Source organism: Pseudomonas sp. E45-MNA-CIBAN-0222 (assembly GCF_040310405.1).
Taxonomy (GTDB): Bacteria; Pseudomonadota; Gammaproteobacteria; order Pseudomonadales; family Pseudomonadaceae; genus Stutzerimonas; species Stutzerimonas stutzeri_AC.
The window spans coordinates 114,031-171,701 of sequence record NZ_JBEOPU010000004.1 but is presented as its reverse complement, the minus strand read 5'-3'; the positions used below and the strand labels follow the sequence as shown (position 1 = coordinate 171,701).

44 protein-coding genes, 1 tRNA gene and 1 pseudogene (2 of these 46 only partly in view) are annotated in these 57,671 nt (G+C 63.0%); 28 read left to right on the top strand and 18 right to left on the bottom strand.

Annotated elements, in window-relative coordinates:
- The 6 genes from AAEZ08_RS07940 to polA form a co-directional block, all read right to left on the bottom strand.
- Positions 1–841 carry the 5' portion of a hypothetical protein gene (locus AAEZ08_RS07940; RefSeq protein WP_500124028.1) on the bottom strand. Its footprint begins 98 nt before the window's first position, so 841 of the gene's 939 nt are visible here — the first part of the coding sequence; the start codon lies at positions 839–841; its stop codon lies beyond the left edge, outside the window.
- Positions 838–4,116, bottom strand: a complete 3,279-nt coding sequence (locus tag AAEZ08_RS07935) for a toxin VasX (RefSeq protein WP_500124027.1) — start codon at positions 4,114–4,116, stop codon at positions 838–840. The genes AAEZ08_RS07940 and AAEZ08_RS07935 overlap by 4 nt, the downstream gene beginning before the upstream one ends.
- Positions 4,113–4,982 (bottom strand): DUF4123 domain-containing protein, encoded by an 870-nt coding sequence (locus tag AAEZ08_RS07930; protein ID WP_500124026.1) that lies wholly within the window; start codon positions 4,980–4,982, stop codon positions 4,113–4,115. Before AAEZ08_RS07930 ends, AAEZ08_RS07935 begins: the two co-directional genes overlap by 4 nt.
- Positions 4,979–7,084, bottom strand: a complete 2,106-nt coding sequence (locus tag AAEZ08_RS07925; RefSeq protein WP_500124025.1) for a type VI secretion system Vgr family protein — start codon at positions 7,082–7,084, stop codon at positions 4,979–4,981. The genes AAEZ08_RS07930 and AAEZ08_RS07925 overlap by 4 nt, the downstream gene beginning before the upstream one ends.
- Positions 7,085–7,268: 184 nt before the next feature.
- Positions 7,269–7,787 carry an Hcp family type VI secretion system effector gene (locus tag AAEZ08_RS07920; RefSeq protein ID WP_003284174.1) on the bottom strand — a complete coding sequence of 173 codons (519 nt, stop codon included), beginning with the start codon at positions 7,785–7,787 and terminating at the stop codon, positions 7,269–7,271.
- 527 nt (positions 7,788–8,314) lie between these two features.
- On the bottom strand, positions 8,315–11,059 hold the full coding sequence (polA, locus tag AAEZ08_RS07915; protein WP_500124024.1) for a DNA polymerase I: 2,745 nt from the start codon (positions 11,057–11,059) through the stop codon (positions 8,315–8,317).
- A gap of 76 nt (positions 11,060–11,135) precedes the next feature.
- On the opposite strand from polA, the gene AAEZ08_RS07910 reads away from it, so the two are divergent.
- From AAEZ08_RS07910 to ppnN, 6 genes are all read left to right on the top strand, one after another.
- A complete protein-coding gene (locus AAEZ08_RS07910) occupies positions 11,136–11,420 on the top strand; it encodes a DUF2782 domain-containing protein (RefSeq protein WP_003284176.1) in 285 nt (94 codons plus the stop codon).
- Between the two features lie 24 nt (positions 11,421–11,444).
- Complete coding sequence (locus AAEZ08_RS07905) at positions 11,445–12,398, top strand: homoserine kinase (RefSeq protein ID WP_058063340.1); 954 nt, start codon at positions 11,445–11,447, stop codon at positions 12,396–12,398.
- 165 nt (positions 12,399–12,563) lie between these two features.
- Positions 12,564–13,184, top strand: coding sequence for a CDP-alcohol phosphatidyltransferase family protein (locus AAEZ08_RS07900; RefSeq protein ID WP_058063339.1), 621 nt, complete (start codon positions 12,564–12,566; stop codon positions 13,182–13,184).
- A 69-nt stretch (positions 13,185–13,253) separates the two neighbouring features.
- Complete coding sequence (locus AAEZ08_RS07895; protein ID WP_003284180.1) at positions 13,254–13,874, top strand: lysophospholipid acyltransferase family protein; 621 nt, start codon at positions 13,254–13,256, stop codon at positions 13,872–13,874.
- A gap of 1 nt (position 13,875) precedes the next feature.
- Positions 13,876–14,805, top strand: coding sequence for a phosphatidate cytidylyltransferase (locus AAEZ08_RS07890; protein ID WP_003284181.1), 930 nt, complete (start codon positions 13,876–13,878; stop codon positions 14,803–14,805).
- Positions 14,806–15,006: 201 nt separating this feature from the next.
- Positions 15,007–16,380, top strand: coding sequence for a nucleotide 5'-monophosphate nucleosidase PpnN (ppnN, locus tag AAEZ08_RS07885; protein ID WP_181067009.1), 1,374 nt, complete (start codon positions 15,007–15,009; stop codon positions 16,378–16,380).
- 77 nt (positions 16,381–16,457) lie between these two features.
- Here ppnN and AAEZ08_RS07880 read toward each other — a convergent pair whose 3' ends face one another.
- From AAEZ08_RS07880 to AAEZ08_RS07860, 5 genes and pseudogenes are all read right to left on the bottom strand, one after another.
- Entirely contained in the window at positions 16,458–17,165 is a 708-nt protein-coding gene (locus tag AAEZ08_RS07880) for a TSCPD domain-containing protein (protein ID WP_102820380.1), read from the bottom strand.
- Positions 17,166–17,226: 61 nt separating this feature from the next.
- Positions 17,227–19,377 (bottom strand): adenosylcobalamin-dependent ribonucleoside-diphosphate reductase, encoded by a 2,151-nt coding sequence (locus tag AAEZ08_RS07875; protein ID WP_500124023.1) that lies wholly within the window; start codon positions 19,375–19,377, stop codon positions 17,227–17,229.
- A 193-nt stretch (positions 19,378–19,570) separates the two neighbouring features.
- Positions 19,571–19,726 (bottom strand): 50S ribosomal protein L33, encoded by a 156-nt coding sequence (gene rpmG, locus AAEZ08_RS07870; RefSeq protein ID WP_003284185.1) that lies wholly within the window; start codon positions 19,724–19,726, stop codon positions 19,571–19,573.
- Between the two features lie 11 nt (positions 19,727–19,737).
- Positions 19,738–19,974, bottom strand: a complete 237-nt coding sequence (gene rpmB / locus AAEZ08_RS07865; RefSeq protein WP_003284186.1) for a 50S ribosomal protein L28 — start codon at positions 19,972–19,974, stop codon at positions 19,738–19,740.
- 294 nt (positions 19,975–20,268) lie between these two features.
- Positions 20,269–21,895: pseudogene (locus AAEZ08_RS07860) on the bottom strand (AMP-binding protein).
- A gap of 170 nt (positions 21,896–22,065) precedes the next feature.
- Here AAEZ08_RS07860 and AAEZ08_RS07855 point away from each other — a divergent pair.
- Positions 22,066–22,851 (top strand): IclR family transcriptional regulator, encoded by a 786-nt coding sequence (locus AAEZ08_RS07855; protein ID WP_015278854.1) that lies wholly within the window; start codon positions 22,066–22,068, stop codon positions 22,849–22,851.
- 3 nt (positions 22,852–22,854) lie between these two features.
- On the opposite strand, the gene AAEZ08_RS07850 is transcribed toward AAEZ08_RS07855, so the two are convergent.
- On the bottom strand, positions 22,855–23,433 hold the full coding sequence (locus tag AAEZ08_RS07850; protein ID WP_003284191.1) for a TetR/AcrR family transcriptional regulator: 579 nt from the start codon (positions 23,431–23,433) through the stop codon (positions 22,855–22,857).
- A 100-nt stretch (positions 23,434–23,533) separates the two neighbouring features.
- On the opposite strand from AAEZ08_RS07850, the gene AAEZ08_RS07845 reads away from it, so the two are divergent.
- From AAEZ08_RS07845 to AAEZ08_RS07825, 5 genes are all read left to right on the top strand, one after another.
- Positions 23,534–24,418, top strand: a complete 885-nt coding sequence (locus AAEZ08_RS07845) for an alpha/beta hydrolase family protein (protein WP_500124022.1) — start codon at positions 23,534–23,536, stop codon at positions 24,416–24,418.
- A 147-nt stretch (positions 24,419–24,565) separates the two neighbouring features.
- A complete protein-coding gene (locus AAEZ08_RS07840) occupies positions 24,566–25,912 on the top strand; it encodes a spinster family MFS transporter (RefSeq protein ID WP_058063331.1) in 1,347 nt (448 codons plus the stop codon).
- A gap of 341 nt (positions 25,913–26,253) precedes the next feature.
- Positions 26,254–27,138 (top strand): SH3 domain-containing protein, encoded by an 885-nt coding sequence (locus AAEZ08_RS07835; protein ID WP_427703054.1) that lies wholly within the window; start codon positions 26,254–26,256, stop codon positions 27,136–27,138.
- Positions 27,138–29,039 carry a hypothetical protein gene (locus AAEZ08_RS07830; RefSeq protein ID WP_500124021.1) on the top strand — a complete coding sequence of 634 codons (1,902 nt, stop codon included), beginning with the start codon at positions 27,138–27,140 and terminating at the stop codon, positions 29,037–29,039. The genes AAEZ08_RS07835 and AAEZ08_RS07830 overlap by 1 nt, the downstream gene beginning before the upstream one ends.
- Positions 29,036–30,079 carry a hypothetical protein gene (locus AAEZ08_RS07825; protein WP_102820389.1) on the top strand — a complete coding sequence of 348 codons (1,044 nt, stop codon included), beginning with the start codon at positions 29,036–29,038 and terminating at the stop codon, positions 30,077–30,079. The genes AAEZ08_RS07830 and AAEZ08_RS07825 overlap by 4 nt, the downstream gene beginning before the upstream one ends.
- A 364-nt stretch (positions 30,080–30,443) precedes the next feature.
- Here the strand turns inward: AAEZ08_RS07825 and AAEZ08_RS07820 are convergent, their stop codons facing one another.
- The 5 genes from AAEZ08_RS07820 to gabD form a co-directional block, all read right to left on the bottom strand.
- Positions 30,444–31,586, bottom strand: a complete 1,143-nt coding sequence (locus tag AAEZ08_RS07820) for an acyl-CoA dehydrogenase family protein (protein ID WP_500124020.1) — start codon at positions 31,584–31,586, stop codon at positions 30,444–30,446.
- Between the two features lie 12 nt (positions 31,587–31,598).
- Complete coding sequence (locus AAEZ08_RS07815; protein WP_102820391.1) at positions 31,599–32,795, bottom strand: acyl-CoA dehydrogenase family protein; 1,197 nt, start codon at positions 32,793–32,795, stop codon at positions 31,599–31,601.
- A 43-nt stretch (positions 32,796–32,838) separates the two neighbouring features.
- On the bottom strand, positions 32,839–34,944 hold the full coding sequence (locus AAEZ08_RS07810; RefSeq protein ID WP_500124019.1) for a 3-hydroxyacyl-CoA dehydrogenase NAD-binding domain-containing protein: 2,106 nt from the start codon (positions 34,942–34,944) through the stop codon (positions 32,839–32,841).
- Positions 34,945–35,179: 235 nt separating this feature from the next.
- Positions 35,180–35,371 (bottom strand): hypothetical protein, encoded by a 192-nt coding sequence (locus AAEZ08_RS07805; RefSeq protein WP_427703049.1) that lies wholly within the window; start codon positions 35,369–35,371, stop codon positions 35,180–35,182.
- Between the two features lie 58 nt (positions 35,372–35,429).
- On the bottom strand, positions 35,430–36,878 hold the full coding sequence (gene gabD / locus AAEZ08_RS07800) for an NADP-dependent succinate-semialdehyde dehydrogenase (protein WP_179485242.1): 1,449 nt from the start codon (positions 36,876–36,878) through the stop codon (positions 35,430–35,432).
- Between the two features lie 313 nt (positions 36,879–37,191).
- On the opposite strand from gabD, the gene AAEZ08_RS07795 reads away from it, so the two are divergent.
- Positions 37,192–37,644, top strand: coding sequence for a c-type cytochrome (locus AAEZ08_RS07795; RefSeq protein WP_427703125.1), 453 nt, complete (start codon positions 37,192–37,194; stop codon positions 37,642–37,644).
- A gap of 110 nt (positions 37,645–37,754) precedes the next feature.
- On the opposite strand, the gene AAEZ08_RS07790 is transcribed toward AAEZ08_RS07795, so the two are convergent.
- Entirely contained in the window at positions 37,755–38,450 is a 696-nt protein-coding gene (locus AAEZ08_RS07790; protein ID WP_500124018.1) for a cytochrome b/b6 domain-containing protein, read from the bottom strand.
- A gap of 177 nt (positions 38,451–38,627) precedes the next feature.
- Here AAEZ08_RS07790 and AAEZ08_RS07785 point away from each other — a divergent pair.
- The 15 genes from AAEZ08_RS07785 to AAEZ08_RS07715 all read left to right on the top strand — a co-directional run.
- Positions 38,628–38,704: transfer RNA gene (locus AAEZ08_RS07785), tRNA-Arg, on the top strand.
- A 383-nt stretch (positions 38,705–39,087) separates the two neighbouring features.
- Positions 39,088–39,222 (top strand): type VI secretion protein, encoded by a 135-nt coding sequence (locus AAEZ08_RS07780; RefSeq protein WP_482694929.1) that lies wholly within the window; start codon positions 39,088–39,090, stop codon positions 39,220–39,222.
- Between the two features lie 20 nt (positions 39,223–39,242).
- Positions 39,243–40,439, top strand: coding sequence for a type VI secretion system-associated FHA domain protein TagH (tagH, locus tag AAEZ08_RS07775; protein ID WP_500124017.1), 1,197 nt, complete (start codon positions 39,243–39,245; stop codon positions 40,437–40,439).
- Positions 40,440–40,443: 4 nt separating this feature from the next.
- Positions 40,444–40,926 carry a type VI secretion system lipoprotein TssJ gene (gene tssJ / locus AAEZ08_RS07770; RefSeq protein WP_102820430.1) on the top strand — a complete coding sequence of 161 codons (483 nt, stop codon included), beginning with the start codon at positions 40,444–40,446 and terminating at the stop codon, positions 40,924–40,926.
- A 2-nt stretch (positions 40,927–40,928) separates the two neighbouring features.
- A complete protein-coding gene (tssK, locus tag AAEZ08_RS07765) occupies positions 40,929–42,260 on the top strand; it encodes a type VI secretion system baseplate subunit TssK (RefSeq protein ID WP_427703045.1) in 1,332 nt (443 codons plus the stop codon).
- 5 nt (positions 42,261–42,265) lie between these two features.
- A complete protein-coding gene (gene icmH, locus AAEZ08_RS07760) occupies positions 42,266–43,147 on the top strand; it encodes a type IVB secretion system protein IcmH/DotU (RefSeq protein WP_482694922.1) in 882 nt (293 codons plus the stop codon).
- Between the two features lies 1 nt (position 43,148).
- Entirely contained in the window at positions 43,149–46,688 is a 3,540-nt protein-coding gene (gene tssM, locus AAEZ08_RS07755; protein WP_500124016.1) for a type VI secretion system membrane subunit TssM, read from the top strand.
- Entirely contained in the window at positions 46,688–47,419 is a 732-nt protein-coding gene (locus tag AAEZ08_RS07750; protein ID WP_500124015.1) for a PP2C family protein-serine/threonine phosphatase, read from the top strand. The genes tssM and AAEZ08_RS07750 overlap by 1 nt, the downstream gene beginning before the upstream one ends.
- Entirely contained in the window at positions 47,416–48,393 is a 978-nt protein-coding gene (locus AAEZ08_RS07745) for a serine/threonine-protein kinase (RefSeq protein ID WP_500124014.1), read from the top strand. The genes AAEZ08_RS07750 and AAEZ08_RS07745 overlap by 4 nt, the downstream gene beginning before the upstream one ends.
- A gap of 21 nt (positions 48,394–48,414) precedes the next feature.
- Positions 48,415–50,499, top strand: coding sequence for a type VI secretion system Vgr family protein (locus tag AAEZ08_RS07740; protein WP_500124013.1), 2,085 nt, complete (start codon positions 48,415–48,417; stop codon positions 50,497–50,499).
- 53 nt (positions 50,500–50,552) lie between these two features.
- The gene (locus AAEZ08_RS07735; protein WP_500124012.1) at positions 50,553–53,174 is read left to right on the top strand and encodes an SH3 domain-containing protein; all 2,622 of its coding nucleotides are present in this window, start codon (positions 50,553–50,555) and stop codon (positions 53,172–53,174) included.
- An 11-nt stretch (positions 53,175–53,185) separates the two neighbouring features.
- Positions 53,186–53,707, top strand: coding sequence for a hypothetical protein (locus AAEZ08_RS07730; RefSeq protein ID WP_181067024.1), 522 nt, complete (start codon positions 53,186–53,188; stop codon positions 53,705–53,707).
- Between the two features lie 94 nt (positions 53,708–53,801).
- Positions 53,802–55,673, top strand: a complete 1,872-nt coding sequence (locus AAEZ08_RS07725; protein WP_500124011.1) for a di-heme-cytochrome C peroxidase — start codon at positions 53,802–53,804, stop codon at positions 55,671–55,673.
- A 27-nt stretch (positions 55,674–55,700) separates the two neighbouring features.
- Complete coding sequence (locus AAEZ08_RS07720) at positions 55,701–56,837, top strand: catalase family protein (RefSeq protein ID WP_500124010.1); 1,137 nt, start codon at positions 55,701–55,703, stop codon at positions 56,835–56,837.
- Between the two features lie 168 nt (positions 56,838–57,005).
- Positions 57,006–57,671, top strand: the 5' portion of a protein-coding gene (locus tag AAEZ08_RS07715) for an ABC transporter permease (RefSeq protein WP_036991303.1). 483 nt of this gene lie beyond the right edge of the window; only the first 666 of its 1,149 coding nucleotides appear in the window; the start codon lies at positions 57,006–57,008; its stop codon lies off the right edge, out of view.

The following is a 57,671-nucleotide window of genomic DNA, read 5'->3' as shown; positions in this document are numbered from 1 at the left end:
GTTTGGACCATTCGACGACTTCAGGGGCAGTAAGGTCAGGAGGGGGTACGAGCTTCCGTTCTTGTAAGTAAAAACCAAGTGGCGCACCAAGGAAGAAAGTGAAAAATAGATCTTTAAACGCGGACTTGAAATCCCCTTTCAAGATTGACCGGACAGCATCACCAATGAGGCTAAAAAACCAGCCAAGTAGACCTTTCCCGGTCTGCTCGCCCTCGAAGTTGCATTTCGGCACAGCTTCTGGCCCGACCTCCATATAACTGCGCATGCACTCCCATAGGCACATAGCCGTAATGCCGCCGCCACAACTAAAACCCAGGCTGAAATCACGGTCTTCTTTTTTTGCATTTGGGTCTGGGTTGGTAAAGCCAACTACCAGCAGGCCTTGCGTCGCTTTACCGTGTTGGCCTATTGATGAAACTGAAGTGGCAGCAGCCGTGACCTGCTCCCAAGGCACTATCCAATAAGTGCCATCGTCACGCGGTACGCAGACTTCGCGGCGTTGGCGGTTAAAGCGCACGGGCAAAGGCACTGGTTGGGTCAGGCTGTGGAGAACGATCAGGGCGGGAATACCCACGATTATTCCAAAACCCCATGCCAACATAGATGTCGCTGGCCCTCCCGAGTCAGCCCAGATCAATAGTATGGCAAGAAGCAACACAGGCCATATCACCATCACCGCCGAGCCGATGCTGTAGTCCCCGATATCCAGAAAGACATCGTTCTTGCGCCAGATGGTATTGAGCACATCCTTGGGCGGTTGGCCGGTAGGGATATGCGGCGGGGCCAGGTAATCGTCTTGTGAGAGCAGGCCTTTACGGCTGCTGCCGGCGGGCGATGTCATGCGGAATCCTTGGGTTGCAGGTAGCCGGTGCCATCCAGGCGATAGGGTGTGGCGCGATCCAGTTCCGGAGTGGGGTCGCTGGCGCGCAGGGTGATCACCTCACCTTCGGTTAATAGCCCGTTGGGGCCGAGGGTATACGCCAGCCCGCGAGGACCGCCAATGACATTCTCCATGCCGGCCAGCAAGGCGACTGGGCTATGGTAGCGCAGGCGCAGGGACAGGCGCGTCACTGGTCGGCCGAAGGGGCCGCTAAGGCGTAGTCCCTGGCCTTCGCTGACGGGTATCCACGTGCACTGGCATCCATTCAACCAATCCGCCCCCTGGTCGGTGGATTCGCCCTGTGTACCACCGCCAAATATCCTGGCACTGGTCGGGGTATTATTGCCAATCAGCGCCAGCTCCACTTGCACGGAGCTGGGCTCAGCCCCCGGCAGGTCGATGGTCAACGAGCTGATGGCGTTCTGGGTCAGGGTATCGCCCACGTTGGTGGGGATACGCACCTCGTCAACTTTCATGCTGAGCTGGGGTTGATACAGGAGCGCCAGCAGTTGCTCGAACTCGGTCACCTGGGTGGCGGGGGCGATGCTTTCCTGCTTGTAGGCACGGCCACGGGACCAGCAGCAGCCGGCCAGGTAATTTTGCAGGGGTGTGGCCTGGCGTAGCCAGGCATACAGATAGAGGCCGCCCAGGCCCAGCAACAGCAAATTAAGTGGCCCCATACCCAGACGGAAGCGGCGAATGGCGGTGGGGGTGTCGATTTTATTGGCCAGGCGCATACCGGTTAGACTTAAGCCAAGCAAAGTCTGTGCGCCATAGACCGCAACCTGCCCTGTGACCGCGAGTTGGCGAATTTCCAACCAAGGGTCGATACGGTCTTGGGCATTTTCAATCTGTTGTTTAAGCGATTGAAGCTCAAAAACAGCGGCGCCGAATGACAAGCCCCCGACCAAGCCCCCAAATAAAGTCAGGGTTGGAGCAGTGAAGGAAAGAGTTCGCTTCGCCAGGGTAAGTTCCTGCACCCCCTTCCCCACAATTACCCAGTTCTGCACCACTGCCGCCAGAGCCGCCGCCGTAAACAACGTGGCGGACAATCTATCGGCTCGACGCTGGTCATCTTCGCCTTCGAGCACACCGGCCTGCCTAATATAGGTTTCGGCATTCAGGGCATTGAGCAGCAAGGCTGCCAGCGGCAGGATGCCGCCACTGTTGGTGATCGCCGGGGATTGGACAATACCGGCAACCCGTCCGCTACGAATGGCCTGTGCAGTGTTGCTGGCCCACTTACTCAAGGCTTCGGCTTTCGCCCCCATCAAACGCCAGACTTCCACGCCATTTTCCACGGCGCGCACCAGGCGCGAGTCCTGACCAAAGCGGGTCACCAGCAGCAGCCCGACCAAATGCGTAGCCAATTGCGTGTTGTGCTTAAGCAATACCAGCGCACCGCCCAGGCGGGCGACGGTCGTGGCCCAGGCACCTTCAATATCGCCGGCCAGGCGCTCGATAGCGCGCAGGGCGCGTTCGTCGAGCGTCTGGCCGGCCAGGGCCGCGCGGGTTTCCCCCAGGTTCTCCAGGCTCAGGGCTGCAATCAGTTCATTGAAGCGGTTGGTGTTATTCAGCGCCGCCTCAAGGGACGGGCTCCAGGCCTGGAAGATCAGGCGGAATACGCCCTGGTCAGAGGCCCGCACAAAGCCGGCAAACTGTTCAGCGCCTTGCGCTTTAATACACTGGCCGCTCAAGCAGGCAGCTGCCAGGTCGTCGAGCCACTGCAAATGGCTGGGATTATCGTATTCGACAAACCAGGTGCCGGCGGCATGGCGTGGCAGGTAAACCGCACGATCAGTGTAGAGCACAGCATGCCGTTCATTGACTTGGCGATAGTGCTCAGGGGCTTCTTGTTCAAGCCATTCATCCATGCGTTCCAGGTCAATATATTCAGAGACCTTGGCGCTGGCCCGGCCGCCCGCAAGGTTGCTGGTTTTTTCCGTGCGGTATTCACGTACCACCCGCTCCACCTCGGTATGCAGATGGGCAGGAATGAACTGGCGTACCGGCGCGGTGGTGGCGGCAACCTCGGCATGCACGTTGACCAGCAGTGCATCAGCCTGCTGATGTGAGTACTGGCGGCCGCGCTCATGGTTGATGCGCGTCTCTTCCTGAAACAACTCCTGCAAGCGCCGCTGACTCGCGAGCAGGGTTTCGCCTTGCTCATGTGTCAGCTGAATATCCTCCTCGCGGTAGCGGTAATTGATGATGTTGGCAACCTCGCTGCCATCCTCGCGAATAAGGCTATGGATAAAACTGCCCACCGTTTGGCGCAAGTTATTGTCGGCGATCCACTCTTCGTGGCCTGCCTCCAGTCGCTCCTGCTCGTGATTGAGGTCGCGTAGCACACCAAGATCGTCGTCCAGGCTGGCGAACACCCCATGCAAAGCGCCAGCCTGGCTGCGCACCTGATTGAGCCAGGTATCTGTGGCCGGCACATCCCATGGTTGCGCGCTCCATTCGCCGGGCGCGCGTTCGGCGGCCTCTGGCTGGCGGGCGGCGGCCTGTTCGCGCTCGCTCAGCCAGGTACGGGCATGGACGTACGTCTGAATGCGCTCGGGGGTAGGTTCGTCCATCATCTGCTTGCCGAGGGCATCCACACCCTCGCGGTAGGCGTCGCCGTTCTGCGCGTAGTCGTGGGACAGGGCCCGCTCGCGAATCTCGGGCATCAGTTCGGCCATGACCTGGTCGGCACCATCCAAGGCCGGGCAATGGTCGGCCTCCAAGGTGCGCGCGATTTGAGTCAGGCGGATGCGGCGCATGCGGGCGCGGCGCTCGCCCGCCTCGCCCGCTAGGCGCTGGTGGACGGCAGCGGTCAAAGGGATTTCGGTATAAAGCAACAGTGCGTCGTGTTGCTTGTTTAGTGCGATGCCAGCGATGCTGCCGTTGGCCACGTCGCTGGCGGCGTCATCCACCCCCTGCTCCAGCAACTGGCCGTCGGCGGCCACGGCAAAGCGCCGCAGTGGCCCTTGGTCGTGCCATAGATAAAGGTAACCGGGGCGCAAGCGGCGCAGAGCCATGGGATGGCTTTGGGTTCTGCCCGCTGGTTTGCAGCATTTATGCGCGGCTGCTTGTTCGGCCAGAGCATAGCGGACGGGAGCAATAAAAACCTCGGCCTGGCGCGCCGGGCAGCTGGCCACGGCACTGGACAGGTCGTCCTTTTCGAAGTCCTGCTTCGCGGCTTGGTCGGCTTGGGCCAGGCGTAACATTCGATCTTGAGCTCGGGCGGTCATGCGACTGACTCCTTGTCGATGCGCAGCAACTGGCACTGCAACTCGGTGATGAGGTTGTCCAGGCGTTGAGCAGGGAGCGCGCCGCGCTGCTCCAGCAGTTGTCGATACCTGTGGTGTTCAGGAGCCTGGGGGAAATCATTGCCCAGCTCGACCAGCAAGCCGGCCCAACGGGTAACCTCATCGGCGGCGCTGTAGCCGTAGCGCGCCGCGCTTTGCCAGCACAGGACGGCGAATTGCTGCTGAGCGGCGGCGTCCATGCCTTGCAGCGATTCGGGATAAAAGCGTTGCAGATGGGCCAGCAGACGCTGATCGAAGCAGGCGTGCTTGGCCTGGTTTAACTGTTCCAGTTGCGCCTGGGAAAGGCGCAGCCAGGGCGTGTCGGCATAGCACGCAAATGTCTGCGGCTTGTTCTCGCGTAGTAGCGCCAGTTCCGCGCCAGAATCTGCTGGTAGGCGAATACGCTGCACTGGTCCCATCAATGGATCGCGTTCGTCGGCTTTCAGCGGGCCCAGCCATAAAACCATGATGCGTGGGTCGTGGAAACGGAACAGGGTCGTTTGATCACCATCCAGGCGCACATGAATCAGGCTGCGCAGGTGCTCGACCAGATCGTGTTCGCTCGCATCGGACTCCAGCCAAATGCCGGCCGTTGCTTGCCACTCCTGCTGGAATACCTGCGCAAGCTCGCTGTGCGGCCGTACCGCTACCAGCAGCGGGCCAACTTCGGCCAGCGCCTCATAGACGCTTTGCTGGTAGAGCAGATGCAGCGAGGGCGATTCTTCCAAGACATAAATTTTGGCGGCCAGTCCATCGATCTGCGCGCCGTCGAGTAGCAAATAGCTATTCAGCTGCGATAGGGCCGTCATATCTTAGCCTCTAGCTGCTGACAAACTTCACAGACCGGTAGGGCAGTGCGCGCCGCCTGTTGCAACGCCTGTTTCTGCGCCTGAATCAACAACTGCCCAGCCTTATCCGCATCCGCCGCCTTCACCTTCCCCGGCAATATCGGCGCCGCGCCCAATCCCTTTCCCGAACTTCCACCCGAGTTCATCCTGATCAAAGGCCCGACCATGGTGATGCCGCTGGCATCGAGCTTGATAAAGCTGCCGCCAGCCTTGAAGGTCAGCTCGCTGCCGGCTTCGAGCACGACCTTGAGGCCGCTGGAAAGGTGGATTTCATTGCCCGCCTCGATGAACTGGCCGGTGCCGATTTTCAGGTGCTGGCTGTTGCCCACGGTGAGGTGGTCATTGGCGCGGACTTCGGTCTTGCGGTCGGCGTGGGTGGTGCGGTGTTCTTCGGCGCGGAACTCGCTGTAGCTGTTGGCTTCCACCGTGTCGTGGCGCTCGTGGCCGACGCGGATCTTCTGGTCGTGCTCGATGTTCTCGTCCCAGTCGCGCTGGGCGTGGAGGTAGATCTGTTCGGCACCCTTGCGGTCTTCGATGCGCAGTTCGTTGTAGCCACCACCACCCGGGCTGCTCAGGGTCTTGAACACCGTGCGGGTCTTGTTGGCCGGCAGGTCGTAGGGGACCTGATGCTCCTTGTGGTACAGGCAGCCGGTCACCAGCGGTTGATCGGGATCGCCTTCGAGGAAGGTCACCAGCACTTCCATGCCGACCCGCGGGATGGCGATGCCGCCATTGCGGTCACCCGCCCAGCTGGAGCTGACGCGCAGCCAGCAGCTGGTCTTGTCATCGGCCTGGGCTTCGCGGTCCCAGTGAAATTGAACGCGTATTCGTCCGTATTCATCGCAGTGGATTTCTTCGCCGGCGGGGCCGGTGACCACGGCGGTCTGGCTGCCGAGCACCTTCGGCTTCGGATGGTTCAGAGCCGGGCGGAAGGGGATGTCCCAGGGGGTGGCGGTGAAACGGTTGCGGTAGCCCTGATGGAAGTGGGAGCTGGCACGAGCCCCCTCACCCCAGCCCTCTCCCCATAGGGGAGAGGGGGCCAGTCCCAGTTGAACTGGGGCATTGGTAGTCGACTCCTCCAACACCTGCGGCTGCTTGCCTTCATGCAGCACTTCGGTGAGCAGCCAGAGCTGGTTCCAGTCGCTGCGGGGGTGTTCGCCGAGCGGGAGGAAGTGCCCGCTCGCCAGTCGTGGCTGGTCGCTTTCGCCTTCGGCCAGTTCGTAATCATGGCGGTGGCGCTCCAGGGCGCGCTGCGACAGGTGTTTGCCGCGGGCGCGCTCGGTGGTGAAGCGGCCGGGGTAGTCGTAGTCTTCGAGATCGGGCTGGAAGTCGCTATGGAAAGCGGCCTCCATGGTCAGGCGCGGCTTCTCGAAGTCGTAGTCGCGGCGGGTGACGCGGCTGGTGCGGGTCTCCAGGCGCAGGCCGAAGCGTTTGATTACCGGCTGGTCGGCGACCAGGCCGCTGTCCTGCTGATAGGCCGTGGCGGCAAGCTTGGGGAAGACGGTCTGGTCGTCGCCGAACACCAGCACATGGCCGGCAGTGCTGTGCTGGAAGTGATAGTGGATGCCCTCTTCCTCACACAGGCGCTGGATGAAGTGCAGGTCGGTTTCGTCGTACTGCACGCAATATTCGCGCGGCGGATAGATCACCGGGCCGAGCTGGAAGCGGTAGGCATCGGCCTGGATACCGTGCTCTTCCAGCACTAGGCTGATGATCTTCTCAACCGTCAGGTGCTGGAAGATTCGCTGGTTCGTGCGATGGGCGAGGTAGGCCAGCTGCGGCACGAGCGTCAGTCGATAGCGGGTCAGGCGCTTGCCGGACTCACCCTGGGCGGCCTGATGCACCAGCCCATGAATACCGCTGCCATCCGGCGCGAAGGCGAGGAAAGCCGGTCGATGCAGCAGGCTTTCCAAATCCAGGTCGGGGCGCTCGCTGACCAGTTCCAGGTCGAAGCGATAGGGTTGGCTGATGGCCTCGCGGCCCCGGAATTCGAGCACCTTGAAATCACGCTCAATGCCTTCGAGGGAAAGCGTGAAGTGGGCCTGGTTGGCTGGGGCGAACATCCATGTTCCTCCTGTTCAGTCCATGTATCGGCGCATGGGCGCTTGCGGAGCCCCGTGTAACACACGGCCGGCCGCTCTGGAATGCGCTTTTTCCGCATTCCAGATCGGCAGTACGGCGTTTTGCCCAGTGCTTCGCAAAAAGCGTTCGGCCAGGCGATGCCTGGCCGAAGCAGACCGCGCCGAATCAGCCGGCGATCGGGGTACGCCAGTCGTCGGAGCCGGAGGTGCCGGAAACTTCGTGGGTCCAGACGATCTTGCGGTAGGTGAAGTACACGTCTTCCAGATGGGTGAAATGGGACATGTTCGGATCCTGGCAGTTAGGCATGCGCGACTGCACGTCGACGATCACCGCATCTTCCAGTTCGATGGTGTAGTAGTGCTCCTGCGTGCCGGTCGAGGAGGTGCGGTACCACTCCAGACGGCACTTGTTCAGGCGCTCGCCGGAAGTCAGGGCATTGAAGATCAGCGGCGACGACTTGTCGAACACCTTGGTGATCATCAGCGGCTTGTGTACGCGCTGGCCTGTCGGCTGACCGGACTGCGGGTCACGCGGGATGATGACCTGATGCTGGAAGGCCTGCACCAGGATCTGGTCCTCATGACCTTCCTGGAAGATGTTGCCAACCGAATCCTCGGTGAAAGTACCGGCAGTGATCAGGCCTTGCTTGGTGCCTTCGAGGGACAGATACGCGGGTGTTGGCATGGGTGCTCTCCTTGTCTGAAATGAGTGCCGAATGGCCATTTCATAACAACAAACGCTATGCCAATAATAAAAAAATACTTAATTATCAATAAGATATGTAATGTACAACACACGGCGCAAATAGCAGAAGTGATGCCCAGCACAGAAAGCTGCGCAAGTTCTGGCGCAGTCGTGGCAACAAGTTGCGCAACAGCGCCCGAAGCCCGGCTGGCCACAGTGTAAACAACTTACCCACAACTTTATCCACAGATCGCCTGTGCAAGAAACTGCGCAGACCATTGCCGTTGGCGCGGCGTCATACCACTTTCCTGAAGGCAAAAAAAACCTCGAACTTCATTGGGGGAGGGGGAAGTTCGAGGTCCAAATCCGGACCGCTAGGGCGGGGTCCAGAGATCTGCCAACACTTAACACAACAAGGAGCATCGAAGGGCTTTTACACCCTTCGCATGCTCTGACCGAAGAGTTGCAATGGAAGTTCAACGCGTTCAAAAAAATTTGTCGGCTAACGACATTTTTCGGCAGTTGGGTCAGTGTGCTTCGTCCCAGTTGTTGCCGACACCCGCTTCCACCAGCAGTGGTACATCCAGCGTCGCGGCCTGGCTCATCAGCGGGCAGACCTGCTCGCGCACCCGCGCCACCAGGTCTTCGCGCACTTCCAGTACCAATTCGTCGTGCACCTGCAGAATGACGCGCGCATCCAGCCCGCTCTGCTGGAGCCAGCCGTCCACGGCGATCATGGCGCGCTTGATGATGTCCGCCGCAGTGCCCTGCATCGGCGCGTTGATCGCGGTGCGCTCGGCGCCCTTGCGCATGGCGCCGTTCTTCGAATTGATCTCCGGCAGATACAGCCGACGGCCGAACAGCGTCTCGACATAGCCCTGCTCCGCCGCCTGGGTACGCGTGCGTTCCATGTAGGCGAGCACGCCCGGGTAGCGGGCGAAATAGCGGTCGATGTATTCCTGCGCTTCCTTGCGACCGACGTCGATCTGCTTGGCCAGGCCGAAGGCGCTCATGCCATAGATCAGGCCGAAGTTGATCGCCTTGGCGCTGCGTCGCTGGTCATTGCTGACCTGCTCCAGCGGCACGCCGAAGACTTCGGCGGCGGTGGCGCGGTGCACGTCCAGGTCGTTCTGGAAGGCGTGCAGCAAGCCGGCATCCTGCGCCAGGTGAGCCATGATGCGCAGCTCGATCTGCGAGTAGTCAGCCGCCAGCAGTTTGTACCCTGGCGCCGCAACGAAGGCCTGGCGGATCCGTCGCCCCTCGGCAGTGCGGATCGGGATGTTCTGCAGGTTCGGGTCTGAGGAAGACAGCCGGCCGGTAGCGGTCACCGCCTGGTGGTAGCTGGTGTGAATGCGCCCAGTGCGCGGGTTGATCTGCTGCGGCAGCTTGTCGGTGTAGGTGCCCTTGAGCTTGCTCAAGGAGCGGTGCTGCATGATCACCTTGGGCAAGGGGTAGTTCTGCTCGGCCAGGTCGGCCAGCACGTTCTCGGCCGTGGAAGGCTGGCCACCGGCGGTCTTGGACAGCACCGGACAACCGAGCTTTTCATAAAGGATGGTGCCGAGCTGCTTGGGCGACCCTAGGTTGAATTCCTCACCAGCTATCTCAAAAGCTTCACGCTCGAGTTCGACGAGCTTGTTGCCAATTTCGACGCTCTGCAGGCCAAGCAGATTGGCATCGACCAAGGCGCCGTTGCGTTCGATGCGCGCCAGCACCGGCACCAGCGGCATCTCGATCTCGGTCAACACCTTGAGCAGCGACGGCGTTTGCTCCAGCTTGCCGAGCAGGGTCTGGTGCAGGCGCAGGGTCACGTCGGCGTCCTCGGCTGCGTAGGGGCCGGCCTGTTCGATGGCGATCTGGTCGAAGGTAAGCTGCTTGGCGCCCTTGCCGGCGATGTCCTCGAAACGGATGGTGCCACGGCCGAGATATTTCAGCGCCAGGCTATCCATGTCGTGGCGCGTAGCGGTGGCGTCGAGCACATAGGATTCAAGCATGGTGTCGAACGTCATGCCGCGCATCTCGATGCCGTAGTGTATCAGCACGTTCATGTCGTACTTGCCGTGCTGGCAGATCTTGATCTTGCCCGGATCTTCCAGCAGCGGCTTGAGTGCGGCGAGCACAGCATCGCGATCGAGCTGTTGCGGTACGCCCATATAGCTGTGGCCGAGCGGCACGTACGCAGCCTCTGCGGCCTCGATGGCAAAGGACACGCCGACCAGTTGCGCCTTCTGCGCGTCAAGACTGGTGGTTTCCGTGTCGAAGGCGAAGCACTCAGCGGCCTTCAGGCGCTCGAGCCACACATCGAATTCGGCTTGCTCAAGGATAGTGGTGTACTTGGCCTCGGCTTGAACCGAGCAGCCTTCGGGTTGAACCTCGCAGTTCTCGCCTGCCGCCTTGGCTTCGCGCAGCAGGTCGTCCAGCCAGTTCTTGAATTCCAGCTCGCGGTACAGCGCGATCAACGCTTCGCGGTGCGGCTCGCCGGGCATCAGGTCACCGACCTCGACATCCAGCGGCACGTCGATCTTGATCGTCGCCAGCTCGTAAGACATGAAGGCGGCGTCGCGATGCTCCTCCAGCTTGGCGCCCAGTGACTTGGCGCCGCGGATCGGTAGCCCGGCGACCTGATCGAGGTGCTCGTAGAGCCCCTTGAGCCCGCCGGGGATGCCGTTGAGCAGGCCGCAGGCGGTCTTTTCACCGACGCCGGGTACACCGGGAATGTTGTCGACCTTGTCGCCCATCAGCGCGAGGAAGTCGATGATCAGCTCAGGGCCAACGCCGAACTTGTTCTTCACGCCTTCGATGTCATAGACGCTGCCGGTCATGGTGTTGACGAGCGTGACGTGGGGGCAAACCAGCTGCGCCATGTCCTTGTCGCCGGTGGAGATCACCACGTCACGGCCCATCGCCGCACACTGCCGGGCCAGGGTGCCGATGACGTCGTCAGCCTCGACACCTTCCACGCACAGCAGCGGCATACCAAGGGCGCGGACGCTGGCATGCAGCGGCTCGACCTGGGAACGCAGGTCATCCGGCATCGGCGGACGATGGGACTTGTAGTTTTCGAACAGCGCATCGCGAAAGGTCGGACCCTTGGCATCGAAAACCACCGCGAACGGGCTGTCCGGATATTGCCGGCGCAGGCTGAGCAACATGTTCAGCACGCCTTTGACCGCGCCGGTCGGCTTGCCGGTGGAGGTGGTCAAAGGAGGCAGAGCATGAAAGGCGCGATAGAGGTAGGACGAACCGTCCACCAGGATGAGGGGAGCTTGGCTCATGAGCGGAATCAACCTTTTCGGCGGGCCCGGAGCTAGAATGCCAAGGACCACTTATCGACAAAGGGACAAGGTTACCATGCGCGCTCTCAAACACCTGATGCTGGCCAGCCTGCTGGCGAGCGCTCCCCTAGCCGGTTTTGCCCAGGAGTCGGTCGACGGCGAGCCCGACGTAACCATCCGTCAGGAAGGCGATCGCACCGTCGAGGAATACCGCGTCAACGGCTTCCTCTATGCCGTGAAGGTCACACCCAAGCGCGGCAAGCCTTACTTCCTGGTGCGCGCAGACGGCAACGACGGCAACTTCGTGCGCTCCGATCAGCCGGACATGCTGATCCCTTCCTGGAAGATCTTCAGCTGGTAAGCCATTAGTCACCGGGAGGACAGCATGTCGGTATTCACGCCCCTGCAACGCGATGAACTGGAAGCCTTTCTGGCGCCATACCGGCTCGGCCGGCTGCGCGATTTTCAGGGCATCGTCGCAGGCAGCGAGAACAGCAATTTCTTCGTCAGCCTCGAACAGGGCGAATACGTCCTGACGCTGATCGAGCGCGGGCCGAAGCAGGATCTACCGTTCTTCATCGAGCTGCTCGACGTGCTGCATCGCGCCGGCTTGCCGGTGCCCTACGCGCTGCGCAGCGCGGATGGCGAAGCGCTGCGCGAACTGGCGGAGAAGCCCGCGCTGCTGCAGCCGCGACTGCCCGGCAAGCACGTGGTCGAGCCCAACCCGCACCATTGCGCCGAAGTCGGCCGGCTGCTGGCCCGTCTGCATCTGGCCACCCGCGAACACATCCTCGAACGCGCCAGCGACCGTGGCCTGGACTGGATGCAGGAGCAGGGGCCGAGCCTGGCGCTGAGCCTGTCCGAGGACCAGCTGCCGCTGCTGCGCGATGGTCTGGCAGAGATCGCCGAGCTGCGGCCGAAGCTCCTCGCCCTGCCTCGCGCCAATCTGCATGCCGATCTGTTCCGCGACAACGTGCTGTTCGAAGGCAGCCATCTGACCGGGGTGATCGACTTCTACAACGCCTGCTCCGGGCCGATGCTCTACGACCTGGCCATTGCCGTGAACGATTGGTGCTCGCACCCCAATGGCGAGATCGACGGCGAGCGCAGCGAACCCCTGCTGGCGGCCTACTCCGCGCTGCGCCGCTTCACACCGGCCGAAGCCGAGCTCTGGCAGCCGATGCTGAGGGTGGCCTGCGTGCGCTTCTGGCTGTCGCGGCTGATCGCGGCGCAGCGTCACGAAGGCAAGACGGACGTGCAGGTGAAAGATCCCGGCGAATTTCATCGGCTGCTCATGGCGCGCCAGCATCCATCCAGCGCGCTGCCTTTTGCGTTCTAGGTGATTTGCCGGCATCGGCGCAGCGCGAAAGCGTTCAACACCTCGCAAATTTTCCAGTGCAGCTTGCGACCGCAGGGGCTTTACCCCAAAGTGCCGGGCGCACAGGATGCGCGCTGACGGTAGCCGAAACGCGCTATTCCCCCCATCATCGAAAGGAATCGATGCATGCCTTCCATCTATCAACTCAAACCCCGCTTCCAGGCGCTGTTGCGTCCGCTGGTTCAGCGTCTCTATGAGCGCGGCATCACGGCCAATCAGGTCACGCTGACAGCGCTGGTCGTGTCGCTGGCAGTTGCCGCAACAGTCGCGCTGCTTGTCGAGAATCTCTGGACCTTCCTGCTGATCCCACTGTGGATGCTGCTGCGCATGGCACTGAACGCCATCGACGGCATGCTGGCGCGGGAATACGGCCAACAATCGAAGCTTGGTGCCTATCTCAACGAACTCTGCGACGTGGCCGCCGATGCGGCGCTCTATCTGCCGCTCGCACTGGTGGCCGGCGTCTGGCCTGCCGCCGTGGTGTTGGTGGTGGTACTAGCGGCGCTGACCGAGTACGCCGGCGTGCTCGGTCCGATGGTGGGCGCCTCACGCCGTTACGACGGCCCGATGGGCAAGAGCGACAGGGCCTTCGCCTTCGGCGTGCTGGCTACCGGCGTCGCCCTGGGCCTGCTGCCAGCCGTCTGGATCAACGGCTTGTTGCTGCTGATCGCCGGGTTGTCGGTCGTCACGCTGAGCAACCGAGTCAGGCAAGGCCTGGCGGAAAGCGCAGCTGCACCATCCGAATAACCCCAGCACCGAAACCGGCCACCAGGCCAGCGCCACCGCCCTCTCGTCAGAAAACAAGGAACAACATCCATGCTCGGCTCCTTGCTCGCTTTTGCGATCACTTCCGTAGCGCGCCTGCTGACCGGCACTCGCAGCCTCTGGATCGGTTGTGCACCGATCGGCACGCAACGGATCTATTTCGCCAATCACAGCAGCCATGGTGATTTTGTGCTGCTCTGGGCATCGCTGCCGCCCGATCTGCGGCGCAGAACTCGACCCGTAGCGGGCGCCGATTACTGGCAGAGCAGTGCGCTGCGTCGCTTCGTCATTCACGGTCTGTTCAAGGGTGTGCTGGTGGATCGCGAGCGCAGCGGCCCGGAGTCGAATCCGCTGCAACCGATGCTCGACGCCTTGGCTGGCGGCGATTCGCTGATCCTCTTCCCCGAGGGCACACGCAATCTGGAAGAGGGGCTGTTGCCGTTCAAGAGCGGGCTGTACCGCCTGGGCCTCGCGTGCCCGGACGTGGAGTTGGTGCCGGTATGGATCGCCAATCTCAATAGGGTAATGCCCAAAGGTCGCAGCCTGCCGTTGCCTCTGCTGTGCAGCGTGAGCTTTGGCGCGCCAATGAGTATCGAGAACGACGAAGACAAGGACGCGTTTCTGCAGCGCGCTCGCCTTGCTTTGCTAGAACTGGCCCCGAAGGAAGACTGACATGGATCGCAATACCCTGCTGCTGTTCGCCGGTATCGGCGCCCTGCTCGCCCTGGCCTCGCTGATCGGTTTCGTCCTCAAGCGTCGCAGCGGCGGCGAGAGTCCGGTGATCGACAACCTCAACGCGCGCATCAATGCCTGGTGGGTGATGGTTGCGCTGATCGGCATCGCCTTCTGGCTCGGCCACACCGCGGTGGTGATCCTTTTCTATCTGGTGTCCTTCTTCGCATTGCGCGAATTCATGACGCTGACACCGACGCGCAGCAGCGACTATCCGGCCTTGGTCGCGGCGTTCTATCTGGTGCTACCGCTGCAATATCTACTGGTGGGTGTCGGCTGGTACGGCCTGTTCGCCATCTTTATTCCGGTCTACGTCTTCCTGCTTCTGCCCATCCTGGCATCGCTGGGTGGCGACACCACGCGCTTTCTCGAACGCGCATCCAAGGTGCAATGGGGGCTGATGATCGCAGTCTTCTGCGTTTCCCACGTCCCCGCCCTGCTCACCCTGGAGATCGCTGGCTACGAAGGTCGCAACCTGCTGCTGATCGCCTGGCTGATTATCGTCGTGCAGCTTTCCGATGTGCTGCAGTACGTGTGCGGCAAGCTGGCCGGCAAGCGCAAGATCGCGCCGCGCCTGTCGCCGTCCAAGACCGTTGAAGGCTTCGTCGGCGGGATCTTCCTCGCAACGCTGATCGGCGCGGCGCTGTTCTGGATCACCCCGTTCGCCTGGTGGCAGGCGGCCCTGATGGCGTTGCTGCTGAATCTGCTGGGTTTTTTCGGCGGACTGGTGATGTCGGCGATCAAGCGCGACCGTGGCGTCAAGGACTGGGGGCACATGATCGAAGGCCACGGCGGCATGCTCGACCGGCTCGACTCGGTCTGCTTCGCCGCGCCAATCTTCTTCCACCTGGTGCGCTACGGCTGGACCTGACCTGCCGGGCACTTGCGCTGCGGCGAACCGCCGATTGCCCCGAGGGTCGAAGTTGCCACGGCGCTCAGGGCGCTTTGCCTTCGCGCCCACCGAACGGATCGCCCACCACCCCTGCGTCACCGCGTTAAGATGGCGGCACGCAGCCGCCGTTTTGGTGCACCAGCTCCTCGATGGTGTCGCCATCGAACTCAGGAATCATCAATGACCCAACGCTATGTAATCAACGCCTCGGTTAGCCCCAAGGGCAGCCTTGAAACACTCTCGCAACGCGAAGTACAGCAACTGAGCGAAGTCGGCGCAGGCAGCACGCACAAGCTGTTCCGCCAGTGTGCCCTGGCAATCCTCAACACCGGCACGCGCATCGATAACGCCAAGACCATCCTCGAAGCCTACGAGGACTTCGAGGTGCGCATCCTGCAGCAGGATCGCGGCGTACGCCTCGAGCTGTTCAACGCGCCGGCCGACGCCTTCGTCGATGGCGAGATGATCGCCAGCACCCGCGAAATGCTCTTCAGCGCGCTGCGCGACATCGTTTACACCGAGAGCGAGCTGAGTGCCGCACGCATCGACCTGAGCACTTCCCAGGGCATTACCGATTATGTTTTCCACCTGCTGCGCAACGCCCGCACGCTGCGCCCGGGTGTCGAGCCGAGCATGGTGGTGTGCTGGGGCGGACACTCGATCAGCACCGAGGAATACAAGTACAGCAAGCGCGTCGGCCATGAGCTGGGCCTGCGCAGCCTGGACGTCTGCACCGGCTGCGGGCCGGGCGTGATGAAGGGACCGATGAAGGGCGCAACCATCGCCCATGCCAAGCAGCGCCGCAACGGCAGCCGCTACCTGGGACTGACGGAGCCGGGCATCATCGCCGCCGAGGCGCCGAACCCGATCGTCAACGAGCTGGTGATCCTGCCGGACATCGAGAAGCGCCTGGAAGCCTTCGTCCGGGTCGGCCACGGCATCATCATCTTCCCCGGCGGCGTCGGCACGGCCGAGGAATTCCTCTACCTGCTCGGCATCCTGCTGCACCCGGCCAATCGTGACGTGCCGTTCCCGGTCATCCTCACCGGGCCGAGCGATGCCGCAGACTATCTGCAGCAACTGCACGATTTCGTCGGCGCCACCCTCGGTGAGGAAGCGCAGAAGCGCTACCAGATCGTCTTCAACGACCCCACCGAAGTGGCGCGGCAGATGACCGAGGGCCTGCGTGAGGTGCGCCGCTTCCGCCGCGAACGCAACGACGCGTTCCACTTCAACTGGCTGCTGAAGATCGAGGAAGGCTTCCAGCGGCCGTTCGATCCGACCCACGAGGCTATGGCCAGCCTGCCGCTGCGCCGCGACCTGCCACCCCACGAGCTGGCCGCCAACCTGCGCCGCGCGTTTTCCGGCATCGTCGCCGGCAACGTCAAGGACAAGGGCATCCGCCGCATCGAGCAATACGGCCGTTACGAGATCCACGGCGACACGGCGATCATGCAACCGCTGGACAAGCTGCTGCAGGCCTTCGTCGAGCAGCACCGCATGAAACTGCCCGGCGGCGTGCCCTACACGCCGTGCTACCGCGTGGTGACCTGAGCGCAAGTCGCTTCGCGCGCAACAAAAAAAGGCCCGGGCATCAGTCCGGGCCTTTTTTCATGAGACCGCTCGAGCGGTCAGCCGCACTTGGAGTTGCCGCAGTTCAGGCAGGTGGCGCAGCCATCCATCTGCACCACGGCCTGGGTGTTGCACTTGTTGCACAGCTGCGCGCCGGCCGGAAAGCCTTCGCCCGGCTCGACGGCCACCGCGCCCTGGCTGGCCTCGTAAGCCGCGCGCTTTTCGGCCAGGTACTTGAGCTGCGTTTCGTCCAGCGCATGGCCTTCTAACATGCCGATGGCAATCAGATGGCGCTCCAGAACCGCACCGATCTCGGCGACGATCGACGGCATGTAGACGCCGCCCTTCTTCAGGTAGCCGCCGCGCGGATCGAACACCGCCTTCAGCTCCTCGACCAGGAAGGTGCAGTCACCGCCCTTGCGGAACACCGCGGACATGATCCGGGTAAGCGCCACGATCCACTGGAAATGGTCCATGTTCTTCGAATTGATGAAGATCTCGAATGGCCGACGCTGCTCGTGCGGAGTGCCGGCGTTGAGCACGATGTCGTTCACGGTGACGTACAGCGCGTGTTCGAACAGCGGTGACTTGATCTTGTAGGTCATGCCGATCAGCGTTTCCGGACGCTGCAGGCTCTCGTCCATTTCCACTACATTGACGGCCTTGCTCGCCTTGTTGTCGGTATTGGCCGCAGCGGCCGCGGGGCGTTCGAGGGCCTCGTCGACGACCTTGAAGCCCTTGATGCGCTGGGTGATCTTTACGGTCATTGTGCAGATTCTCCTGCCGGGCGCAGCGATGGCCCGGCGCTTATACGATTGGCAGTCCGGTTCAGTACTTGCCGTAATAGCCTTCTTTGAGGGCGTCGAACAGGTTGGCGGCGGTGTTCACCTCGCCGTCGTACTCGACCTCCTGATTGCCCTTGAGCTCGACCACGCTGCCGTCCTCCAGGGTGAAGCGGTACAGGGTCTTTTCCAGATCGGCTTCCTTGACCAGCACGCCCTGGAAGGCCGCGGGATTGAAGCGGAAGGTGGTGCAGCCCTTGAGACCCTGGCGCCAGGCGTAGCGGTAGATGTCCTTGAACGCCTCGAACGGATAATCGGTCGGTACGTTGGCGGTCTTGGAAATCGACGAGTCGACCCACTTCTGCGCGGCGGCCTGGATATCCACGTGCTGGGTCGGGCTGACGTCATCGGCGGTGATGAAGTAGTCCGGCAGCTTCTCGCCCGGCTCGTCGGAGCCCGGCTTGGCGCGCTCGTTGATCAGCGTGCGATAGGCCAGCAGCTCGTAGCTGAACACCTCGATCTTCTCCTTGGCCTTGCGGCCCGGACGGATCAGGTTGCGCGAGTAGTGATGGGCGAAGCTCGGCTCGATGCCGTTGGAGGCGTTGTTGGCCAGGCTCAGGCTGATGGTGCCGGTGGGCGCGATGGAGCTGTGGTGGGTGAAGCGCGCGCCCTGCTCGGCCAGCGACTCGATCAGCTCCGGCGCGTACTCGGCGATCTTCTGCATGTACCGCGAGTACTTGGCGTGCAGCACGCGACCGGCAATCTGGTCGCCGACCTTGTAACCATCCTTGGCCATCTCCGGACGCTTGCGCAGCATCTCGGCGGTGACCTCGAAGGTCTGGCTCAGCAACGGCGCCGGGCCCTTCTCCTTGGACAGCTCCAGCGCCTGTTCCCAGCCGACCAGTGCCATTTCGCGAGCGACTTCCTCGGTGAACACGCAGGCTTCCGGGCTGCCATAGCGCAGCTTGAGCAGCGTGAGCGTCGAGCCAAGGCCGAGGAAGCCCATGCCATGGCGGCGCTTGCTCTCGATTTCGTGGCGCTGCTGCTCCAGCGGCAGGCCGTTGATCTCGACGACGTTGTCGAGCATACGCGTGAAGACGCGCACCACCTCGCGGTACTTGTCCCAGTCGAAGCGCGCATCGGCGCCGAACGGGTCGATGACGAAGTTGGTCAGGTTGATCGAGCCCAGCAGGCACGATCCGTATGGCGGCAGCGGCTGCTCACCGCAAGGGTTGGTGGCGCGGATCGCTTCGCACCACCAGTTGTTGTTCAGCTGGTTGACGCGGTCGATGAGGATGAAGCCCGGCTCCGCATAATCGTAGGTGGACACCATGATCATGTCCCACAGATGCCGCGCCTTGACCCGACCGTAGATCTTGCAGGCCACTAGGCCGTCGTCGCGCACGATGTAGCCATCGTGCACCGGCCACTCGCGCCAGAGCACATGCTCGGCATCGGCCAGGTCGAGCTCACCGGCTTCCTTGGCATGCACCGGGAAGATCAGCGGCCATTCGCCGTCGGCATCCACCGCCTGCATGAATTCATCGGTGATCAACAGGCTGAGGTTGAACTGGCGCAGTCGGCCGTCTTCGCGCTTGGCGCGGATGAACTCGCGCACATCCGGATGGCCGACATCAAAGGTGCCCATTTGCGCGCCGCGGCGGCCGCCGGCCGAACTCACGGTAAAGCACATCTTGTCGAAGATATCCATGAACGACAGCGGGCCGCTGGTGTGCGCACCGGCACCCGAGACGAAGGAGCCGCGCGGACGCAGGGTGCTGAACTCGTAGCCGATGCCGCAACCGGCCTTGAGCGTCAGACCGGCCTCGTGGACCTTGCCGAGGATGTCATCCATCGAGTCGGTGATCGAACCCGAGACGGTGCAGTTGATGGTCGAGGTCGCCGGCTTGTAATCCTGCGCGCCGGCGTTGGAGATGATCCGTCCGGCCGGGATGGCGCCGTTGCGCAGCGCCCAGAGGAAACGCTCGTGCCAGTGCTCGCGCTGCTTGGCCGGCTCGACGTCAGCCAGGGCGCGGGCGACGCGCTGCCAGGTGGCGTCGACGCTGTCATCGATCGGCGTGCCGTCCTTGCTGGTCAGACGGTATTTCTGTGCCCAGATATCTTCGGAAGCCGCCTGCAGGGCGATGCTGGAAGTGCTCTTGCTGTCTGCCGCGATGGGCCCGTCCGTCTTCGCCATGCGCTGCGCATCCTCGTGCCGAAAGTGGGAGAAAAGAAAGCTCGCACGATAGGCGAATTCGACAGGCGCCGTACATGATGCATATCAAACTAGGCAACGCGAACGACGACTGGTGTCAGGCAACGACACCAAGCGTTCGCTAGAAACGAAAAAACCCGCCGTGAGGCGGGTTCTTTCTTCAAGGGCCGATCAATTACTTGATCTTGGCTTCCTTGTAGATCACGTGCTTGCGTACGACCGGATCGAATTTCTTGATTTCGATCTTGTCGGGGGTGGTGCGCTTGTTCTTGTCGGTGGTGTAGAAGTGGCCGGTACCGGCGCTGGACACCAAACGGATCAGGTCACGCATGATTGCTCTCCTTAAACCTTTTCGCCGCGGGCGCGCAGCTCGGACAGAACGACGTCAATGCCGCGCTTGTCGATGATGCGCATGCCTTTGGCACTCAGGCGCAGACGGACGAAGCGGTTCTCCGACTCGACCCAGAAGCGATGATGCTGCAGGTTCGGCAGGAAACGACGACGGGTTTTGTTCATTGCGTGGGAAACGTTGTTCCCGGTTACCGGACCCTTACCGGTAACTTGACAGACTCTCGACATGCCTCAGCCCTCTAAAACCACATGCCCAACCCGGCATGGGTTGGCCGCTTGAATTCACTTGTCAGTTCGGCGCTCAGCGCCACGTTTCATGGGGGTCTTACCGGCCACGTTGCGAACGAAGATACCGGGCCCCTAGAAAAGAGCGCTGCTTTATATCAGAAACCCCCTAGGGCAACAAGCGCGGATTGAAATTTCCGCCCGACTGCCGTGCCTTCGAGAGTTGCTGCTCGATGCCGACCGGGGCCTGAGTACTGCAGCCCGCTCGTCAGCTCACCACCTATATATAGGTCGCAATCAACCTGCGCTGCCCCGCGCCTCGTCGCGCAGCTGACGACGCCAGCAACTTGCCCACGGCTGTCTTCGGCAGCTCGTCGCGCAGCTCGAGAAAGCTCGGCGTCTTGTAGCCGGTGAGGTATTGCCGGCAATGTTCGAGCAAGGCCCGCTCATCAACCGTATCGTCCTTGAGGCTGACGAAGACCTTCACCGCCTCGCCCTTGCGCGCATCCGGCACGCCCACCGCCACGCATTCACGCACGGATGGATGCTGCATCAGCACATCCTCGATCTCGTTGGGGAACACGTTGAAGCCGGACACCAGGATCATGTCCTTCTTGCGGTCGACGATCTTCACGAAGCCATCGGCATCCAGCAGCGCGATATCGCCGGTCTTCAGCCAGCCATCGGGCGTGAGCACCTTGGCCGTCTCGTCCGCACGTTGCCAGTAGCCCTGCATGACCTGCGGGCCACGCAGCCACAGTTTGCCCGGCGTTTCCGGCGGCACGTCGTTGCCCTCGTCATCCACGGTGCGCAGCTCGGTGTCGATCAGCGCCTGGCCGATGTAGCCCTCGCGGTAGGGGCTCAGCTGAGTACCGGTCGCCACAACCGGCGATGCCTCGGTCAGGCCGAAACCTTCGCGGATCGGCGCACCGGTCAGCGCCTGCCAGCGACGCCCGACCTCGCTGTTGAGCGGCGCACCGCCGGATGTCGCCCACTTCAGGTGGGAGAAATCAATGCTGCGAAACTCCGGGTGATTCATCAGCCCGACAAATAGCGTATTGATGCCACTGAGCAGACTGAACGGATAGCGCTGCATGGCACTGATAGTTTCGTCCAGGTTGCGCCCGTCCCGGATGAACACCGTGTGCAGGCCCATACCCACCGAACTCAGGCAGTTCGTGGCAAAGGCCATGATGTGATACAGCGGCAGCGGCGCGATGCGCACGTCCTTTTCGGGCTCAAGCAGCCCCGGCCGGTCGAACAGTTCGATGGTCTGCAACACGTTGGCCAGCAGATTACGATGCGTGAGCATCGCGCCCTTGGAAACGCCGGTCGTACCGCCGGTGTACTGCAACAACGCCAGGCGGTCGAGACCTGCCTCGCGCTCCACCGGCGGTTTCTGCTCGCCCAGGCGCAGGGCCTGCATGAAGCGCAGCGTTCCCTCCTCCTGGCTTTCGTAGATCGGCTGTTGCAAGTCATCGACGCTGGTCAGGATGATCTGCCGCAGCGCGGTGTCCGCCTGCACCGCGCGCACCTGCGGCAGCAGGCGGTCGAGCACAAGAATCGCCCTGGCGCCGGAATCGTGGAACTGATGCCGGGCTTCGGCAGCGGTGTACTGCGGATTGGTGTTGACGATCACCAGCCCGGCCTTGAGCGCCCCGAATACGGCGATTGGATACTGCAAGCAATTGGGCAGCTGTAGCGCCAGCCGGTCACCGGGTTGCAGACCCGCGTGATACCGGAGGTAGCAGGCGAAGGCGTCGGCACGACTGCCCAGCTCGGCGTAGGTGAGGCGGTCGTCGCCGCAGGAAAATGCCGTGCGCTGCGGATGCTTCGCGCAGGCTTGAGACAGCAGGTCATGGACGTTCTGGTAGCCGCCACGGGCGAGTTCGGCAGCCACGTAGCCTTGCACGGAAGCGGACATCGACATTCTCCAAAATGAATTATTGTTTTACTGTGCGAAACTGGATGTCGAATCCGATAGTAGTAGAACGGTTTTGCCCTCGCAATGATCGCCAATGGCCGCACTGCCCGGCGTCGGGCGATCTGCTATCGTTCGCCACCGCTGCCCCACTAGCCAGACAGACCGAGACCATGAGCGACGACATCGAAGACACCGGCACACCCAAGGATCGCAAGTTCGTCGAGGCCCTGGCCCGCGGGCTGGACGTGCTGCGTGCCTTCACCCATGGCTCGGTGGTGATGGGCAACCAGGACATCGCGCGCATCACCGGGCTGCCCAAGCCCACCGTGTCGCGCATGACCTACACCCTGACCAAGCTCGGCTACCTCAGCTATTCGCAGCAGCTGGAGAAGTATCAGCTCGATTCCGGCGTGCTGGCGCTGGGTTATGCCTACGTCTCTAACCTGCGCGTGCGCCAGCTGGCCAAGCCGTACATGGATGAATTCGCCCGCCGCACCAACACCACCGTGGGCCTGACCTGCCGCGATCGGCTGTCGATGATCTACGTGGAAAACTGCCGCCCGGCCGAGGTCACCACCCTGCGCATGGACGCCGGCGTGCGTCTGCCGCTGGCCACCACCGCCGCTGGCCGCGCCTTTCTCGCCGCCACCCCGGAGAAGGAACGCGAACATCTGATGGCCGCATTAGCCGCCAAGTACGGCGATGGCTGGGCCGCCATCGAGGCTTCGCTACACGCTTCGTTCGAGGAATTCGTGCAGCACGGCTTCTGCCTGTCGCTCGGCGACTGGGACCGCAACGTGATGGCCGCCGGCGTGCCGCTGCACCTGGCCGACGGCAGCATCATGGCGCTGACCTGCGGTGCCCCGTCATTCCAGCTCAGCGAGGACACCCTAAAGAACTCGCTGGCCCACCAGCTGGAAATGCTCGCCCGCGATATCGAAAGCCTCGGCGTCTGATCGTCAGGCCCTGACGCTGGCCCAGGCGATGTCCGCGAGCAGCTCGCGGCAGTCGGCCAGCGCGGTGCGGGAACGCCCCGCCAGCCAGTTGCGCGCCATGTCATGGCAGGGCCCGATCACCACCGCGAGAAAGCAGTCGCCGGGCATCCGCCGAAAGGCTCCGCTTTCCCGATGGCGCCGCAGAATCGCTCCGACGCGCTCACCGTGGGCGCGATTGACCTCGCGCAGCCGTTCGCCCATCTCCCCCGCCTCGACCCGCCCGCGGTTGTGCAGGACGAAGCGCGCCCAATCCGGATTCGCCACCACCCAGTCGATGTAGCTGGTGACGAACAGCCGGACGCAGGCCTCGGCATCCAGCGTCTCGATCAGCCCGGCTTCCAGCAGCGCGGCATACTCACCGATGCCTTCCAGATACAGCGCGGCGATGATCCGCTCACGATTGCCGAAGTGGTGATAGAGGCTGCCAATGCTGGCGCCGGAACGATCACGAATCATCTCGATGGTGGTCGCTTCCACGCCGAACTCGGTGAAACAGGCGAGTGCGGCCTGAAGGATTTCCTGCTTGCGGCTACTACGGGCCATCCGGCCTCCAGTCTGAACTAGAATATTTTTCTAGAATTATCTTCTACCCTTCGTATACTGCACCGATCGCAGCAATCGCAGAAGCGCGGAGAACAACAAGATGGCGACGATACAGGTTGAAGAACGCACCATCGACAATGGCAATGGCCATGCCCTGTCCAGCTGCTGGTATCAGCCGAGCGGCGTGCCATGCGGCGTCGTGCTAATCGCGCCGGCGATGGGCGTGCCGCAGCGCTTCTATACCGACTTCGCCACCTGGCTCGCCGAGCGCGGCTATCAGGTAGTGACCTTCGATTACCTGGGCATGGGCCGCTCGCGGCGGGTGCCGCTCCGCCAGCTGGACGTGGACATCCTCGACTGGGCGCGCCATGACTGCAGCGCCGTACTGGACAGGGCCGCCGAGGCCGCCGGTGAGCTGCCGCTGTACTGGATCGGCCACAGCGTCGGCGCGCAGATCCTGCCGCTGGTCAACGGCCATGAGCGCCTGACCCGCATCGTCACCATAGCCGCAGGCAGCGGCTACTGGCGCGAGAACAGCCCGCAGATCCGCAACAAGGCCTGGCTGCTCTGGCATGGCCTGGCGCCCGTGCTGACCGCCGTGGCCGGCTACTTCCCGGGCGGTCGTATCGGGGCGGTCGGCGACCTGCCCGCCGGGGTGATTCGCCAGTGGCGGCGCTGGTGCCTGCATCCGGACTACCTGGTCGGTGTCGAGGGCGAGCCCATGCGCCAGGCTTTCGCCGCGGTGCGCACACCGCTGACCTCACTGTCCTTCAGCGACGACGAGATGATGTCGGCGCGCAACACCGAATCCCTGCATGGCTTCTACAGCTCGGCGCCGAAAACCATGCAGCGCATCGCACCCGCGGAAATTGGCGCCACGCGGATCGGCCACTTCGGCTTCTTCCGTCGCGGTTTCGCCGACAACCTCTGGACGCCGCGTTTGTTGCCAGAGCTGATACCAAACCAACAACAAACGGGGGTGTGAGCGTACAAACACATCAGTTTCGCAGAGCGGAACACTGCTAGCATATTTCGAAACATATGCGAGGGTTATTCACCTTGCCGGATGGCTGATCTCCGACAAAAGTGAGGATGGGCTGGTTACAGCCCTCCTCGCCAATGGAGCCTTGCCATGCACAACAACAATAACGGCTACCCCTCGAGCACCCGCGCCTGGGTCACGGTCGCCATCCTCATGCTCGCCTACGTGCTGTCCTTCGTCGATCGGCAGATCCTCAACCTGCTGGTCGAGCCGATCCGCCGCGACCTGGACATCACCGACACCCACATGAGCCTGCTGATGGGCTTCTCCTTCGCGGTGTTCTACACCATCTGCGGCGTGCCCATCGGACGCCTGGCCGACCGCAAGAGCCGCCGCGGCATCATCGCCATCGGCGTGCTGGTGTGGAGCCTGATGACCGCGCTGTGCGGTACCGCGCGGACCTTCTGGCAGTTTCTCGTGTTCCGCATCGGCGTCGGTGTCGGCGAGGCGGCGCTGTCGCCCTCGGCCTATTCGCTGATCGCCGACAGCTTCCCCCCCAAGCTGCGCGGCACCGCCATGAGCGTCTATTCGATGGGCATCTACATCGGCTCCGGTCTAGCCTTTCTGCTCGGCGGGCTGGTGGTCAAGTTCGCCTCGGCGCAAGGTGATGTGGAGCTGCCGGTGCTCGGCATGGTCCGACCCTGGCAGTTGATCTTCCTCGTGCTCGGTGCAGCCGGCGTGCTGTTCACCGCCGTGCTCTTGCTGATCCGCGAGCCGTCGCGCAAGGGCGTCGGCGCCGGCGTCGAGGTGCCACTCAGCGAGGTGGCCGGCTACATTCGGCAGAACCGCCGCACCGTGCTGTGCCACAACTTCGGCTTCGCCTGCCTGGCCTTCGCCGCCTACGGCAGTTCGGCGTGGATTCCGACGTTTTTCATCCGCACATACGGCTGGTCGGCCAGCGACGTCGGCGTGCTCTACGGCTCGGTGGTGGCAGTGGCCGGCTCGATCGGCATCATCGCCGGCGGGCGGCTGTCGGACCTGCTGCACCGCCGCGGTTATCGCGACGCACCGCTGCGCGTCGGCATCATCTCCGCCGCGCTGACCCTGCCGCTCAATCTCGCCTACCTGGCCGGCACCGGCGAACTGGCGCTGGCGCTGATCGCCCTGCACGTCTTCACAATCGCCATGCCCTTCGGCGTCGGCCCAGCGGCGATTCAGGAAATCATGCCCAACTCCATGCGCGGCCAGGCCTCGGCGGTGTACCTGTTCGTCATCACCATGGTCGGCCTCGGCATCGGCCCGACCGCGGTGGCGCTGGGCACCGATTTCGTCTTCGGCGACGACAACGCCCTGCGCTACTCGCTGCTGATCGTCACCGGCGTTGCGCTGGTCGGCGCGATAGTCCTGCTCGGCATGGGGCTCAAGCATTACCGCGGCAGCCTGGACCGGCTGCAGGAATGGAAGCCTCAGGGTGGCGCCACACCGGCCCCTGCGTGACGAATCGCCGCATAGCGGCCGGTGCATCTAAACCATGCACTGGCCGCCTGCCTGCTCCTGATCTCATTCACACGATGAGCCTTTTTGAGCGACATCTCGCTACCGTGGCGCTTCAAACCTTCGAAGTGCAGCCTGCGGTGCCGTGTGGGCATACAAGCCTCGGGCAGCACCGTTCGCCCTGAAGTTGCCGATCTAGACCGATTTAGGTTTGTGATGCAGGCCATATTTGTGTGTAATTGCCGGCCATTTCATGGATTGAAGCGGCAGCCCCGTTAGTACGGCATAGGCCGTCGAGTCAGTCCTGAATGCTACCTGCCAGCCATTCAGATAAGGACTACCTCATGGGCTTCGCGAAAAAAACCAGCGTGCTGCTGCTCAGCAGTGCCATCGTGTTCAGCGCCGGTTGCGCCAACATGGCCGAAAACGAGTGGGCGAACAAAGAGAACATCGGCACCCTGGTCGGCACCGCAGCAGGCATTCTCATCGGCAGCCAGGTCGGAAACGGCAGCGGTCGCACCGCAGCGATGATCGCAGGCGCGCTGGCCGGTGGTTACCTTGGCAAGACCATCGGCGCGAAGCTGGATGTGCGGGATCGCGAGGCGCTGGCACTGCAGACTCAACAGGCGCTGCAGCACACTCAGGATGGCCAGGCCACCCAGTGGTCGTCGAGCCACAGCGATGCCAAAGCCACCATCACCCCGATCAAGACCGAAACCGTGCAGCGTGAAGTCGCCGTCAAACGCACGCCCAAGGTGCAGCCGGTAGCGAACATGACGCTGATCAACCAGCCCTACCAGGCGGTTAAATCGGCGAACGTACGCAATGCGCCCGACCTCAAAGCCGAAAAGGTTGCAGGGTTGCCAGCCGGCACCACCTTTACCGCGATTGGCCGTACCGACAATGACTGGATCATGGTGGGCCGCCGCGGCGTAACCATCGGCTACGTCTACGCGCCGCTGGTGGCACAGGTCAAGAAGCCCGCCCAATCGACTCAGACCGTCGCAGCCGAAACGGCAACCGATCTCGACAGCCTTGATGTCGCCAGCGCAGCCTCCAAGGGAATCGACCTGGACGCCATCGATCTGGATGCTGTTCCGGTCGAGCAGACCATGACCGCCCAGGCCACCTGCCGGACGATCAAGTACGACGTGACAGCCCAGGGCAGCAATGAGCAGCAGACTGCAAAAGCCTGCCAGGCGGCCGACGGTGCCTGGGAGCTGATCTGATGAACGTACGCCACATTTCCCTACTGGCCCTCAGCCTGGCCGTAGCGGCCTCGGCCCAGGCAGCCAGCCACCGACTGGCCTATTCGAAGGCGGAAAACGTCGAGGTCTTTGTCGACCACGCCGATGGTCAGCCTTGGTGCAGCGACAACCTGAAGCTGCGTTTCGCATTTGCCGGCCCAGCAGATCAGGACTCCATCAACCGCTTGCTGCCAAAACTTGGCGGCCTGTTCGCTAGCCAGTGCTCGAGCGCCACCCAGCTGAGCTGGACCAGCGTAGACGCCACCGGCAAGACGCAAGCCAGCGGCCACGCCAGCCAAGCCGCAGGCTGGGTGGCACAAGCGGCGAGTACTGCCCCCGCAGCACCGCAACCAGCCGCCGAGCAAGCCCCTGCGCCAACCGTCGCCCAAGCGCCTGCTGAAGCCCCCGCTTCCGCCGCACCTGCTGCGCGCGAGACAGCTCCGGCCACCGCAGAGCCGGAACCGGCCAAACCGACGCAAGCCGAAGCACCACAACCCCCAGCCACATCCCCAGCGCCGACAGCACCTGTGGCCGACGCCCAACCCGCTGAGCCGGCAGAAAAGCCAGCCCCGGTTGAGCAGGCCGTGGCCCCCGCCCCGGTTATCGCCAAAGAGTTCAGCGTCAACGGCTGGCAACCGCCGCTGGCCCGGGACGTTTTCGCCAAGGCCGACCTCATCACCGAGATCGTCGATCAGAACGGCTGTCGCTTCCGCCTGGGCTTCAAGCCGGAGGACGACATAGCGAACATCTCCGCGACCTCCAGCGGCGTGAAATGCGGCCCGGACGGCTACGCGCAGAGCACCGGCTCGCTGACGCTCAACCGCCGCGATGGCGTGCGTCTGCATCAGTTCAAAGGCAGCTTCCTCGATGGCCTGGAAATCTACGGCGACGCGCCGCAGCTTCCGGTAGTGGGCATCGACCAGCGCAAGAATCTGCTGCTGCTGTTGCATAGCGAACCTGCCAGCAAGGTGCATTACCTGCTGCGCATGGGCCATAGCTATAACGGCCACTGGAATGCCGGCAGCGTCACGCTGATTGCACTAACCGAAAACCGTGAGCTGTTCCGCGACCTGGAAAGCATTCGCCGGACAATCGACCTCGCCACCGCGCACTTGGACAAGAGCGCACCGAAGATCAGGGCAATCCATTTTTACGGCATGCGGGATCTGGAAAAAGGGCTGCACGAAGGCGATCGAGATTTCTGGCTTTACGACCTATCGCTGTCGCGCCACTACCGTACGCAGAAGTGGGAATACGACCCCGCTCGGGCCAACAATCACCTGTTCGCGTACGAGCGCAAGGAAGCTGAACTGCAGCGCCGAGCCGAGCTGGAGCGCGAGCGTGAAGCCCAGCGCCAGCGCGAGCTGCTGGCTCGTCAGGCAGAGCAACAGCTGCAGTTGTATCGTCAGCTGCGCCGTGAAACCCGCAAACCCGAAGAGCTCTACGGACGCATCCTCAGCGATGCCAGCTACTCGCCGTTCAGTGGCGGTGGCTATGCCGCGATGATGCAAGGCCGCGCGCAGGGCTACAGCCAGATCGTGCATATCGATGGCAAGACCGATGGTGGCTGGGACGTCGACTATCCGTACGCCGCTGTTCTGGATACCAAAGACAGCGAGCAAAGCGCCGACAAGGGCTGGTTCCTGGTCAAGGGCGAGGCGCGGCTGGACGCGTCACGCAAGGATGAGCAAAACCTGCCGCTGACGCTGATCAGCGCCACCACGCTGCAAGCCTGCAGCGAAAAGGGCTGCGCCGATCTGCGCGACCCGCTGAAACTTGCACGACATGAAATCGGTGACCCGGACTGGACGCCGGAAGAGGCCAAATCGCTGATACAACAAGCCTGGCCCGAACGTGCCGAGCTCCAAGGAGATGACGAATGAGCAAGCGCCTACCCCTGATCGCCGGCGCTGCCGTTGCCGTACTGGTGGCCGGCTACTTCGGCCTGAGCGCCTACAGCAGCAGCCAGGCAGAAAAGCTGATCGAAGACTGGGTTTACGAGCACGAGCTTGAGGACACCCTGCGTTGGAAGTCGGTGTCGTCCAGCCCATTCGGCGGCCGCGTGACGATCTCCGAGCTGCAAGTGGAAGCCGGTGGACGCGAGCCAAGCCTGCAGGTGGCTGAAGTGATCATCAGCGACCGCTCCATCAACGATGAACGGACCCGCTTGCGCCTGCGCTTCAATGGCGTCGAGGCCGATAACCGTGCCCTCGGCGGCCTGAGCAGCCTCGGCGCGATGGCCGGCGGCGGCTTCGGCCGAGGCATGGCTACCGCTCGCGGCTTCGAACCCGCGCTGATCAGCGGCCTGGCCGAGCTCAAGCCCTACGACGTCGAAATCTACGTGGATATCGATGACGATGCCGGCACCCTGGAAACAGAGCTGGCAGTCGACCTGCCAGAACTGTTCGATTCGCGTGTCAGCTACCGCCTGAGCAACCTGCGGGATTTGAATCGCAAGCTGCAGCGCCTGAGCGAGAGCTTCGGTGGCGACGACCGGGGGCAACGGGCATTCATGAGCGAGCTGGGTGAGTTGGCATCGAGCGTCGAGCGTGCCGAATTGCAAAGCGCCTCGTTCAGCGTCAAGGATCGCGGCATGGCCGAGCGCAGCATTGCCCTGTATCAGCGCTACAACACCCCGCTGAACCCCACCGAAGGCAGCGCCGAGAAACAGCGCAAGGCGCATTACGAGAAGGTCGTTGAACAGACCGAAAAGGACTGCAGCCGTGAATTTAAGGACCTGCCAAAGGGCATGAAAGACGGTTGCGAACTGCTCAGGAAGGCGATGCTCGGAAAGGTCAGCGGCGTAGAGTTGAAGGTCGAACCGAAGGAGCGCGTGCGCCTGACGGATCTGGGCGACCTGCAGGACGGCCGCCGCAGCAAGCGCCTGCTGGACCGCCTGAACCCGCAACTCGACAGCATCTGATCGCTAGCTGATCGCGTCGCAAAAAAAGGCCGGGCATTTGCCCGGCTTTTTTATGTCCGGATCAAATGACTCACAGCCGGTGCGATCATCGCACACTGGATAGTCCACCGAGACGCGACCCGAGTTGCTTCGCATGGATATAAGGCGACGTCCACCCTACCGGGCTGCCACCTTGCGCGCAGCGCCGTAGGGTGGGCTTCAGCCCACAGTTTGTGTGTTGGCGGCGAGCTGAAGCGGAACGCCGCCCCACGAAAATGAAGACGATGCCTCGGCACACCTGCCCGCAGTCGGCTAAGCATCTGACCCTATCTCCGCAAAGCAAAACCGGGCCAAGGGGCCCGGTCATGGTGTCGCGAGTGGCGCGTTACGCCACCTGCATCAGCTTCGCATAGGCCTTCAGGTGGTGGTCGTCGTCACCGAACTGGTGGGCGATCATCACCAGGCGCTTGGCGTGGTGGGCGAGGTTGTATTCCCAGGTCATGCCGATGCCGCCGTGTAGCTGGATCGCTTCCTCGGCCACCTTGCGTGCGGCGCGGGCGCAGATGTATTTGGCGGCGGCGATGATGCGGCTGCGCTCGTCGTTGTCTTCGCCATCGGCAAAGGTCGCGGCGAGGATCGCCATGCTGGTGGCCTGCTCCAGCTCAGTCTGCATGTCCACCATGCGATGCTGCAGCACCTGGAACTTGCCGATCAGCACGCCGAACTGCTTGCGCGTCTTCAGGTAGTCAAGGGTCAGCTTGCAGGCTTCGTCCATGCTGCCCAGCGCATCGGCGCACTGCGCGGCGATGGCGCGGCCCTGCTGGTAGCGCATAGCTGAGAGCGCGTTGCCGACTTCGCCAAGCAGCGAATCAGCGCCCACCTGCACGTTGTCGAGGAACAGCTCGCAGCCCTTGCGTCCATCGATGGTCGGGTAGACTCGACGGCTCACGCCCTGTGCGTTCGGATCGACGAGGAACAGGCTGATGCCGGTTTCGTCACGGCTGTCACCAGACGTGCGCGCGGAGACGATGATCTTGCCGGCGCTGTGCCCGCCAATCACCACGGCCTTGCGCCCGGACAAGCGATAGCCGCCGTCGACCGCCTCGGCTTTGGTCTGTACGTCGTGGAGGTTGTAGTGGCTCTGCGGCTCGTCGAAGGCCACAGCCAGTTGCAGCGAACCGGCCGCGACCTGCGGCAGCAGATCTTCTTTCTGCGCGTCGCCGCCCAGCTGATTCAACAGTCCGCCGCCGAATATCACCGATTGCAGGTAGGGCTCCAGCGTCAGACCGCGGCCCAGTTCGGTCATCACCAGCATGGTTTCCACGCCGCCGCCGCCAAAGCCGCCGATCTCTTCGGCGAACGGTACGGCGGTCAGGCCCAGCTCACCCAGTTGGCCCCAGAACTCGGTGGAGAAGCCCAACTCCGACTCGCTGAATTTCTCGCGCTGTTCGAACGGGTAGGCGTCGCGCACCAGACGCGCCGCGGTGTCTTGCAGCATTTGCTGCTCTTCAGTCAGTTTGAAGTCCATGGCGGTGCCCCCTTAAAGCTCGAGAATCATCTTCGAGACGATGTTCTTCTGGATTTCGTTGGAGCCGCCGAAGATCGACAGCTTGCGCATGTTGAAGTAGTCGCCGGCCAGCGACGCGCTGTAGTCGGCGTGCAAAAGCTCACCGTCGTAGTCCAGCTGCATCTCCTCTTCGAGGAACGGCAACGCGTAGGGGCCGATGACCTTGCGCAAGAGGTGAGTGATCGCCTGGCGAATCTCGGTGCCCTTGACCTTGAGGATCGAGGACTCCGCACCGGGCACGCCGCCTTCCTTCGCCGCCGCGAGGATGCGCAGGGTGCTCATCTCGATGGCCATCAGCTGCATTTCCACGTCCGCGACCTGGGCGCGGAACAGCGGGTCTTCGAGCATCGGTTTGCCGTCGCAGACTTCCTTCATGGCGATGCGCTTGAGATGCGCCAGCACCGCCTTGGACGAGCCGATGCCGGCCAGGCCCGTGCGCTCGTGGGTCAGCAGGTACTTGGCGCAGGTCCAGCCCTGGTTTTCCTCGCCGACGAGGTTCTCCACCGGGACGCGGACGTTGTCGAAGAAGACTTCGTTGACCTCGTGGTCGCCGTCCAGGGTGATGATCGGCCGCACGCTGATGCCCGGGCTTTTCATGTCGATCAGGAGGAAGCTGATGCCGCGCTGCTGCTGGGCTTCCGGGTCGGTGCGCACCAGACAGAAGATCATGTTGGCGTGCTGACCAAGGGTGGTCCACGTCTTCTGGCCGTTGACCACGTAGTAGTCGCCGTCACGCACGGCGCGGGTCTTGAGGCTGGCGAGGTCGGAACCGGCACCGGGCTCGGAATAGCCCTGGCACCACCAGTCCTCACCGGAGAGGATGCGCGGCAGGTAATGGTCGATCTGCTGCTGGGTGCCGAACTTGATGATCACCGGGGCGACCATGTTGACGCCGAAGGGCACGGTACGCGGCGCCCCGAAGGCGGAGCACTCCTCGTCGAAGATGTGCTTTTCCACCGGTCCCCAGGTGGTGCCGCCCAGCTCCACTGGCCAGCCCGGCGCGTACCAGCCGCGCTTGACCAGGATCTGCTGCCAGCGCTCGTGATCCGCTTTTGACATGTGCTTGCCGAGCTTGACCTTGGCGGCGATGTCCGCCGGCAGCTCGCTTTTCAGGAAGGCGCGCACTTCATCGCGGAAGGCGAGCTCTTCGGCCGTGTAGTTGACGTTCATGGGAAATTCCTCATGGTGCGTTCGGATTGCAGGCGGGTCGCGTTCATTGCCCGGCCTGCCATTCGGTAAAGGTGCGGCCTTCGGCGGCCAGTTTTTCCAGCAGCGGCGCCGGCTTCCACCAGTCGCCACAACGTGCGTGCAGTTCCTTGACGCGCACCAGCACCCGGTCCAGGCCAATGCTGTCGGCATAGAACATCGGCCCACCGCGGAAGGCCGGGAAGCCATAGCCGTTGAGGTAGATGACGTCGATGTCGCTGGAGCGCTGGGCGATGCCCTCTTCGAGAATCTTCGCGCCCTCGTTGACCAGCGCGAAGATGCAGCGCTCGACGATGTACTGCTCGTCCAGCGTCTGCCGCCCGATGCCTTTTTCCCGTGACGCGACTTCCAGCATAGGCTCGAGTTCAGGGTTCTCCAGCGGCGTGCGGTTACCCGGCTCGTAACGGTAGTAGCCGGCACCGGTCTTCTGCCCAAGCATGCCAGCGGCGCAGAGCTTGTCCGAGACAGTGGGGAAATCCAGGTGAGGCGGCAGCGTCGCGCGCTGGCGCTTGCGAATCGCCTGGCCGATGTCGAGGCCCGACAGGTCACGCATGGCGAACGGTCCCATGGCCATTCCGAAGTTGCGCAGCGCACCGTCGACCTGTTGCGGCGTGGCGCCTTCCTCCAGCAGGAATTCCGCCTCGCGGCCGTACTGGAAAACCATGCGGTTGCCGACGAAGCCGTCGCAGACGCCGACCACCACCGAGACCTTCTTCAGCTGCTTGCCGATCGCCATGGCAGTGGCGAGCACTTCATCGCTGGTCTTCTCGCCACGCACGACTTCCAGCAGGCGCATGACGTTGGCCGGGCTGAAGAAATGCAGGCCGACGACGTCCTCGGGGCGTTTGGTGAAGGCGGCGATGGCGTTCAAATCGAGTGACGAGGTGTTGGAGGCGAGAATCGCACCGGGTTTGCACACCGCATCCAGCTGCTCGAAGACCTGCTGCTTGACGTTCATCTCCTCGAACACGGCCTCGACCACCACGTCGGCATCGGCCAGGGCGCCGTACTCGGTGACACCTGTGATCAGGGCAAGGCGCTGCTCCATCGCGTCTTCGGTCAGGCTGCCGCGCTTGACGCTGGCTGCATAGGTGTCGCGGGCACGTTGCAGGCCGCGTTGCAGAGCTTCCTTGTTGATTTCCAGCAGCTTCACCGGCACCCCGGCATTGGCGAAACTCAGGGCGATGCCGACACCCATGGTGCCGCCGCCGATCACCGCGGCGGTCTTGATCGACCGCGGCTTCGTATCGGATGGCAGATCGTTGATTTTGCCCGCCTGGCGCTCGGCGAAGAATGAATGAACCAGAGCACCACGCTGAGGCGAGTTCAGGCACTCGGCGAACAACTCACGCTCGCGCTTGAGCCCCTCGGCCAAGGGCAATTGAGTGGCCGCCTCTACCGCAGCGATGCAACGCAGTGGCGAGAACAGCCCAGGCATGCGCTTGGCCACTTCAGCATGCTTGGCGCGGATCAGCGCCTCGTTGTCGACGCCTTCGAGGCCATGGGCCTGTTCGCCCGTGCGGCGCGGGCCGCGGCCTTCGTCTACCAGCCGATGCGCATAAGCCAGGCCGGCCTCGCGCAGATCACCCTCGAAGAGCTCGTCGACGATATTGTGCGCGACCGCCTCGGCGGCGCTGATCGGCGTGCCGCTAACAATCATGTCCAGCGCCTTCTCGACGCCGGCCAGACGCGGCAAGCGCTGAGTGCCACCGGCGCCGGGCAACAAACCCAACTTCACTTCCGGGAGGCCGACCTTGGCGTCCTTGCGGGCAATGCGGTAATGACAACCCAGCGCAACTTCCAGCCCGCCACCGAGTGCGGTGCCATGAATGACTGCAACGCTCGGCTTGTTGCAGCCTTCGATGACCTCGATCACCTCGGGCAGGCTCGGCGCCTGCGGCGGCTTGCCGAACTCCTTTATGTCCGCGCCGGCAATAAAGGTATTGCCTTCGCACACCAACGCCACGGCACGGACCTGCTGGTCCGCTTCGGCATGCTGAAAGGCCTTCAGCAGCCCCTCGCGCACCGCCTGGCCTAGGGCGTTGACCGGTGGATTGTTGACCGTGATCAGCGCGGTATCGCCCTGAACTTCGAGCCGTACGACATCTGTCATGACTGGCCTCCGCTGTGTGAAATGCTGATTGGAATTGTAATTTCACGGAATCATGTTTCGCACAGCAGAATAAAGGAGTCACGTTACGCATGTCGATAGGCCGGCATCGGACAGCAATCAAGCGAGGCAAATGGGCGCAACGCGCGTCAGTGCTTGATATTGCCGGCAGCCGGACCGGGCGTCGCACAGCACTATCAGTCAGAGGAATGTCGCCGCAAAAGCGGGCGCCGCGGCTTCAGCCGGAAATGGCATGCCGCGGGACGCGAGCGAGCAGGTAGGGGTCGATACGCAGCAAGCGCCGCCGTCCGTTCGCCGGCCAGCGAAGTCGGCTCAATGCCTTGAGGAGCTCAATCAGCGGCCGTGTCAGGTGGAGCTTCAGCGCTTCTCGGATCAGCTCGACGCAGCCAAGAACGGAGTAGCTGAACAACGAAAGCGTCCATGGCAAACAGCCAGCCTCACACATTGAGGCTGGCTGTCTCAGGGGCTCAGATGCCCATACAGAGGTACTTGATCTCCAGGTAATCCTCGATGCCGTATTTGGAGCCCTCACGGCCCAGGCCGGACGACTTGACCCCGCCGAACGGCGCCACTTCGGTGGAGATCAGCCCGGTGTTGATGCCGACCATCCCGTACTCCAGCGCCTCGGCGACGCGGAACACCCGGCCCAGATCGCGCGCATAGAAGTAGGAGGCCAGGCCGAACTCGGTGTCGTTGGCCTTGGCGATCGCATCGGCTTCGTCCTTGAAGCGGAACAGCGGCGCCAGCGGGCCGAAGGTTTCCTCCTTGGCCACCTTGGCGCTGTCCGGCACGTTCACCAGCACGGTTGGCTCGAAATAGCTGCCGCCCAGCGCATGGGCCTGGCCGCCCGCCACCAGCCGCGCGCCCTGGGCCACAGCGTCCTCGATATGCTCGCGGACCTTGGCGGCAGCGCGATCGTCGATCAGCGGACCGAGATCGGTACCCTCCTCCAGGCCATTGCCGACCCGCAGCTTGGCCACCGCCGCCTGGAATTTCTCGGCGAAGGCGTCGTAGACGCCATCCTGCACATAGATGCGGTTGACGCAGACGCAGGTCTGCCCGGCATTGCGGTACTTGGACTGCACGGCACCCTTCACGGCCTCGTCCAGATCAGCGTCGTCGAAGACAATGAACGGCGCGTTGCCGCCCAGTTCGAGGGACACCTTCTTGATCGCCGGCGCGCACTGTTCCATCAGCTTGGCGCCGACCTCGGTGGAGCCGGTGAAGGAGATCTTGCGTACCTTGGGGTTGGCGGTCAGCTCGTTGCCGATGTCGCCGGCCGAGCCGGTGACCACGCTGAGCACACCCTTGGGGATCCCGGCACGCTCGGCCAGCTCGACCATCGCCAGTGCCGAGAACGGCGTTTGCGAGGCGGGCTTGATCACCATGGTGCAGCCGGCCGCCAGTGCCGGGCCAGCCTTGCGGGTGATCATCGCCGCCGGGAAATTCCACGGGGTGATCGCCGCGGTCACACCGATCGGCTGCTTGATGACGATGATGCGTTTGTCTTTCTGGTGGCCCGGAATGGTATCGCCGTAGATGCGCTTGGCTTCCTCGGCGAACCACTCGATGAAGGAGGCGGCGTAGGCGATCTCGCCCTTGGATTCGGCCAACGGCTTGCCTTGCTCCAGCGTCATCAGGCGGCCCAGGTCGTCCTGATTCTCCATCAGCAACTCGAACCAGCGGCGCAGCTTCTGCGAACGCTCCTTGGCGGTCAGTTCACGCCAGGCCGGCAGCGCACGCTCGGCTGCATCGACGGCACGGCGGGTTTCCGCGGCGCCCATCTTCGGCACCGTGCCGAGCGTCTCGCCGGTGGCCGGGTTGTTCACGCTGATGGTCTGGCCGCTGTCGGCGTCGACCCAGGCGCCATCTATATAAGCCTGCTGACGGAACAGAGCGGTGTCTTTGAGTTGCATGGCAGTCTCCTCGGGCATCGTAGCGGCAGGCCCGCTGCGGAAAGTTTGGCTAACACGACGATCATCTGAACCGTCCTTCGCCGCCCGGTTCCTGTCGCCGTATTGCACTGCGAAAGGCCATGCTAGGACCGCAGCCACCGGCCCGGCAAGCTCATGACGCATGACGTTGTCGCGCCATTGACCAGCCTGATGCATCGCACGGTCTGTCACGACTTGTTACCCAAACCCTACTACTGGTCAGGGTATAGTTCCGCGCAAGCGGCCTAGGCCGCCGACAACCAAGGATCGATAAGGAGTTACCGTGAAAGCATTGATGACAGGCGCCGTGGCCGCCGCCCTGCTGGCCAGCACTGCCGTCCAGGCGCAAATGAAGCCGGAAGAGATGGTCGAAACCCGCCAGGCCGGCTACCAGTTCATGTCATGGAACATGGGCAAGATCAAGGCCCAGGTAGTCGACGGCAAGGAGCCCTACGACCAAGCCAAAGTGGCTGCCGCCGCCAATGCCATCGCCGCCATTGCCAATTCCGGCATGGGCAGCCTCTACAGCCCGGACACCACCACGGCACAACTGGGCAAGGCGACTCGCCTGAAGCCCGAGTTCTTCCAGAACCTCGACGAAGCCGGGCAGATCGGCCGCAACTTCACGGCCGCCGCCAACCAGCTCGCCAAGGTCGCCGCAGAAGGCGATCAAGCCGCGATCAAGAAGGCCTTCGGCGATGTCGGCGGCAGCTGCAAGTCCTGCCACGACAAGTTCCGCGCCGACTGATCATCCGCAATCTCGCGTAGGGTGGGCTTTAGCCCACCAATCAGGGGGTCCAGTCAGGCAAACGCACGATGGGCTGGCGCTCAAGCACGGCCGGCGTCCGCCGGCTGTACTTACCAGTCGAGGCTAGGCGCCACGGCAGCAGGCTCTGGCCTGGCCCAGTCGCCGACGGACTGTACGCCCCAGACGCAACCGGCCGCCAAAGCGATCGCCAGAGCAACCGCCACCAGCGACCCACCCCGGGCGTCTTGCTGTGTAGGATGCTCTCGCATTGCCCGGCCAGCGATCATCGCTCGTACAAGGGGCCGACGCATCACCAGTGTGTAATAGCCGATCGCCGCGATGTGCATGCCAATCAGCACCAGCAAAAGCCATTTTGCCTGGCGGTGCAGACCGCTCAACAAACTGCCGGTTTCGCTGCTGACCAGCGCATAGAGCGGGCCTTGAAACGCAATATCGTCGGTCGCCATCAGCCCGCTGGTCACCTGGAAACTCACCAGCAGTAGCATGGCCAGTACCGAGAATGCCCCGAACGGGTTATGTCCGGCTTCGCGCCAGTTACCCTGCAAATAGTCCTTCACGCCGACGGTGGCAGCGAAGATCCGCGACCAGCGAGCGTAGGTCGATCCAACGAAGCCCCACACCAGCCGAAACACCAACAGCCCCAACACCAGCAGACCGAGCCGCCCGTGCCAGGGCATCAGGCTGCCGCCTAGCCAGCCCGTGGTGATGGCCGCTATCACCGTACCCGCGAACAACCAGTGAAACAGCCGAAGCGGCACATCCCAGAGTTTGATATGGCCCGACATCCCCAACCCCCGAAAATCCGAACAACCACGGCCATGGCCGCGACACGCAAGGGTACCAGCCGAACCCACGCCAGGCAGCAGCGAAAAAGCCGCACCGCCGCACCCGCGCCATGCACAAGCCCACCCGAACCGGCATGGACGCCCGCCAGCGACATGCGTATGATTGCGCCCCGCGACGCACCAGTAGCTCAGCTGGATAGAGTACTGCCCTCCGAAGGCAGGGGTCGTGGGTTCGAATCCCGCCTGGTGCGCCAAATACCTGTTTCTAGCTGTATCCAGCAGTCTACGAAACACCCTGAAAAGCCCGCCTTGTGTGGGCTTTTTTGTTTCTACTTTTATTTATAGCCCGCTCGCTCCCCAGCCCCCTCAGTTCACCGCAAGCGCCATTGACTCCGAAAATGCCGTTGGGCACTGCCAGCAGCGCGCTGATCTCGTAATGGTCCCTACCCACTGCCCTTCCACCTCCATTGGCTGCTTTTAGCCCGCCTCAACCTGACCTCACGCTCGTTTTAGACGCATCCGTCCGACTTTATGTGAACCCGATCACCGAGTCGGCGAGATAAGTGAACTTCAATGTCGGCACCAGGTCGCGCCGCGCGCACCTCGCCCCCACACACGACTTCAAGGAGGAAATCGCGTGCCAATGCGCTATTACGCCCTCGTTTCGCTCTTCGCCGCAGCCCTGCTCACCGGCTGCACCGGCAACTACAAATTCAACGATGACCAATATCGTCCACTGGGCGACCCGCAAGCATTGAATCGCGGCAAGTAACCGCAAGGAGCGACACGACCATGGAACTGGTCTTCGATATGGTGGGCGCCCAGCAATTTGTGCCGGGTCTGCTGACCACCAAAACCTTCAAGCAGGCCGGCGGCGTGATCGGCCGGGCCGAAGGCTGCGACTGGGTGATCCCGGATCGCAAACGCGTACTCTCAGGGCGCCACGCGGTGATCAGCTATCGCGACGGGGCGTTCTTCCTCACCGACACCAGCAGCAACGGCATCCAGCTCAAGGACAGTGGCGCCAGCCTCATCAAGGGCCGGCCGCAGCGAGTGGAGCATGGCAGCGTCTATTGTCTCGGCGATTTCGAGATCCGCGCCCGGCTGATCCAGGACCCGGCAGTGTTCGAAGGCGACATCGGCCGCCCGCAGCCGGCCGGCAGCATCATTCCCGACGATGCCTTTCTCGACCTTGATCCGTTGCTCGCCATGGATCAGCAGGAACGCGTATATGCCGAGGTCGACGACCTCAACCTCGCCCTGGCTGCGCCACAGCGCCAGGCGCAACAGCGCGACTACGCGCGCATCGATATGGAAAGCCTGCCGTTGCCGGAGCTGGTCATGCCGCAGGCAGCGCCCGAAGCCAAGCGCGAAGCCGAGCCCGAACGACTGCCGCAGGGATTCTGGGCGCGTTTCGGCGAGGCGCTGGGCATCGATCTCGACGATCTCGACGAGGAACAGCGCCAGGCCCTGGCGTTGAACGCCGCACGCCTGCTCAAGCAGAGCATCGGCGGCCTACAGCAGAGCCTGCGCACCCGCAGCGAGCTAAAGAATGAACTACGCCTGTCACTGACCACCGTGCAGAGCTCCGGCAACAACCCGCTCAAGCACAGCGCCGACACGGGTGAGGCCGTGAGCGCCCTGCTGCGCGGCGAAAAGCCCGGACAACTCACGGCTGAACAGGCCATCGGCCGCGCCTTTCGCGGCCTGCAGGCGCATCAGGTGGCACTGCTGGCTGCCAGCCGCGCAGCCGTCCACGCAATGTTCGAGCAACTGGCGCCAGAACAGCTGGCGCTGCGTTTCGAGCGCGAGGGCCGCAAGCCGCTGATCGCTACCGCCGGCAGCCGCTGGCGCGCCTATCGCCGTTTGCATCACAGCCTCGGCCAGGACGCCGACTGGAGCGAACGGCTGTTCGCCCGCGACTTCGCCAAGACCTATGAGGAGCAGGTGCGCCTGATCGCCACGCTCGATTCCACCCATCAAGGATGATCCCATGCCTCGTCGCATCACCCTGGCCATGCTGGCCTCGCTGCTCGTGCTGGGCGGCTGCTCGGCGCTGTCGCCCTACTCCAAGCTGACCAAGCTAGACCTCGAGCTGCACGGCAGCGACCGTCTCAACCCCGACCTCAACGGCCGGCCTTCGCCGATCGTGCTGCGCCTGCTGGAACTGAAGCATCCGGTGGCATTCGAGAATGGCGACTTCTTCGCCCTCTATCAGCGTCCCAAGGAAGCCCTGGCGCCGGACCTGGTGACCTCCGAGGAACTGGAACTACGTCCCGGCGAAAGCCGTGAGCTGAAGCTCTCCGTGCAGGACGGCAGCCGCTACGTCGGCGTGCTGGCCGCCTACCGCGACCTGCCGGAAGCCAGCTGGCGCTACGTCATCGCCCTGCCGCCGCAGGAGCGCACCCATGTCGCCCTGAGCCTGGATGAGCGCGGCATCGCGCTGTTCGATCCGCTCGCCGAAGAAGGACAGTAAGCATGAGCCTGCAAAAAGTTGTCTGGCAGGAGGGCATGCTGCTGCGCCCGCAGCACTTCCAGCAAAGCGATCGCTACTACGACCACCAGCTCAAGGCGCGTACCCAGAAGCTGGGCAACTACGCCTGGGGTTTCTTCAACCTGGAGATCGACCGTCAGTTCCTCAACATGGGCAAGCTGGTGCTCAGCCAGGCCAGCGGCGTCCTGCCGGATGGCACGCTGTTCGAGCTGGGCAGCGAGCGCGAGCCACTGGCACTGGACATTCCGCCGAACACCGGCAGTACACCGGTCTACCTCGCGCTGCCACTGGTTACCGGTAACCACATCGAAACGCGTCGTCCCGAACAGAAGGACGTGCTGGCGCGCTACACCGCCCATGAACTGGATGTCGCCGACTCCAATGCCGGCGACAGCAGCACCAGCCAGGTCAGCACCGGCCTGCCGGATTTCCGCCTGCTGCTGGGCGAGCAGCAGAGCGACCAGGCCTATGTGAAGCTGCAGCTGTGCGAGGTGCTCGACACCACGCCGGACGGGGTCATTAGCCTCGACCCCGAGTTCATTCCCACCTACGTCAACTTCCAGGCTTCGGGCTATCTGCTGTCCTGCCTGAAGGAAGTGATCAGCATGCTCGCCCACCGCGGCGACACCCTTGCCGAGCGCATCAGCGCCACCGGCAAGGTCGGTGGCGCGGAGGTCGGCGACTTCATGATGCTGCAGCTGATCAATCGTCATGAACCCGTGCTACGCCACTACCTGGGCGTGGAGCAGGTGCATCCGGAGCAGATCTATCGCGACCTGCTCGGCCTGCTCGGCGAGCTGGCGACCTTTTCCAGCGAGAGCAAACGCCCACGCCTGGATGGCCGTTACCAGCACAGCGACCAGGGCGCGAGCTTCCGCAAGCTGATGGACGCGATCCGCCAGGTGTTGTCGATGGTGCTCGAGCAGCACGCCATCGAGTTGCTGCTGCAGCAGCGCCAGTACGGCATCCAGGTATCGCCACTGCACGATCACAAGCTGCTCGGCACGGCGTCCTTCGTGCTCGCCGCCAGCGCCCAGTGCGATTCGGAAACCCTGCGCACCCGCTTGCCCGCGCACCTGAAGATCGGCCCGGTGGAGCGCATTCGCCAGCTGGTCAACCTGCATCTGCCGGGCATCCGCCTCAAGCCGCTGCCAGTGGCGCCGCGGCAGATCCCCTTCCATGCCGGCAAGACCTATTTCGCCCTGGAGCTCAGTTCCGAGGACCAGGCGCAGCTGGAGCGCTCCGGCGGCTTTGCCTTCCATGTGTCCGGTGACTTCGCCGGGCTCGAACTGAAATTCTGGGCGGTCAGGGACTGAGCGACATGATCAAGGAAATGGATTACGGACAGAACGACCACACGGTCATCGTTAATCGAGCAGGAGATGCGCCGGCACAGAGCCCGCTGACCGACTTCGACACCCCGCCGCGCTTCGAGCAGCTGGAGGAGCGGATGATCTACGCCGCCCGCCTGCGCCCGGCGGAGACGTTCAACATCAGCCTCAATCCGCTGGTGGCTGCCGCCTCGCCGCTGCTCTCGGAAGTGGTACGGCTCAAGCACAGCCTGGACAGCGAAGACCTGCAGGCACTGCACCGGCAATTGAGCAGCGCGATCAAGCTGTTCGAGCACCGAGCCCTGCACGATGGTGCCGAGAGCAGCCAGGTGATGGCAGCGCGCTACGTGCTCTGCACCACTCTCGATGAGGCCGTGGTGACCACGCCCTGGGGCAACGAAAGCGAGTGGTCGCAGATGAGCCTGCTGTCGAGCTTCCACAACGAGACCTTCGGCGGCGAGAAGTTCTTCCAGCTGCTCGAGCGGCTGTCGCGCAACCCGGTCAAGCACCTGCCGATGCTCGAACTGATGTACCTGTGCCTGTCCCTCGGTTTCGAGGGCAAGTACCGCGTGCTGCCGCGCGGCATGCTCGAACTGGAAGCAGTGCGCGATAGCCTCTACCGGCAGATCCGGCAGATGCGTGGCGACATACCGCGCGAGCTGTCGCCGCACTGGGAGGGCCTGAAGGATACCCGTCGGCGCCTGGTGCGCATCGTGCCCTGGTGGATGGTCGCGCTGTTCACCCTGATGTGCCTCGGGGTGATCTACGGCGGTTTCGCCTGGGTGCTGGGCGAACAACGCGAGAGCGTGCTGCAACCCTATCGCTCGCTGGACATGGATGCCGGCGGTTCCACCTTTTCAGGGATGAAATGAGATGAAGACGTTCTTCGGCAAACTCGGCGCCGTGCTGCGCCGAACCTGGGTCTGGAGCCTGCTGCTGGTCCTGCTGCTTGCGGTTCTGGTGTGGTTCGTCGGGCCGCTGCTGGCGGTGAATGACCACCGCTTCTGGGAGTCATCCAGCAGCCGTCTGCTGAGCATCAGCGTGCTGTTCCTCGGCTGGGGCCTGGCCATGGTCTTCGCCAGCTGGCGCGCCAGCGCACGCAAGAAGCGCGACGCCGAGGACCAGGACGTTCAGGAGCAGCTGCGCCGCGACGGTCTGATCGGCGAGGAGCAACAGGAACTGCGCCATCGCTTCAAGCAGGCGCTGCGCACCCTGAAAACCTCCAGCCTCTACCGCGGGCGCAGCGAGAAATGGCGCAGCGAGCTGCCCTGGTACCTGCTGATCGGCCCGCAGGGCAGCGGTAAGACCAGCTTGCTGGACTTCTCCGGCCTGGATTTCCCGCTCAACCGCAGCGAACAGCAGCGCCTGACCAAGGACGTTTCCGGTACCCGCTACGCCGACTGGTACTTCGCCGATCATGCCGTGCTAATCGACACCGCCGGCCGCTATCTGACGCAGTCCGACGCCGTCGTCGACGGTAGCGCCTGGGACACCCTGCTCGGCTTGCTGCGCAAGCGCCGTGCCCGACCGCTCAGCGGCGTGCTGGTCAACCTGCCGGTGGATCAGCTGCTAGGCGGCAATGAACTGGAGCTGGAGAACCTTGCCCGTCAGGCCCGCCAGCGCCTGCATGAAATCCACCAGCGCCTGGGCGTCGATGCACCCGTCTATCTGGTGCTGAGCAAGGCCGATCGGATTCTCGGTTTCGACGAGTTCTTCGATCAGCTGTCCCGCGAGGAAAGCGATCAGGTGCTCGGTGCAAGCTTCCGTAAGGAGCAGAATGGCAGCGATGCGCAGGTGGTGCGCGAGGAGTTCGAGGAACTCCTGCGCCGGCTGAACAGCCAGGTGATCATGCGCATGCACCAGGAACGTGACACCCAGCGCCGCGGCCGCATCCTCGACTTTCCCCATCAGCTGGGGCAGATCGGCGAGCGCCTGAGCCTGTTCATCGAACTCGCGTTTGCAGGCAACCGCTACCAGCGTGCCAGCCAGTTGCGTGGCTTCTACCTGACCAGCGCGCCGCAACTGCGCGAAGGTCTCGACCCGCTCACTGCCGGCATCGGCCGCCAGCTCGGCCTGGCTAGCAGCGCACTGCCGACCTTCCGCAGCGGTCGTGCACGCTTCATCAATCAACTACTCAGCCGGGTGATCTTCCCCGAAGCCGAACTGGCGGGCCTCGACCAGCGCGAGGTCCGCCGCATCGACTGGGGCCAGCGCGCGCTTTATGCAGGCGCCTTCGGTTGCCTGGTGCTGTTCGGCGGCGCCTGGGCACTGAGCTTTTCCAGCAACCACGAGCGCCTCGAACAACTGCGCGGCATCGCCCAGACGCTGGGCGGCGAACGCAAGACCATCGAGGCGGAAGACGAAGCACTGCGCACCCTCAAGGTGCTGGATGGCAGCTACGCGGCAACCCAGGTCTATCCGCCCAGGGACGATGTGTCCTGGCTACGCCGTGGTGGCCTGTATCAGGGCGAGGCGGTCAACCCGACATTGCACGACGCCTACCGCCGCGATCTGGAAACGCTGCTGCTGCCACGTGTCGGTCGGCAGCTGGAAGCGCAGATTCGCGCCAACCTGAACGACCGCGAACAGCTGCTCGGCAGCCTGCGCGCGTACCTCATGTTGAACCTTGCCGAGCGCCGTGATGCGGCCTTCCTCAAGGACTGGCTGGCCGCCGACTGGTCGCTGCGTCATGGCGGCAACGCGGTTGCCCAGCAAGGCCTGAACACCCATTTTGCCCGCCTGCTGGAGAAGTCGTTCGCGCCCTATCAGCTGAACGACAACCTGGTGGCCAAGGCCCGCGCCCAGCTACGCAGCGAATCGCTGGCGGCAGTGGTGTACCGCATGCTGCGCGATCAGGCACGCAACCTTCCAGACTATCGACTGAACACGCAGCTCGGCCCGCAAGCGTCACTGTTAGTCGGCGGCGACTATGCGATTCCCGGCTTCTACACCCAGCGCGGCTATCAGAAGCTGTTCGTCGCCCAAGGCGCCGAGCTGGTAAGCGAAATCCTGCGCGACAACTGGGTGCTGGGCGAAGGTGACAGCCTCAGTGCCAAGGACCTGGGCCGCCTGCTGGTGGAAATGGAGCAGCTGTACTTCCGTGACTACGCCACGCACTGGAGCGAAGCAATCGCCCAGCTGAACGTCCTCCCGGCCGGCAGTGCGGCGCAGGGTGCCGCGCAGCTCGCCGGACTCACCGCTGCCAACTCGCCGCTGCTGCAACTACTGCTGGCGGTGCGCGAAAACACCCGCTTCGCTGGTCTCGCGGACGCGCCTGTGGAGGCCGGCGAACTGGCCGTTGCTGCCCAGAACGCTGGTGGCAAGCTTGGCAAGGCAGCCAAGCTGGCCACCGCCGCGGCGGAGCAGGCACAAGCTGCTCTGCTGAAGAACGTACCGGACACCGCACGCAAGACCCTCGAACGCCGCTTCGCGCCGCTGCACCAGCTGCTCGACGAAAACGGCGCGGCTGGCCCGGAGCTGACGGCAAGCCTGCAGGCACTTGATGCTCTGCAATTGCAACTGGCCTCGCTGGCCCACGCCAGCGCACCGGAACAGGCCGCATTCGAGATGGCCAAGGCGCGCATGGGCGGTCAGCGCGACGCCATCAACCAGCTGCGCAGCAGTGCTGCTCGTCTGCCGCAACCGGTCGGCAAGTGGCTTGGTCTGCTGGCAGAGGACAGCTGGTCGCTGGTGCTCAGCGACGCCTATCACTACCTCAACCAGCGCTATCGCAACGAGCTCTACGCCAGCTACCGCGGTTCGCTGCGCGAGCGTTACCCATTCAGCGCCCACAGCGCCAGCGACGTCGCCCTCGCCGACTTCCGCGAGTTCTTCAAGGCCCAGGGCCTGGCGGACAGCTTCTTCGAGCGCTACCTCAAGCCCTTCGTCAGCGGCAGCGCCGGCCAGTACCGGTTACGCCGCGTCGACGGTCGCGGCCTGCCGTTGTCCGAGCAGTTCCTCGCGCAGATGAGCCGCGCGCAGACCATTCGCCGCAGCTTCTTCGCCGAAAACCCCAACGAGCCGCAGATCCTGTTCAAGCTCGAGCCCTATTCGCTGGATTCGAGCCTCGGTCGTGCCGACTTCCGCTTCGGTAACCAGCAGATGGAGTATCGCCACGGTCCGATCGTGCAGACCGCATTCCGCTGGCCAGCCGAGGCCGACGACGGGCGCACCAGCCTGGTCGTGGAAGAACTCGGCGGGCGTCGCGTCGGCATCGAGAAGAACACCGGCCCCTGGTCGCTGTTCCGCTTGATCGACCTAATGCAGGTCGACTACCACAGCGGCCGCGACGTGCTGATGCTCAAGGCCGATCTCGGCGGCCTGCGCGCCAACTACCTGCTGCATGCCCAGCGCTCGCCGAATCCGTTCGACCTCGCGCTGCTACGCGGCTTCAAGCTGCCGGCGACACTGTGATGAGTGCAACGGTGTGCAGCTGGCGCAGCGCGGCGCGCACCGACACCGGCAAGGTGCGGGCGCGCAACGAAGATGCCTTCCTCGATCTGCCGCAGGCCGGGTTGTGGGCCGTAGCCGACGGCATGGGCGGACACCAGAACGGCGCGCTGGCCAGTCGCTTGATCGTCGAGCAGCTGGCCGATCTTTCCACTACGGGCGACCTGCCGGAGCGGGTGCTGGCGCTGCGGCGTTGCCTGCACGAGCTGAATCGCCGGCTCAGCCAGGAACTGACGGTCACCGCCGAACGCCCCGATCCGGTGATCGGCAGCACCGTGGTCGCCCTGCTCATGGAGGATGACCGTGCGGCATGCATCTGGGCCGGCGACAGCCGCTGTTATCTGTGGCGCAGCGGGCGGCTCTATCAGCTATCACGGGATCATTCGCTGTTGCAGCAGCTGCTCGACGAGCAGCAGCTCAGCCCCGAGCTAGCCGCCAAACACCCAGCCGCCCACGCGGTGACCCGCGCCATCGGGGCCAGCGAGAAACTGGAGCTGGATATCCTCGAATTCTCCGTGTTCCCGGGCGACACGCTGCTGCTATGCAGCGATGGCCTCTACCAGAGCATGTCCGCCGACGCCCTCGGTGCGGCACTTAGCCTGCCATCCACACACCTGGCACTGGAGCGACTGTTTCGCCAGGCATTGAAGGGGCCGGCACGGGACAACATCAGCGCCGTGGTGATCCGCCGATGAATGCACCGCAACTGCAGGCCAGCGACCTCACCTACTTTGCCCTGGCGTCCACCGCGGCCACGCCGGCAACGGTCGAGCCGAAGGCCATCGCCGGCGAGCTGCCGGAAGTGCTCTGTGGCCGTTACCGGATCGAACGTCTGCTCGGCGTCGGCGGTATGGGTGCGGTCTATCGCGCCCGCGATCTGCTGCGCGAACAGTTCGGCGATCCGGAACCTTACGTGGCGCTGAAGACCCTCAGCGAGGATTTCGCCGAGTACCCCGACGCCAGCGCGCTGCTCTACAGCGAGTACGCGCTGACCACACGCCTCAGCCATCGGCATGTGGTGCGCCTGTATAACTTCGACATTGACCCAAGCAGCCAGCGCGCCTTTATCACTCTAGAACTGCTTAAGGGCCCGACCCTCGATCAGTTGCTGTGCGAACGCCCCCAGGGCATGGCCTGGAGCGAACTGCAGGGCATCGCGCTGCCACTGCTGGAAGCGCTTACCTACTCCCACAGCCTGGGCGTGCTGCATGGCGACCTGAAACCGAGCAACGTGATGCTCGCCGATGACGGCCTGCGCCTGTTCGACTACGGCCTCGGTCAACCACTGGAAGGCCTATTGCCCGGTCTGCCGCGCCTGTGCCGCACGCGTTTTGCAGCCTGGACGCCGCGTTATGCCGCACTGGAGTTGCTTGATGGCGGCGAGCTGACCGCCGCGGCGGATGTTTATGCCCTGGCCTGCGTGCTCTATGAACTGGCCAGCGGCAGCCACCCTTATCGCCGGCTCAGCGCCCGTCAGGCTAAAGCCCTGGAGCTGGATAGCACCCTGCAGCGCCCGCCTCAGCTGCCCGCGCACTGCTGGCCGGCACTGCGCCTGGCGCTGGCATTCGACGAAGCGCAGCGCAGCATCGATGCGGCAGGCCTGTTGCACGTCTTCAGCCGCCCCGAACCGAGCCGCTTGCAGCGCTGGTTCGGGCACTCCCATGGATGACATCAGGACAAGGAAATCCCCATGTTCAACGCGGCCAACGAAACCCATTTCAGCCTGACCCTGGAAGGCGTCGAGCACGACTTCAAGGTGCTCGAATTCCAGGGCCGCGAGGCCATCAGTCAGCCCTATCGCTTCGACCTGGAACTGGTCAGCGAGCGCCCCGACCTAGATCTGCAGGCACTGTTGCATAAGCCCGCCTTTCTCGCTTTCGACCCCGCCGGCATGGGCATACACGGCCTGGTCCACCGCATCGCCCAGGGCGAATCGGGCAAACGCCTGACCCGCTACCGGCTAACGCTCGTGCCGCAGCTGGCCTATCTCGCACACCGGACCAACCAGCGCATCTTCCAGCACCTGAGCGTGCCGCAGATCGTCGCCCAGGTACTCGAGGAACACGGCATCCAGGCCAACGCCTACCGCTTCCAACTCGGCCCGGTGGTCTACCCGCCACGCGAGTATTGCGTGCAGTACGACGAAACCGACCTGCACTTCATTCAACGCTTGTGCGAGGAAGAGGGCATCCACTATCACTTCGAGCACAGCACCAGAGGCCACGTCCTGGTCTTCGGCGATGACCAGACCAGCTTCGCCAGACTCGGCCAGCCGACCGCCTATTTGCAGGACAACGGAATGACCGCCGACGAGCCTGTAATCAAGCGCTTCGCCGTGCGCGTCGCGACGCGCACCAGCCGGGTCAGCCGTCGCGACTATGATTTCGAGCAGCCCAGATTACTGATGGAAGCAGCCCACCGCGGCGAGCAGGCGGCGGTCGCCATACCGCAGCCCGATCTGGAGGACTACGACTACCCCGGTCGCTTCACCGAACGCGCCCGCGGCAAGCACATCTCACAGCGCGCCCTGGAACGCCACCGTCACGACTACCGCCTGGCCGAGGGCGACAGCGACCAGCCGCAGCTGGTCAGCGGTCATCTACTGGAAATCTCCGACCACCCGCGCCGCGAATGGAACGACCTCTGGCTGCTCACCGAAGTGCTGCATGAAGGCAAGCAGCCGCAGGTGTTGGAGGAGTCGATGCTGGAGCTCCCCTCTCCCTCCGGGAGAGGGGCTGGGGGTGAGGGCGCTCCAGGCAATGCCTGCTTCCAACAAGGCTATCGCAACCGCTTCACCGCCACCCCTTGGGACATCCCCTTCCGGCCGGCCCTTCTCCATCCGAAACCAAAGGTCCTCGGTAGCCAGACCGCCGTGGTCACCGGCCCGGCGGGCGAAGAAATACACTGCGATGAATACGGACGGGTGAAGGTCCAGTTCCACTGGGACCGCCACGGCCAGGCCGATGACAAGACCAGCTGCTGGCTGCGCGTCTCCTCCAGCTGGGCCGGCGACCGCTACGGCGGCATCGCGATCCCGCGGGTCGGCATGGAAGTGCTGGTCACCTTCCTCGAAGGCGATCCCGACCAGCCCTTGGTCACCGGCTGCCTCTACCACAAGGAGCATCAGGTTCCTTACGACCTGCCGGCGAACAAGACCCGCACGGTGTTCAAGACCCTGAGCAGCCCGGGCGGTGGCGGCTACAACGAACTGCGCATCGAAGACCGCAAGGGCCAGGAACAGATCTACATCCACGCCCAGCGCGACTGGGACGAGAACATCGAGCACGACCAGAAGATCCGCGTCGGCCACGAGCGCCACGACACCGTCAAGGCCGCAAGTTTCACGGAGCTCCGGGCCGAGGAACACCTGACCATTGCCAGCGACCGCAAGGTCGAAGTCAAACCAGACGACCACCTCACCATCGCCCAGGCCCAACACATCAGGCTCGGCACCGCCCAGCTGACCAAAGCCGGCCGCGAAATCCACCTCAAGGCCGGGCAGAAGATGGTCATCGAAGCCGGCGTTGAACTGACCCTCAAGGCCGGCGGCAGCTTCATCAAGCTCGACCCGGGCGGCATCACCGTCTCCGGCCCGCTGGCGCGAATCAACGCCGGCGGCGCGCCGGGCAAGGGCTCGGGGATCAAGATCAAGCCGCCGGTGCTGCCGGGGATGGCAGATAGCGACAAGGCGGGGAGCCTACTGGAGCAGGCAATGCCAGGTAAGGCGGATAGCATGCTCAGCAAACGCAAGCGCTCGCTCAATTTTTCAGGCTAAGAAAAGGACAGAGCCAGCTGCACCGCCGGCTCGAACGCAAGGATGCATCGAACATGAACGAATCCAAACCGATCAGCTGGGCATACCCGTTTCCTGGCAAGGACACCAGTCACAATCCGCTGCAGCTGCTTACGCATATGGCCCAAGCCAAGGGCGGGTTCTACCCCACCGGCGAAAACGGCTTATGGCATGGTGGCGTGCACTTCGACGAAGGCACGGCCGCTGCATTCGACCAGTCGAGCGTGCGCTGTATCGCCGACGGAGAGGTGATTGCCTACCGTATCGATGAGCGCTACCCGGTCAGCGAATTCACCGAAGACATTCCCTTGGTCAAACGTGCACCCTTTTCCACGGGTTTCGTTCTGGTCAAGCACAGCCTGCAGCCACCGCCACTGAAGAACGCTGACGGCAGCATCGTTGAAGGGCAAACCCCTCCAAGCCTCACTCTCTATAGCCTTTACATGCATCTGCTGGATTGGGCAGGCTACCAGGCGCTACCGGACCTACCACGCGCCGCCTTCTGGGAAACCAGGCGCTATACAGTAAATACGCAGCAGGATGGCCTGAGCGTTCGCGCAGGTCCGAGCAAGAACACCACCAAGCTGTCGGAGCTGTCCAAGGGTGCCGAGATCACCATCGGCGAAACGGAAGGCGAATTCAGCAAGCTGGTCAGCCTGATCAGCGGGACGGCAGAACCCGCCCTATCAGCTGACGACGAGAGGCAACTGCCTGGCTATGTATCCACCAGCTTGCTCAAACCGCATAGCGAGCCAGCGGAATACGACAAGGTTGTCGTACTCGACAGCGGAGTGCCGATCAAGGCGGGTGAACTTATTGGCCATCCCGGCCTGTACCAGAACCACGACAGCGCCGCTCAGCACATGGTCCATGTCGAACTGTTCAGCTGCGATGATGTGCCTGCATTCATCGCCCTGAGCCGCGCCTGGGCCAGCCGTTTGCCGGACGACCAGAAGACCCTGCTCAAGGTCTATAAAGGCGCAAGCAAACTGATCGCCCATCGAGATGGCATAAGTGTTGGAAATCCCCCCAAGCTCAGCGACGAAGGCACCTTGGTTGGCGTCGACCTCATAGTTCCTCAAGCGCTGCTAGACGGATTGCCGACTTCACACAAGATTCAGGTCACTGTCCCTGCCGAAACAAGCACAAGCTCCTGGTGGCGCCTGGATGGCTTGCTCGCCGATGAAAACGGCAACCCCATCAATGGCTGGCTCGCCGAACAGGAGCTAATAACCACTCGCCACAGCCCTTGGGAGTGGGAAGGCTTTCAGTGCGTCGAGGAAACCGGAACGCCCATCGAAAAGCTCGCCTACGCCTTCAATGCCAAAGGCCTGCTGAGAGCAGACGAACAGCGCAACTACCGGGCGCAGATCAGCAAAGCCGATGGCGGCCCAATCGTAACGCTCGCTCGACTCTACGATATCGCCGATACCGACAAGGATGGCGTATTGACCAGCGCTGAAATCCAAGCAGCGCTGACCAGGCCTTGGCACGCTCAAGTGCTTGGCCAACTGGTCGCCAAATATGAAAGCGAGTGGTTCTGGAACAAGGGCAAGTGGGATGAGCTTGATCCCCTGTTAGCGGAGGAGCCCGGAAAACCGAACCTTGTTTGGGAGATGGAAAAGCAGCGAATCGAGAAGTTGAGTTGGTGGAGCGATTTAGCTGAGAAGCACGCAGTCCCGGCGGATGGAATGGCTTGGCACTTGAACCCAACCAATATTGTGAGCCTACTCCGCCAGGATGAAAGCACTGACTGTGGATGTAACTTAGGGAAAATATTTTCCTGTGTGCGTTTCAAAGGGCAAAGCGCGACAATTTATGGCCCGCTATACGCTGGCTCAATTGACTTACAAAGCTACGCTAATTGGCAGGAAACTGTAGCTACAGGCATCGTCACTGAAGAGGAAAAAAATATATTCATTGCGATGTCTCCCAACGAGGGAAAAATCGATTCGCTACAGTCTTACGACAGCGAAATACTTACTGCAGGCGCCATGCAAAAAACGATAAACCTGTCCGGCGCAGGAGAATTCCCTATTCAGGTTTTTGATTTTAAAGAGCGCCAACCTAAACTCTATAAAGAATTATTCGAAAACTGTGGATGGTCAGTAGAAGGCCCTCGCACAGCTGCGAGAATGTACTATAAGCACCAAAGCCTCACAAAAGGTGATAACTATACTGGTGCCGAACTTAAACGACTACTACGCGAAGGGTTCAACGAAACTGCTTTCTCTCGAAAACAGAAAATTGGTTCCATTCCTTTAAGCTCAATCCTAAAAGCAATAACCCATGAGAAATTCCAAGAACAACAAGTCTTGGACTTCGCAAAACGCCTCAAACATGAGGTAATGGAGATTAAGCCTTCCGGCTCCGGATTTAGACTTAAGGAATATCTAAAATCACCCCTTGGAAAAGCGACCGTACTTGACCACCATATCAACCGTCCAGGCTATGTAAGTCGCGATTTTGGTGCTGCTTTACAGCGTTTCTTTGACAGCAATCCAAGTGCCGCCCAAGAACCAATTAACTGGGGTGACAACCATGAAAAATATGAACATTCAATTCTAAACGATTATGGAAAAACAAGAAGAATGGCTATAGTAAATGGCCAGAGTGTCGCACCAATCAGATATCAACATCTTAAGGAGAAGCTATGAGGTTGATGAGCATGAAAATCTTACTAGCATTATTTATTTCTTTCACTACGGCTCATACTACGGCTTGGGCTGAAGCTCAATCGGTCCTGAAGGCACACGGCGGTCAAGTAATTTTTGCTGATCCCGAAAAGGGCTTTTGGCGTAGCGTGTATTTTTTGAAAAATGGTAGCCATTATAAATTATTCCCCAAAGAGCAAGCCTACTTTGATGCGAGCTTACCTTATGACTTTTCTGAGGGCAGCAGATATCTAAAGATTGAAAAAACCATCCGTGGAAGTATTGAAGGAGGCGCTCTGGAAGAAGATTACGATCGTGCTTATTGCGCCTTCGTTGAAATGGCGAGCGGTTGTATCGTACGACAGGAAACAGGCTCATTCTGCGGGGGACAATGGGCGGTCAATAACGATGCTTGGTTATGGGCTGGTGAAGAGGTAACTATTGATCAGCGCAATCAAAACACGGCGTCAAAGAATTCTGACGAGGAAGCGCTCGCAGAAATTAATGGGGACGCAAATTTGCACCTTTGCCATTGAGCCCATAATTTGAAGCCTCCCAAAAAGCATATTGCCATCACCCCACAACCCTGCCATAAACGCGCACTCGCCATGACGCTACAAGGATGTACCGATGCGATTGCTGCGCCGAGCCCTGAGGGCTGTCTTGTTGTTGGCCGTGCTGGCCGTGGGGTTTGGGCTGTATTTTGTGGCCTACCCGAACCTTCCAGAATACGAAGCGCCTGAGGCGCTGCATTATCTGGAGCAGTGGGACGCCACGCAGCGGCAGACCTATTACTACACGCCGCAAGGCACTCAGGTTAAGGGACTGGAGTACGACTGGTTCCGTGCGCTGGAGCTGCCCTTCAGTGAGGACAAGTTCGCCACGCCCAACTACCTCGCGCGCTTCGGCTTTCTGGTCGATCCCGCACAGCAAGCGACCGCGCTGAATCCCGGCAACCTGCCGGTCGGCTTTGCCCGCCACGAGGATGATGAGACCGGTCGCGCCTATCTGGATGTGACCTGTGCGGCCTGCCACACCGGCGAGTTGCGCTACCAAGGCCAAGCCATCCGCATCGACGGCGGTGCGGCGATGCATTCGCTGGCCTCAACCGTGCCGACCCTGCGCGGTGGCTCGTTCGGCCAGGCACTCGGCATGAGCATGGCTTTCACCTATTACAACCCGCTCAAGTTCCGTCGCTTCGCCGAGCAGGTGCTGGGCGAGCGTTACGAGCGGGACCGCGCGCAGTTGCGCCACGACTTCAAGCAGGTGCTCGACCGTCTGCTCGGTACCGCTTACAACGACTGGCACCGCGGGCTCTACCCCACCGAAGAAGGCTTCGGCCGTACCGATGCGTTCGGCCGCATCGCCAACAGCGTGTTCGGCGACGCCATCGATCCGGCGAACTACCGCGTGGCCAACGCGCCGGTGAGCTACCCGCATCTGTGGGATATCTGGAAGTTCGACTGGGTGCAGTGGAACGGCTCAGCCATGCAACCGATGGCGCGCAATATCGGCGAGGCGCTGGGTGTGGGTGCCACGCTGCGGCTGTTGCACGAGAACGGCCAGCCCGTCGCCGAGGCTGAGCGCTACGCATCCGGCGTCCGCGTACGCGATCTGCACACGCTGGAAACCACCCTCATGCACCTCGCGCCGCCCCGTTGGCCCGAAGACGTGCTGGGCGAGGTAGACCTCCAGCAGGCCAGCCTCGGCCGCGCGCTGTACCGGGAGAACTGCGCGCATTGCCACGACGCCAGGCTCAAGCCCGTCGACAAGCGCTACGCTGCCGAGCGCGACCCCGAGTGGCGCATGAAGGTGATCCCCACCTCTTTCGTCGGTACCGATCCGACCACAGCCGACAATATTGCCGACCACCGCTTCGACCTGACCCGCCTGGGCTGGACCCAGCACGAGCTGGATCGTCTGGACGTGCAGCTGTATGGCGCGTCATCCGGCCCGCTCGATCTCGCCAGCCTGTCCAGCGCCAAGGGGCTGGCCTATATCACCGCCTATGTCGAGCAGCGAGCCTACCGTGACGCTGGCATCGACGAGGCCGAGCGCGCGACGTTCGACGGCTTCGGCCTGCCGATTGGCGTGCAGGAACTGCGCGGCTATAAGGCACGTCCGCTGGACGGCATCTGGGCGACGCCGCCGTTCCTGCACAACGGCTCGGTGCCGACGCTGTTCCAGCTGCTGTCACCGGTGGCCGAACGGCAGACGGAGTTCTGGGTGGGCAGCCGCGAGTACGACCCGCGGCACCTGGGCATTCGCACCGAGCGCTTCGACGGTGGCTTTCTGCTGGATACCGCAATTACCGGCAACAGCAACCGCGGCCATGAATTCCGCGCTGGCTGTCGCGGCAATGGCGTGATCGGCCGGGCACTGGCGCCACACGAACGCTGGGCACTGGTCGAGTACCTCAAGGTGCTCGGCGACCCCCGCTTCGAACCGCGCCTCGAGGAGCTGCCAGCTCGCCCCCACAACCCCGGCCCAAGCTGCCCCTGACCTGCCCTTCGCACAAGGATCTGCCCCATGCTTACAAGACTCTGGCTCTGGATCGGTCGCCTGCTGGGCCGGCTGCTGCTTGCCGTCACCGCCCTGGGCCTGGCCGGCTGGGCGATTGCCGCCGTGCACTTTCACCTCACCCATCGTGGCCCTGTCTCGAGCGAAGAGGTCATCGCGCCGAGCGAAGCGGCCGACACCCAGGCGATCATCGCCGACGCCATTGCCGTGGTCGAACAGCACAGCGAGAACACCCGCGTGCTGCGCGACGCCCATGCCAAGGCCCACGGCTGCGTGCGCGCCGAAGTCAGCGTGCGCGCCGACCTGGAGCCAGCGTTGCGTCAGGGCGTGTTCAGCGAGCCGGGCAAGACCTGGCAGTCCTGGGTGCGGCTATCCAACGGCAACGCCTACCCACAGTTCGACCGCATCCGGGATGCTCGCGGCATGGCGATCAAGCTGCTCGATGTGCCGGGGGAAAAGCTCACGCGCGACCCGCGCCACGCCGGCGAGCAGGACTTCGTGATGTTCAACCACCCGGTGTTCTTCGTCCGCGACGTCACCGAGTACCGCAGCAACTTCGCGGCCCAGGCGCAGGGCAAGAAGGCGCTGGCGTTCTTCCCGAGCATCGATCCGCGCAGCTGGGAGCTGCGCCATCTGTTCATCGCGCTGCAGACCCTGGCGCCCGCGCCCGAGAGCCCGGTGGCCACCACCTACAGCTCGGTTGCGCCGTACAAGCTCGGCTCGCACAACATCAAGTACCGGGTCATCCCGACGCCGGAAAACTGCCCGACCTACCAGTTGCCCGAGCAGAACCGCGACCTGCCGAACTTCCTGCGCAGTGCGCTCTACCAGCAGCTGTCCCTCGACCGCGCGCCCGCCTGCTTCGCCCTGCAGGTGCAGCGGCAGAACGCCGAGCACTACATGCCCATTGAGGACACCAGCATCGAGTGGGACGAAGCCATAGCGCCGTTCGAGACAGTCGCCGACATCCGCCTGCCGCCGCAGGACTTCGACAGCCCAGAACAGAACCTCGCTTGCGACAACCTCAGCTTCAACCCCTGGCACGCGTTGCCGGAGCATCGTCCCATTGGCGGCATCAACCGCCTGCGCAAAGCTGTGTACGAGGCTATCAGCACGTACCGGCTCGAGCGCAACGGCGCGCTTTGACGAGGCAGCCTTTTACTAATGCCGCCCATGGCCCGGCCCTGGGCACCGTCGCCTGTCGCCGGTGGGCCAGCTGCGACGCGCAGGTGACCTTCTCCTGTCTTGCCAGGCGGAACCCTGCTAGCATCAATCAGGACTCCATCGCCCGACATAGGCACCCGTTTGCAGAAGATGAGCGCCACCCTGTCCTCGTCTCCCGGTTCGGTGACCCTCGATCAAGGGGCTTCGCCGTTGCGGGCGCGCATCGTCGGTGACTGGACCCTCGCCCATTACGCGGCACTGCGCCGAGAGGTGCAGCGGCTCAGGGCGCGGATCGACGAGCGCAGCCAGATCGAGCTGAGCGGGCTCGGGGCGCTGGATACGGCGGGCGCCGGCCTGCTGGTGGAGCTGCTGGGCCCCGAGCGGATCGCCGCCATCGAAGCCTGGGCGCCGCAGTTGCCAGCCGAACGCCTGGCGCTGCTGCGCACAGTCGCCACCGCCCTGGACCAACCGGATGCCGCCGAGTCGCCACGCGGTTATGAATTCGGCTATGTGCTGGCGCATATCGGCCGCACGGTCGCGGCGGTGTGGAAGCAGCAGCGCGCGCTGCTCGGCTTCATTGGCCTGACCCTGCAGACGTTGCTGCTGACGCTGCCGCGGCCGCGGCGCTGGCGGCTGACCTCACTGGCCGTACATATCGAGCAGACCGGGCTGGACGCGGTGCCGATCGTCGCGCTGCTGACTTTTCTGGTCGGCGCGGTGGTGGCCTTTCTTGGCGCGACGGTGCTCGCCGACTTCGGCGCGACCATCTACACCGTCAACCTGGTGGGCTTTTCCTTCCTGCGCGAGTTCGGTGTG

What these genes read in the sequence shown, in the direction of transcription:
- AAEZ08_RS07740 (WP_500124013.1), top strand. Translation starts at nt 48,415, where the DNA reads ATGTTCAACGCGGCCAACGAAACCCATTTCAGCCTGACCCTGGAAGGC.
- AAEZ08_RS07830 (WP_500124021.1), top strand. Translation starts at nt 27,138, where the DNA reads ATGAACGTACGCCACATTTCCCTACTGGCCCTCAGCCTGGCCGTAGCG.
- AAEZ08_RS07880 (WP_102820380.1), bottom strand. Translation starts at nt 17,165, where the DNA reads ATGACCGTAAAGATCACCCAGCGCATCAAGGGCTTCAAGGTCGTCGAC.
- AAEZ08_RS07720 (WP_500124010.1), top strand. Translation starts at nt 55,701, where the DNA reads ATGCTTACAAGACTCTGGCTCTGGATCGGTCGCCTGCTGGGCCGGCTG.
- AAEZ08_RS07745 (WP_500124014.1), top strand. Translation starts at nt 47,416, where the DNA reads ATGAATGCACCGCAACTGCAGGCCAGCGACCTCACCTACTTTGCCCTG.
- AAEZ08_RS07920 (WP_003284174.1), bottom strand. Translation starts at nt 7,787, where the DNA reads ATGCCAACACCCGCGTATCTGTCCCTCGAAGGCACCAAGCAAGGCCTG.
- AAEZ08_RS07815 (WP_102820391.1), bottom strand. Translation starts at nt 32,795, where the DNA reads ATGAACGTCAACTACACGGCCGAAGAGCTCGCCTTCCGCGATGAAGTG.
- rpmB (WP_003284186.1), bottom strand. Translation starts at nt 19,974, where the DNA reads ATGTCGAGAGTCTGTCAAGTTACCGGTAAGGGTCCGGTAACCGGGAAC.
- AAEZ08_RS07905 (WP_058063340.1), top strand. Translation starts at nt 11,445, where the DNA reads ATGTCGGTATTCACGCCCCTGCAACGCGATGAACTGGAAGCCTTTCTG.
- AAEZ08_RS07825 (WP_102820389.1), top strand. Translation starts at nt 29,036, where the DNA reads ATGAGCAAGCGCCTACCCCTGATCGCCGGCGCTGCCGTTGCCGTACTG.
- AAEZ08_RS07900 (WP_058063339.1), top strand. Translation starts at nt 12,564, where the DNA reads ATGCCTTCCATCTATCAACTCAAACCCCGCTTCCAGGCGCTGTTGCGT.
- AAEZ08_RS07810 (WP_500124019.1), bottom strand. Translation starts at nt 34,944, where the DNA reads ATGACAGATGTCGTACGGCTCGAAGTTCAGGGCGATACCGCGCTGATC.
- AAEZ08_RS07895 (WP_003284180.1), top strand. Translation starts at nt 13,254, where the DNA reads ATGCTCGGCTCCTTGCTCGCTTTTGCGATCACTTCCGTAGCGCGCCTG.
- gabD (WP_179485242.1), bottom strand. Translation starts at nt 36,878, where the DNA reads ATGCAACTCAAAGACACCGCTCTGTTCCGTCAGCAGGCTTATATAGAT.
- AAEZ08_RS07930 (WP_500124026.1), bottom strand. Translation starts at nt 4,982, where the DNA reads ATGACGGCCCTATCGCAGCTGAATAGCTATTTGCTACTCGACGGCGCG.
- tagH (WP_500124017.1), top strand. Translation starts at nt 39,243, where the DNA reads ATGGAACTGGTCTTCGATATGGTGGGCGCCCAGCAATTTGTGCCGGGT.
- AAEZ08_RS07890 (WP_003284181.1), top strand. Translation starts at nt 13,876, where the DNA reads ATGGATCGCAATACCCTGCTGCTGTTCGCCGGTATCGGCGCCCTGCTC.
- AAEZ08_RS07820 (WP_500124020.1), bottom strand. Translation starts at nt 31,586, where the DNA reads ATGGACTTCAAACTGACTGAAGAGCAGCAAATGCTGCAAGACACCGCG.
- AAEZ08_RS07875 (WP_500124023.1), bottom strand. Translation starts at nt 19,377, where the DNA reads ATGGCGAAGACGGACGGGCCCATCGCGGCAGACAGCAAGAGCACTTCC.
- ppnN (WP_181067009.1), top strand. Translation starts at nt 15,007, where the DNA reads ATGACCCAACGCTATGTAATCAACGCCTCGGTTAGCCCCAAGGGCAGC.
- AAEZ08_RS07725 (WP_500124011.1), top strand. Translation starts at nt 53,802, where the DNA reads ATGCGATTGCTGCGCCGAGCCCTGAGGGCTGTCTTGTTGTTGGCCGTG.
- rpmG (WP_003284185.1), bottom strand. Translation starts at nt 19,726, where the DNA reads ATGCGTGACCTGATCCGTTTGGTGTCCAGCGCCGGTACCGGCCACTTC.
- AAEZ08_RS07735 (WP_500124012.1), top strand. Translation starts at nt 50,553, where the DNA reads ATGAACGAATCCAAACCGATCAGCTGGGCATACCCGTTTCCTGGCAAG.
- polA (WP_500124024.1), bottom strand. Translation starts at nt 11,059, where the DNA reads ATGAGCCAAGCTCCCCTCATCCTGGTGGACGGTTCGTCCTACCTCTAT.
- AAEZ08_RS07835 (WP_427703054.1), top strand. Translation starts at nt 26,254, where the DNA reads ATGGGCTTCGCGAAAAAAACCAGCGTGCTGCTGCTCAGCAGTGCCATC.
- AAEZ08_RS07730 (WP_181067024.1), top strand. Translation starts at nt 53,186, where the DNA reads ATGAAAATCTTACTAGCATTATTTATTTCTTTCACTACGGCTCATACT.
- AAEZ08_RS07790 (WP_500124018.1), bottom strand. Translation starts at nt 38,450, where the DNA reads ATGTCGGGCCATATCAAACTCTGGGATGTGCCGCTTCGGCTGTTTCAC.
- AAEZ08_RS07795 (WP_427703125.1), top strand. Translation starts at nt 37,192, where the DNA reads ATGACAGGCGCCGTGGCCGCCGCCCTGCTGGCCAGCACTGCCGTCCAG.
- icmH (WP_482694922.1), top strand. Translation starts at nt 42,266, where the DNA reads ATGATCAAGGAAATGGATTACGGACAGAACGACCACACGGTCATCGTT.
- AAEZ08_RS07850 (WP_003284191.1), bottom strand. Translation starts at nt 23,433, where the DNA reads ATGGCCCGTAGTAGCCGCAAGCAGGAAATCCTTCAGGCCGCACTCGCC.
- AAEZ08_RS07925 (WP_500124025.1), bottom strand. Translation starts at nt 7,084, where the DNA reads ATGTTCGCCCCAGCCAACCAGGCCCACTTCACGCTTTCCCTCGAAGGC.
- tssK (WP_427703045.1), top strand. Translation starts at nt 40,929, where the DNA reads ATGAGCCTGCAAAAAGTTGTCTGGCAGGAGGGCATGCTGCTGCGCCCG.
- AAEZ08_RS07910 (WP_003284176.1), top strand. Translation starts at nt 11,136, where the DNA reads ATGCGCGCTCTCAAACACCTGATGCTGGCCAGCCTGCTGGCGAGCGCT.
- AAEZ08_RS07750 (WP_500124015.1), top strand. Translation starts at nt 46,688, where the DNA reads ATGAGTGCAACGGTGTGCAGCTGGCGCAGCGCGGCGCGCACCGACACC.
- tssM (WP_500124016.1), top strand. Translation starts at nt 43,149, where the DNA reads ATGAAGACGTTCTTCGGCAAACTCGGCGCCGTGCTGCGCCGAACCTGG.
- AAEZ08_RS07840 (WP_058063331.1), top strand. Translation starts at nt 24,566, where the DNA reads ATGCACAACAACAATAACGGCTACCCCTCGAGCACCCGCGCCTGGGTC.
- AAEZ08_RS07855 (WP_015278854.1), top strand. Translation starts at nt 22,066, where the DNA reads ATGAGCGACGACATCGAAGACACCGGCACACCCAAGGATCGCAAGTTC.
- tssJ (WP_102820430.1), top strand. Translation starts at nt 40,444, where the DNA reads ATGCCTCGTCGCATCACCCTGGCCATGCTGGCCTCGCTGCTCGTGCTG.
- AAEZ08_RS07845 (WP_500124022.1), top strand. Translation starts at nt 23,534, where the DNA reads ATGGCGACGATACAGGTTGAAGAACGCACCATCGACAATGGCAATGGC.
- AAEZ08_RS07935 (WP_500124027.1), bottom strand. Translation starts at nt 4,116, where the DNA reads ATGACCGCCCGAGCTCAAGATCGAATGTTACGCCTGGCCCAAGCCGAC.